Origin of the sequence: Marinobacter psychrophilus, from assembly GCF_001043175.1 — a bacterium.
In the GTDB taxonomy this organism is placed as follows: domain Bacteria; phylum Pseudomonadota; class Gammaproteobacteria; order Pseudomonadales; family Oleiphilaceae; genus Marinobacter; species Marinobacter psychrophilus.
Window position 1 is genome coordinate 3,454,559 of the sequence record NZ_CP011494.1, and the last position, 57,671, is coordinate 3,512,229.

Annotated in this window: 49 protein-coding genes, 1 tRNA gene and 1 other RNA gene (1 of these 51 cut by a window edge); 22 read left to right on the top strand and 29 right to left on the bottom strand. The window is 54.0% G+C overall.

What is annotated here, in order from left to right:
* Positions 1 to 152 precede the first annotated feature (152 nt).
* Positions 153 to 1,079 (top strand): phenylacetic acid degradation operon negative regulatory protein PaaX, encoded by a 927-nt coding sequence (gene paaX, locus ABA45_RS15695; protein ID WP_048387700.1) that lies wholly within the window; start codon positions 153 to 155, stop codon positions 1,077 to 1,079.
* Positions 1,080 to 1,272: 193 nt separating this feature from the next.
* Positions 1,273 to 2,439, top strand: a complete 1,167-nt coding sequence (locus tag ABA45_RS15700) for a DcaP family trimeric outer membrane transporter (protein ID WP_048387702.1) — start codon at positions 1,273 to 1,275, stop codon at positions 2,437 to 2,439.
* Between the two features lie 59 nt (positions 2,440 to 2,498).
* Here the strand turns inward: ABA45_RS15700 and ABA45_RS15705 are convergent, their stop codons facing one another.
* From ABA45_RS15705 to ABA45_RS15720, 4 genes are all read right to left on the bottom strand, one after another.
* Positions 2,499 to 3,017, bottom strand: a complete 519-nt coding sequence (locus ABA45_RS15705) for a DUF2478 domain-containing protein (RefSeq protein WP_048387705.1) — start codon at positions 3,015 to 3,017, stop codon at positions 2,499 to 2,501.
* Between the two features lie 171 nt (positions 3,018 to 3,188).
* Positions 3,189 to 4,904, bottom strand: coding sequence for a dihydrolipoyllysine-residue acetyltransferase (locus tag ABA45_RS15710; RefSeq protein WP_048387707.1), 1,716 nt, complete (start codon positions 4,902 to 4,904; stop codon positions 3,189 to 3,191).
* A 10-nt stretch (positions 4,905 to 4,914) separates the two neighbouring features.
* On the bottom strand, positions 4,915 to 7,581 hold the full coding sequence (gene aceE, locus ABA45_RS15715) for a pyruvate dehydrogenase (acetyl-transferring), homodimeric type (protein WP_048387709.1): 2,667 nt from the start codon (positions 7,579 to 7,581) through the stop codon (positions 4,915 to 4,917).
* 446 nt (positions 7,582 to 8,027) lie between these two features.
* Entirely contained in the window at positions 8,028 to 8,891 is an 864-nt protein-coding gene (locus tag ABA45_RS15720) for a thioredoxin family protein (RefSeq protein ID WP_048387711.1), read from the bottom strand.
* Between the two features lie 178 nt (positions 8,892 to 9,069).
* Between ABA45_RS15720 and lon the strand changes: the two genes are divergently transcribed.
* Complete coding sequence (lon, locus tag ABA45_RS15725; RefSeq protein ID WP_048387713.1) at positions 9,070 to 11,520, top strand: endopeptidase La; 2,451 nt, start codon at positions 9,070 to 9,072, stop codon at positions 11,518 to 11,520.
* 68 nt (positions 11,521 to 11,588) lie between these two features.
* Here lon and ABA45_RS15730 read toward each other — a convergent pair whose 3' ends face one another.
* Positions 11,589 to 12,116, bottom strand: a complete 528-nt coding sequence (locus ABA45_RS15730) for a MarR family winged helix-turn-helix transcriptional regulator (protein WP_227506055.1) — start codon at positions 12,114 to 12,116, stop codon at positions 11,589 to 11,591.
* Between the two features lie 192 nt (positions 12,117 to 12,308).
* On the opposite strand from ABA45_RS15730, the gene ABA45_RS15735 reads away from it, so the two are divergent.
* From ABA45_RS15735 to ABA45_RS15770, 8 genes are all read left to right on the top strand, one after another.
* Positions 12,309 to 13,424, top strand: coding sequence for a branched-chain amino acid ABC transporter substrate-binding protein (locus ABA45_RS15735; protein WP_048387716.1), 1,116 nt, complete (start codon positions 12,309 to 12,311; stop codon positions 13,422 to 13,424).
* A gap of 194 nt (positions 13,425 to 13,618) precedes the next feature.
* Positions 13,619 to 14,542 carry a high-affinity branched-chain amino acid ABC transporter permease LivH gene (gene livH / locus ABA45_RS15740; RefSeq protein WP_048387718.1) on the top strand — a complete coding sequence of 308 codons (924 nt, stop codon included), beginning with the start codon at positions 13,619 to 13,621 and terminating at the stop codon, positions 14,540 to 14,542.
* Positions 14,542 to 15,813 (top strand): high-affinity branched-chain amino acid ABC transporter permease LivM, encoded by a 1,272-nt coding sequence (gene livM / locus ABA45_RS15745; RefSeq protein ID WP_048387720.1) that lies wholly within the window; start codon positions 14,542 to 14,544, stop codon positions 15,811 to 15,813. The genes livH and livM overlap by 1 nt, the downstream gene beginning before the upstream one ends.
* A 6-nt stretch (positions 15,814 to 15,819) precedes the next feature.
* Positions 15,820 to 16,575, top strand: coding sequence for a high-affinity branched-chain amino acid ABC transporter ATP-binding protein LivG (gene livG, locus ABA45_RS15750; protein WP_048387722.1), 756 nt, complete (start codon positions 15,820 to 15,822; stop codon positions 16,573 to 16,575).
* A 9-nt stretch (positions 16,576 to 16,584) separates the two neighbouring features.
* Positions 16,585 to 17,286 (top strand): ABC transporter ATP-binding protein, encoded by a 702-nt coding sequence (locus ABA45_RS15755; RefSeq protein ID WP_014872608.1) that lies wholly within the window; start codon positions 16,585 to 16,587, stop codon positions 17,284 to 17,286.
* A 168-nt stretch (positions 17,287 to 17,454) separates the two neighbouring features.
* On the top strand, positions 17,455 to 17,919 hold the full coding sequence (locus tag ABA45_RS15760) for a DUF3015 domain-containing protein (RefSeq protein WP_048387724.1): 465 nt from the start codon (positions 17,455 to 17,457) through the stop codon (positions 17,917 to 17,919).
* Positions 17,920 to 18,057: 138 nt separating this feature from the next.
* Entirely contained in the window at positions 18,058 to 19,881 is a 1,824-nt protein-coding gene (locus tag ABA45_RS15765; protein ID WP_227506056.1) for an Lnb N-terminal periplasmic domain-containing protein, read from the top strand.
* Positions 19,851 to 20,750 (top strand): alpha/beta hydrolase, encoded by a 900-nt coding sequence (locus ABA45_RS15770; RefSeq protein WP_048387727.1) that lies wholly within the window; start codon positions 19,851 to 19,853, stop codon positions 20,748 to 20,750. Before ABA45_RS15765 ends, ABA45_RS15770 begins: the two co-directional genes overlap by 31 nt.
* Positions 20,751 to 20,988: 238 nt before the next feature.
* On the opposite strand, the gene pnp is transcribed toward ABA45_RS15770, so the two are convergent.
* From pnp to ftsH, 13 genes are all read right to left on the bottom strand, one after another.
* The gene (pnp, locus tag ABA45_RS15775; protein WP_048387730.1) at positions 20,989 to 23,109 is read right to left on the bottom strand and encodes a polyribonucleotide nucleotidyltransferase; all 2,121 of its coding nucleotides are present in this window, start codon (positions 23,107 to 23,109) and stop codon (positions 20,989 to 20,991) included.
* A 172-nt stretch (positions 23,110 to 23,281) separates the two neighbouring features.
* On the bottom strand, positions 23,282 to 23,551 hold the full coding sequence (gene rpsO / locus ABA45_RS15780) for a 30S ribosomal protein S15 (protein ID WP_014872614.1): 270 nt from the start codon (positions 23,549 to 23,551) through the stop codon (positions 23,282 to 23,284).
* Positions 23,552 to 23,627: 76 nt separating this feature from the next.
* Positions 23,628 to 24,557, bottom strand: coding sequence for a tRNA pseudouridine(55) synthase TruB (gene truB, locus ABA45_RS15785; protein ID WP_048387733.1), 930 nt, complete (start codon positions 24,555 to 24,557; stop codon positions 23,628 to 23,630).
* Positions 24,554 to 25,012 (bottom strand): 30S ribosome-binding factor RbfA, encoded by a 459-nt coding sequence (gene rbfA / locus ABA45_RS15790; RefSeq protein ID WP_048387735.1) that lies wholly within the window; start codon positions 25,010 to 25,012, stop codon positions 24,554 to 24,556. Before rbfA ends, truB begins: the two co-directional genes overlap by 4 nt.
* The gene (infB, locus tag ABA45_RS15795) at positions 25,012 to 27,525 is read right to left on the bottom strand and encodes a translation initiation factor IF-2 (RefSeq protein WP_048387737.1); all 2,514 of its coding nucleotides are present in this window, start codon (positions 27,523 to 27,525) and stop codon (positions 25,012 to 25,014) included. The genes rbfA and infB overlap by 1 nt, the downstream gene beginning before the upstream one ends.
* 18 nt (positions 27,526 to 27,543) lie before the next feature.
* The gene (nusA, locus tag ABA45_RS15800; protein WP_048387739.1) at positions 27,544 to 29,037 is read right to left on the bottom strand and encodes a transcription termination factor NusA; all 1,494 of its coding nucleotides are present in this window, start codon (positions 29,035 to 29,037) and stop codon (positions 27,544 to 27,546) included.
* A gap of 103 nt (positions 29,038 to 29,140) precedes the next feature.
* Positions 29,141 to 29,602, bottom strand: a complete 462-nt coding sequence (gene rimP / locus ABA45_RS15805; protein WP_048387741.1) for a ribosome maturation factor RimP — start codon at positions 29,600 to 29,602, stop codon at positions 29,141 to 29,143.
* Between the two features lie 319 nt (positions 29,603 to 29,921).
* Positions 29,922 to 30,006: transfer RNA gene (locus tag ABA45_RS15810), tRNA-Leu, on the bottom strand.
* Between the two features lie 7 nt (positions 30,007 to 30,013).
* Entirely contained in the window at positions 30,014 to 30,367 is a 354-nt protein-coding gene (secG, locus tag ABA45_RS15815) for a preprotein translocase subunit SecG (RefSeq protein ID WP_048387743.1), read from the bottom strand.
* Positions 30,368 to 30,385: 18 nt separating this feature from the next.
* Positions 30,386 to 31,144 (bottom strand): triose-phosphate isomerase, encoded by a 759-nt coding sequence (tpiA, locus tag ABA45_RS15820; RefSeq protein ID WP_084708367.1) that lies wholly within the window; start codon positions 31,142 to 31,144, stop codon positions 30,386 to 30,388.
* Between the two features lie 105 nt (positions 31,145 to 31,249).
* The gene (gene glmM, locus ABA45_RS15825; RefSeq protein ID WP_048387747.1) at positions 31,250 to 32,593 is read right to left on the bottom strand and encodes a phosphoglucosamine mutase; all 1,344 of its coding nucleotides are present in this window, start codon (positions 32,591 to 32,593) and stop codon (positions 31,250 to 31,252) included.
* Positions 32,593 to 33,423, bottom strand: coding sequence for a dihydropteroate synthase (gene folP, locus ABA45_RS15830; RefSeq protein WP_048387750.1), 831 nt, complete (start codon positions 33,421 to 33,423; stop codon positions 32,593 to 32,595). The genes glmM and folP overlap by 1 nt, the downstream gene beginning before the upstream one ends.
* A 100-nt stretch (positions 33,424 to 33,523) precedes the next feature.
* Positions 33,524 to 35,488 (bottom strand): ATP-dependent zinc metalloprotease FtsH, encoded by a 1,965-nt coding sequence (gene ftsH, locus ABA45_RS15835; RefSeq protein ID WP_084708369.1) that lies wholly within the window; start codon positions 35,486 to 35,488, stop codon positions 33,524 to 33,526.
* A gap of 374 nt (positions 35,489 to 35,862) precedes the next feature.
* Here ftsH and yhbY point away from each other — a divergent pair, with 374 nt between their 5' ends.
* Positions 35,863 to 36,174: a ribosome assembly RNA-binding protein YhbY gene (gene yhbY / locus ABA45_RS15840; protein ID WP_048387756.1), complete on the top strand. Its 312-nt coding sequence runs from the start codon at positions 35,863 to 35,865 to the stop codon at positions 36,172 to 36,174.
* A gap of 86 nt (positions 36,175 to 36,260) precedes the next feature.
* Here the strand turns inward: yhbY and greA are convergent, their stop codons facing one another.
* The 7 genes from greA to grpE form a co-directional block, all read right to left on the bottom strand.
* On the bottom strand, positions 36,261 to 36,740 hold the full coding sequence (gene greA / locus ABA45_RS15845; protein ID WP_083847074.1) for a transcription elongation factor GreA: 480 nt from the start codon (positions 36,738 to 36,740) through the stop codon (positions 36,261 to 36,263).
* 4 nt (positions 36,741 to 36,744) lie between these two features.
* The gene (carB, locus tag ABA45_RS15850; protein WP_048387758.1) at positions 36,745 to 39,963 is read right to left on the bottom strand and encodes a carbamoyl-phosphate synthase large subunit; all 3,219 of its coding nucleotides are present in this window, start codon (positions 39,961 to 39,963) and stop codon (positions 36,745 to 36,747) included.
* 95 nt (positions 39,964 to 40,058) lie between these two features.
* Entirely contained in the window at positions 40,059 to 41,189 is a 1,131-nt protein-coding gene (carA, locus tag ABA45_RS15855; RefSeq protein ID WP_048387761.1) for a glutamine-hydrolyzing carbamoyl-phosphate synthase small subunit, read from the bottom strand.
* A gap of 227 nt (positions 41,190 to 41,416) precedes the next feature.
* Complete coding sequence (dapB, locus tag ABA45_RS15860; RefSeq protein ID WP_048387764.1) at positions 41,417 to 42,220, bottom strand: 4-hydroxy-tetrahydrodipicolinate reductase; 804 nt, start codon at positions 42,218 to 42,220, stop codon at positions 41,417 to 41,419.
* A gap of 58 nt (positions 42,221 to 42,278) precedes the next feature.
* A complete protein-coding gene (gene dnaJ, locus ABA45_RS15865; protein ID WP_048387766.1) occupies positions 42,279 to 43,406 on the bottom strand; it encodes a molecular chaperone DnaJ in 1,128 nt (375 codons plus the stop codon).
* A gap of 82 nt (positions 43,407 to 43,488) precedes the next feature.
* Positions 43,489 to 45,414 (bottom strand): molecular chaperone DnaK, encoded by a 1,926-nt coding sequence (dnaK, locus tag ABA45_RS15870; RefSeq protein ID WP_048387768.1) that lies wholly within the window; start codon positions 45,412 to 45,414, stop codon positions 43,489 to 43,491.
* Between the two features lie 91 nt (positions 45,415 to 45,505).
* Positions 45,506 to 46,114, bottom strand: coding sequence for a nucleotide exchange factor GrpE (gene grpE, locus ABA45_RS15875; RefSeq protein ID WP_048387771.1), 609 nt, complete (start codon positions 46,112 to 46,114; stop codon positions 45,506 to 45,508).
* A 250-nt stretch (positions 46,115 to 46,364) separates the two neighbouring features.
* On the opposite strand from grpE, the gene recN reads away from it, so the two are divergent.
* On the top strand, positions 46,365 to 48,041 hold the full coding sequence (gene recN / locus ABA45_RS15880) for a DNA repair protein RecN (RefSeq protein WP_048387773.1): 1,677 nt from the start codon (positions 46,365 to 46,367) through the stop codon (positions 48,039 to 48,041).
* A 96-nt stretch (positions 48,042 to 48,137) separates the two neighbouring features.
* Here recN and fur read toward each other — a convergent pair whose 3' ends face one another.
* Complete coding sequence (gene fur / locus ABA45_RS15885) at positions 48,138 to 48,548, bottom strand: ferric iron uptake transcriptional regulator (protein ID WP_048387775.1); 411 nt, start codon at positions 48,546 to 48,548, stop codon at positions 48,138 to 48,140.
* A 122-nt stretch (positions 48,549 to 48,670) separates the two neighbouring features.
* Here fur and ABA45_RS15890 point away from each other — a divergent pair, with 122 nt between their 5' ends.
* Positions 48,671 to 48,997, top strand: coding sequence for an outer membrane protein assembly factor BamE (locus ABA45_RS15890; RefSeq protein ID WP_048387777.1), 327 nt, complete (start codon positions 48,671 to 48,673; stop codon positions 48,995 to 48,997).
* A 24-nt stretch (positions 48,998 to 49,021) separates the two neighbouring features.
* On the opposite strand, the gene ABA45_RS15895 is transcribed toward ABA45_RS15890, so the two are convergent.
* Genes ABA45_RS15895 through ABA45_RS15905 form a run of 3 tightly spaced genes read right to left on the bottom strand, consistent with a single transcriptional unit; the run spans position 49,022 to position 51,269 of the window.
* Positions 49,022 to 49,303 (bottom strand): RnfH family protein, encoded by a 282-nt coding sequence (locus ABA45_RS15895; RefSeq protein WP_048387779.1) that lies wholly within the window; start codon positions 49,301 to 49,303, stop codon positions 49,022 to 49,024.
* Positions 49,300 to 49,743, bottom strand: coding sequence for a type II toxin-antitoxin system RatA family toxin (locus ABA45_RS15900; protein ID WP_014872638.1), 444 nt, complete (start codon positions 49,741 to 49,743; stop codon positions 49,300 to 49,302). The genes ABA45_RS15895 and ABA45_RS15900 overlap by 4 nt, the downstream gene beginning before the upstream one ends.
* 41 nt (positions 49,744 to 49,784) lie before the next feature.
* Positions 49,785 to 51,269 carry a sodium-dependent transporter gene (locus ABA45_RS15905; RefSeq protein WP_048387781.1) on the bottom strand — a complete coding sequence of 495 codons (1,485 nt, stop codon included), beginning with the start codon at positions 51,267 to 51,269 and terminating at the stop codon, positions 49,785 to 49,787.
* A 176-nt stretch (positions 51,270 to 51,445) separates the two neighbouring features.
* Here ABA45_RS15905 and smpB point away from each other — a divergent pair, with 176 nt between their 5' ends.
* The 8 genes from smpB to ABA45_RS15940 all read left to right on the top strand — a co-directional run.
* Positions 51,446 to 51,925 carry an SsrA-binding protein SmpB gene (smpB, locus tag ABA45_RS15910; RefSeq protein ID WP_041635679.1) on the top strand — a complete coding sequence of 160 codons (480 nt, stop codon included), beginning with the start codon at positions 51,446 to 51,448 and terminating at the stop codon, positions 51,923 to 51,925.
* A 44-nt stretch (positions 51,926 to 51,969) separates the two neighbouring features.
* The gene (locus ABA45_RS15915; RefSeq protein WP_048387783.1) at positions 51,970 to 53,433 is read left to right on the top strand and encodes a wax ester/triacylglycerol synthase family O-acyltransferase; all 1,464 of its coding nucleotides are present in this window, start codon (positions 51,970 to 51,972) and stop codon (positions 53,431 to 53,433) included.
* A gap of 57 nt (positions 53,434 to 53,490) precedes the next feature.
* Positions 53,491 to 53,853, top strand: a transfer-messenger RNA (tmRNA) gene (ssrA, locus tag ABA45_RS18725).
* Between the two features lie 235 nt (positions 53,854 to 54,088).
* The gene (locus tag ABA45_RS15920; protein ID WP_227506058.1) at positions 54,089 to 54,649 is read left to right on the top strand and encodes a DUF6088 family protein; all 561 of its coding nucleotides are present in this window, start codon (positions 54,089 to 54,091) and stop codon (positions 54,647 to 54,649) included.
* Positions 54,650 to 54,931: 282 nt separating this feature from the next.
* The gene (locus ABA45_RS15925) at positions 54,932 to 55,858 is read left to right on the top strand and encodes a LysR family transcriptional regulator (RefSeq protein ID WP_048387787.1); all 927 of its coding nucleotides are present in this window, start codon (positions 54,932 to 54,934) and stop codon (positions 55,856 to 55,858) included.
* A 129-nt stretch (positions 55,859 to 55,987) separates the two neighbouring features.
* On the top strand, positions 55,988 to 57,019 hold the full coding sequence (gene dctP, locus ABA45_RS15930; RefSeq protein ID WP_048387789.1) for a TRAP transporter substrate-binding protein DctP: 1,032 nt from the start codon (positions 55,988 to 55,990) through the stop codon (positions 57,017 to 57,019).
* Positions 57,020 to 57,099: 80 nt separating this feature from the next.
* Entirely contained in the window at positions 57,100 to 57,591 is a 492-nt protein-coding gene (locus ABA45_RS15935; protein ID WP_048387791.1) for a TRAP transporter small permease, read from the top strand.
* On the top strand, positions 57,588 to 57,671 hold the start of the coding sequence (locus tag ABA45_RS15940) for a TRAP transporter large permease (protein ID WP_048387793.1). It continues 1,194 nt past the right edge of the window; 84 of the gene's 1,278 nt are visible here — the first part of the coding sequence; its start codon is at positions 57,588 to 57,590; its stop codon lies beyond the right edge, outside the window. The genes ABA45_RS15935 and ABA45_RS15940 overlap by 4 nt, the downstream gene beginning before the upstream one ends.

A 57,671-nucleotide genomic window follows, 5' to 3' on the forward strand; every position in this document is an offset into this window, starting at 1 on the left:
GCGTCAGTTTAGATCATTGCTCACACAGTGCCCGATGGTGAACTGACCCGCCGCCTTTACCTGATGACGCCAGAGAGATATGGTTCATTTCTCGCAATATTAAGCACTCTGATAGCGCCGAACGCTGCCGGAAAATAATTTAAGAGAAGAACATGTCAGCAAAAAGTCAGCTTGCCAGTCTGATACAGGATTTTCAGCAACAACGCCCGGTACGTGCAGGTTCTCTGATCATCACCATTTACGGCGATGTCATCCATCCGCGTGGCGGTAATGTCTGGTTAGGCAGTGTGATGAAGCTGGTCGCGCCTATGGGCATTAACGAGCGTCTGGTCAGAACGTCGGTTTACCGGTTGGTGCAAGAAAGCTGGTTGCAGGCTGAAAAAGTGGGTCGCTGTAGTTATTACAGCATAACCGGGGACGGCCTCAGGCGTTTCCGGCAGGCGTTTGAGCAGGTTTACAGTATTGGTGACGACGACTGGAACGGCGGTTGGTGCCTGACATTACTGAATCAGCTTGAACCTGAACTGCGGCAAAAAGTGCGCGAAGAGCTCAAATGGCTTGGCTTTGGCAATCTATCGCCCACCATCATGCAACACCCGCGCTTCAAACCCGAACAATTAACCCCGTTATTACAAGAATGGGGCGCCTTCGATGACGCTATTGTGATGCAAACCCACCCAATTGAACCACGCAACTCAAAAGCGCTGCGCAGACAGATTAAAGAAAGCTGGAATCTGGATGAACTGGGTTTGCGCTACAAACGCTTCTTGGGAAAATTCCGCCCGCTATGGCGGGAGCTTAACAATAACGACAACCTAAGCCCCGAAGACTGTCTAGCCGCACGGCTTCTGCTGATTCACGAATACCGAAAAATACTGCTGCGCGACCCTTTTCTGCCTAACGAGCTATTGCCAAATGATTGGGAAGGGCACAGCGCCAAGCAGCTGTGCCGAAACCTTTACCTCGCAATTTACGCGCGCTCTGACGAATTCCTGGCCTGTAATCTGGAAAATGCATCTGGCCCGCTGCCTGTCCCGGGGGCTGGTTTTTACCGCCGCTTTGGGGGGTTAATGCCGTAAAACGTAAACCTTCTACCCTTGCGCTCTGAGCAACAGTCTTCACTCATAATGCCACTTCCGGATTAACCCAAATAGCCCAAGAGCGTAGACTTTAGTCTAATAAACAAAGAATAGTGATTGAATTATATGCGCTTGGCAACTAGCTTAGTGCCCGAGTCTTACAACAATAAATAAATATGTGGAGCTAATAACAATGCAAAGCAACAAATTGAGAATGGCCATTCGTGCGACGGCTGCTGTGGCAGTTCTTAGTATGGCCGGTCCGGCAAGCGCAGTCGACTTCACGGCCGGCGATTATGAAATGTCTGTTTATGGCTATGCGCGGCTCAATGCCACCTATGACATTGATGAGGACATCGCCGGCCGCGGCACCCGCTCTGGCGACTTCTCAAAAATCAACGTCGGCGCGGACGAAGACGACGAAGTGGGCGGTAATTTTGGTGCCGACGCATTACAGAGCCGCCTCGGTTTCAAGGTCATGACCCCGGAAGGCGTCAAAATCGTCGTGGAAGGTGACTTCCGCGGTACACGTGGAGATAGCACCGGCGATTTCCGCCTTCGCCACGCTTTTGGTGAATACAATGGCGTGCTGATCGGCCGCTACTGGTCCAACTACAGCAGTTTCGTGGGCAACACTTCGCAGCTGGAATTTGACGGTGTACCTGGAAATGCTGGCTACCAGTTCCGCGCCTCTCAGGTCCGCTACACCACCGGGTCCCTGTCTGTGTCTCTGGAGGAACCAAGCACCCGCATTGCCTCAGCCGGATCTCAATCCGTAAAAACGGAGATGCCGGCGATTACGGCCCGTTTTGAGAGCTCCATGGACAGCTTGAGCTACTCGGCTGCGGCCATCGTTCGCCAAGTCGGCTATGACACCGGCACAGAGGATGACAGCGCCATAGGCGTAGGCGCTTTTGTGGCCGCCAAGCTGGCCCTGAACGACACGTTCTCCATTCAAGGTCAGGTAAACGTTTCCGAGGGCGCCAACGGTTATTTGTGGCGGTCCGGCAGCAATTACTATGGCCAAGATGCCTATATTGATAGCAATGGCGACCTCGAGACCATCTCTGGCTATGGCGCCAATCTGGGCGTGTCTATGAAGACCGGCGACGGCTCGTCGGTGAACGTCGTCTACGGCGTGACCGAACTTGATCTGGACGATGCAGTAGCGGACACCTTGACCAGCGGAATTACATCAACCGCCAGTGAAAGCAACAGCACGGCCGCAATCAACTACCAGTGGAGCCCGGTAAAGAACGTCAACATGGGCGTACAATATGCCTTTCACATGGTGGATAAAGTCAACGGCGATAGCGGTGATGCAAGCCGCATCCACTTCGCAGCTCAGTACAACTTCTAAAGCGTATTGTTAAGCGAACAAAAGATGCCCCGGACTTCCGGGGCATCTTTTGTTCAAGCCTACCTACTAAAAACCCCATCACACCACTGCTTCACAGCCGCCCCAGAAAACGGCAGATCAACCGCTTCCCCACCGCCAAACTCGTGCCACTGTTTCAGGAATTTCCGCTTCACCACCGTCAGCACCGGTATACCTGCATCAAGCAACTGAACGAACTCCGCCCGGCAACCTTTGCCGTCAATCTCCTGCTGTCCGAAACGATTCACAATGGCCAACCTGGGCGGATTATTTATTGCCCCACGCAAAACGCCGGTCGCATCCGCCAAGCCAGACGGATCCAGGCAGCAGGATTGCGATTCTTTGCCCAGATTCTGGGCTATCGAGTATTCGGTGCCGGTTTCCACATCTTGCACCGCCATGGGCTCGCGGCGCAGGCCCTGCTCGTTCAGCGCCATGGCCAGGCCCGCCACGCGAATGCCCTTACGGTTGTAATGATTGGCCAAGCTGTGCAGCAGCGCGTCTACGGGCTGACTGTCGTTGTCGTAGATAATCGCTGCCAGCTGTAATGGGTGTGCCATGAAGACCGTCCTGAAGCGTGTGTCGGCGTTTTCTGTTGAAACAACCCGCGCTATAAAACACAAAAAGGGCGCAGATTGCTCTACGCCCCTAGTGTACTGACTTGCACCGCCAAAGCGGTTGCTTTAGGTCAGGGACCGGTGCGGTTAATCAACCGACCCCCTCACTCTTGCTTACAGCAACAGGGTACGAATATCACCCATTAGCCGAGCCAGCGCCGAAGTAAAGCGCGCTGCGTCTGCCCCATTCACCGCACGGTGATCGTAAGACAGTGACAACGGCAGCATCAGCCGCGGCTGGAAGGCTTTGCCGTCCCAAACTGGCTTCATCGCCGCTTTGGACACACCCAGTATTGCCACTTCCGGCGTATTCACGATTGGCGTAAAGGCCGTGCCTCCAATACCGCCAAGGCTGGTAATGGTAAAACAGGCGCCCTGCATTTCTGCCGGCTTCAGCTTCTTTTCGCGGGCTTTCTGGGCCAGCTCTGCGCTTTCAGCCGCCAGTTCCCACAGGCCTTTCTGGTCCACATTACGAATCACCGGAACCATCAAGCCATGGGGCGTATCCACTGCAATACCAATGTGGATGTACCTCTTGTGTACAACTTCTTTGCGATCCATATCCAGGGCGACGTTGAACTGGGGCAATTCAGCCAGAGCCGCGGCACAGGCCTTGAGCATGAACGGCAGCGGCGTCATTTTCACGCCTTTCTTTTCACCCAATGGCTTCAACGATTTACGGAAATCTTCCATATCGCTGATGTCGGCGTCTTCGAACTGGGTGACGTGTGGAACGTTCAACCAGCTGCGGTGCATGTTCAGCGCCGTAACAGACATCATGCGCGACATGCCTTCCCTTTCAACTTCACCAAACTGGCTGAAATCTGGCAATTTCACGCCAGGAATGCCGCTGCTGCCAGCGCCAGGCACTACGGCGCCCTGCTGTGCCTGCTGCAGCTGAGCCTTCACATAGCCGTGCACGTCGTCTTTAACAATACGGCTTTTCGGGCCGGAGCCTTTCACCCGGGCCAGGTCTGCACCCAGTTCACGGGCCAGCTTGCGAACCGCAGGGCCGGCGTGCACTTTGCTGCCGGCGGCGGGCACCTCATAGGTCACCGAACCGGTATCCGCGGGTTTGGTTTTGGTATCGCTAGCCGCAACCGGCGACTCGGGCTTGGCGGGCTGTTCTGATTCGGCTGGCTGCTTCTTGCCAGCATCGTTACTATCAGCCGGCGCTGAATTGTCAGCGTCATCTGCGCTATCGTCGCCGTCATCTGCGCTATCTTCGGTGATGATCATTTCCAGCAGGTCGTCGCCTTCGGAAATCTTATCGCCTTCTTTAACCAGAATCTTGCCGATTTTGCCGGCGAAGGGCGATGGGATTTCCATGGTCGCCTTGTCGGACTCCACGGTGACCAGCGCGCTTTCCACGTCAACGTCGTCGCCTTCAGACACGTTAAGCTCGATGATCGGGATGTCATCAAAACCATCCAGGCCAGACACTTTGACGATTTCTGTGCGCGTGCCGCCGGATTTTTTCTGCGGCGCCGGCTTGCTGACGCTGTCGTCCGACTTAGCCGGTGCGACATCGCTCTGGGCTTTGGGCTCAGGCTCTGGCGCGCTATCACTTGCACCATCTGAACTGCTCGCACTATTAGAACTAAGAGTACCGACTAAGTCGCCCTCTTTGATCTTATCGCCCACTTTAACGATAATTTTGACGATTTTACCCGCAGCCGGTGACGGCAACTCAACCGAGGCCTTGTCGGTTTCAACTGTCAAAATCGGATCTTCTTCAGCCACCGAATCACCGGCGCTGACCAGTATTTCAATAACTTCAACTTCATCTGCCCCGCCTAGATCGGGGACCCTGATTTCTTGCTCGCTCATAGCGGTCTCCTTAGCGGTGCGCCGGGTTCGGTTTGTTGCGATCGATTCCGTACTTGCGCATAGCTTCAAGAACCTGTTCGTGCTTGATCTCGCCGTCTTTCGCCAGAGCAGACAGTGCTGCTACGGCAACGTGGTAACGATCAACCTCAAAGAAATCACGCAGTTTTTGACGAGTGTCGCTGCGGCCAAAGCCATCCGTACCCAAGGTCAGAAAGGTTTTGGGGATAAACGCCCGAAGCTGTTCAGAGTGCAGCTTGATGTAGTCGGTAGACGACACAACCGGGCCTGTTTGGCTTTCCAGGCACTGGGTGACATAGGCTTTGCGGCCTTTGTCATCCGGGTGCATCAGGTTCCAGCGCTCTACATGTTGGCCGTCGCGGGCCAGTTCGTTAAAGCTGGTGACACTCCACACATCGGAGCTGACGCCCCAATCGTCTTTCAACAGCTCGGCAGCGGCATTCACTTCGTTCAAGATGGCGCCAGAGCCCAGCAACTGAACCCGCAACTTAGTTTTGCCTTTACCTTTTGCTTCCACCGAACTGAACTTGTACATGCCTTTGATGATGCCATCGGCACAACCTTCAGGCATCGCTGGCTGAACGTAGTTCTCGTTCTCCATGGTGATGTAGTAATAAACGTTGATGTTCTCTTCGTACATTTCCTTCATACCGTGATGAATCACCACAGCCATTTCGTAGGCGTAAGCCGGATCGTAAGCTTTGCAGTTAGGTATGGTGTTGGCCAGAATATGGCTGTGACCGTCCTGGTGCTGCAAGCCCTCACCATTCAGCGTGGTACGCCCTGCGGTACCGCCAATCAGGAAGCCGCGAGCTTGAATGTCGCCAGCAGCCCAGGCCAGATCGCCAACGCGCTGGAAACCGAACATGGAATAAAACGCGTAAAACGGAATCAGCGGAAAGTTGTTGTTGCTGTAAGACGTAGCAGCCGCAATCCAGGCCGCCATAGCGCCGCCTTCGTTAATGCCTTCCTGCAGAATCTGACCCTTTTTGTCTTCACGGTAATACATGATTTGATCGCGATCAGGCGGCACGTACTTCTGCCCTTCCGAGGTATAAATACCCAGCTGGCGGAACATGCCCTCCATACCAAAGGTTCGGGCTTCATCAGGAACAATCGGCACAACGCGTTTACCCACACGCTTGTCTTTTGCCAACGCGCTCAGAATGCGCACGAACGACATAGTGGTGGAGATTTCACGACCGTTAGAACCTTCCAGTACCTGTTTGAAGATATTCAGGTCGGGAATCTGTAGTGCCTGGCTGTTTTTACGACGCTTGGGATAAAAACCACCCAAGTCCTGCCGGCGCTTCCTCATGTACACCAGCTCGGGGCTGTCGGGCGCCGGGCGGTAGTACGGCACGTCGTCTAGCTCTTCGTCTTTCAGCGGAATCGCGAAGCGGTCGCGGAAGTCTTTCAGAGTTTCGGTGTCGAGCTTTTTCAGAGAGTGAGCCGTGTTGGTGGCTTCGCCAGCAGCACCAAAGCCATAACCTTTGATGGTATGAGCCAAGATAACGGTTGGCTTACCATTGGCCTCCGTCGCTGCTTTCTTATAAGCGGCATACACTTTGTACGGGTCGTGGCCACCGCGATTAAGCTTTTGAATGTCGTCGTCGGTCCAGTTTTCAATCATCTTGGCCAGCTTCGGATACTTGCCGAAAAACTGCTTGCGAGTTGCCCCCGGGCCAGCATTTGTGAAAGCCTGCAGTTCGCCGTCAACCACTTCGTCCATGGCGCGTTGCATGGTGCCGTCTTCGTCTTGCTCAAACAGCGGGTCCCACATGCGGCCCCAGACCACTTTGATCACGTTCCAGCCAGCACCGCGGAATGAGCCTTCCAGTTCCTGAATAATCTTGCCGTTGCCGCGCACCGGGCCATCCAGGCGCTGCAGGTTGCAGTTCACCACAAACACCAGATTGTCCAGGTTTTCACGGCTGGCCTTGGAAATACAGCCCAGAGTTTCGGGCTCGTCACATTCACCATCACCAATGAAACACCACACTTTGCGATTTTCCATTTCGACCAGTTCGCGGCTGTCGAGGTACTTCATGATGTGAGCCTGGTAAATGGCCTGAATCGGGCCCAGGCCCATAGAAACCGTGGGAAACTGCCAGTAATCAGGCATCAGCCACGGGTGCGGATAGGATGACAGCCCGCCGCCGTCGACCTCTTCGCGATACTTGTCTAGCTGCGCTTCTTCAAATCGGCCTTCCAAAAAGGAACGGGCGTAGATGCCCGGCGAGGCGTGGCCTTGGAAATACACAAGGTCTGACTCGCGTTTTTCATCGCCACCGTGGAAGAAATAGTTAAAACCTACATCATAGAGCGTGGCCGCAGACGAGAAGGTAGAAATATGACCACCCAGTTCACCCGGACGTTTGTTGGCACGCACGACCATCGCCATGGCGTTCCAACGGATCAGAGAACGAATACGGCGCTCCATGAACAGGTCGCCCGGCATACGTGCTTCTTGTGCAAGCGGGATCGTATTACGGAATGGCGTGGTGATGGCATAAGGCAGCTGGGTACCATCGCGGCTGGCGCGCTCGGAAAGGCGTTCCAGAATGTACTTGGCTCGGTCTACACCCTCCTGTTCGATCAGTGATTCGAGTGCGTCAAGCCACTCTGTGGTTTCAATCGGATCGTCGTCCTGGTACATCAAATACTCCATTAAGCATCTAGAAAAATGCGGCCCAGTCGCCGTACATGACGGGCTGTGCTGCTGAGTCAGTCAGTGGGGCTTGCGGCGTTGGGGCCGTAGCGCCGATTAATCGTTCATAAACAAGCATAGGTCAGGTTTCACAAATTGCGTCTGACAGATCGCAAACTGCTTTTGGAGTTGACCGGCATTGTAGTTTTTTTACTACAATTTATCGAAATTTTTTAGTTAACCCTGGAAAAATAGGAGTTAATTTCGATTCCTTACGGAATAATGACGTTTTTACACCTTCCAGACAAGTCACACTCGACCAAGGTCGAACACTGTTGACTCTATGTGACTTCGTTTTCAGCCCTGAACCTTCTACGTTTCACTTTGAATAATATGCAAAAAACGGGCTTACCGTGAGGTGAGCCCGTTTTTTTGCATAAAGACTAAATCGCTACTTAATGCATCAAGGTATACAACTTGCGCCGGTAGGTGCGCACGTCGGCATTGTTGTTGCCCAGCTTTTCAAACAGCTCCACCAACGTTGTCTTGGCCACTTCATTTTTATACTTGCTGTCTACCTGAATCAGGCGAATCAGCAGCTCCATCGCCTCGGCGTTGTTTTCTTTTAATACATTATGCAGCGCCAACATGTGCAGCGCATTAGGGTCTTGTGGGTCCTGCTCCAAAGCCATTTCCAGGTCGGTCTGGGGCGGCAGTTCTGCGGACTGTTTCAAAAACTTGATGCGGGCCGCCAGCTGTTTGGCCTGGTGCTGCAATTTTTCTTCCGGAGGCAGACTGTTGTAAATTTGTTCGGCGGTGTCCAGATCACCCATTTCGGCTTTGATCTGAGCCAGGTCAATCAGCACTTTCAGGTTTTCCGGATCTTTCTGGTTCATATCGCCCAAAATGGCCAGGGCACCATCAAGATTGCCCTCTTCCCAGAGCGCGTGAGCTTTTTCGAAAGGGTCCTCGGCGGGCGCCTCTACATACTTGTCCAGCACTTTGCGGATATCGCTCTCCGCTAACGCACCGTTAAAATCGTCTACCGCCTGGCCATCTTTCACCAAAATAACGGTTGGCAGACTTCGCACACCCAAGCTGGAGGCAAGTTGTTCTTGCTGGTCGGCATTCACTTTGGCCAGTAAAAAGGCGCCCTTATACTCTTCGGCCAACTTTTCCAGCAGTGGCATCAGCTGTTTACAAGGCGCGCTCCATTCCGCCCATACGTCTACCAGAACGGGTGTTGTCGCAGAGGCTTCCATCACCTGCTGCTGGAAGTTTTCCATTGTGGCTTCAAAAATGTAAGGAGAGCTGCTCATTGGGACACCTGAATCTGTCGCTGTTTATCGTTATCAACAAGATGGGGCGCCGGGCGGCGAAATTCAAGAGGAACGGGCCAAAGGGGTTAATAGGCGGCCTTGAAAATCAGAGTTTTGGCAGCAAATAAACAACAAACGTTCGACACTGAACACACCCAGTACCGGGAAGCCAAGTAGCATGACAGACGACAACAGCAATGACTCTCTGGAACAGCTCGAAGAAGATATAACCGAGTACATAGGCAAAGACGAACACAGCAAAGACCTGGCACTGTCTGAACAGACGCTGCCCAAGCGTCTGTACCTGCTGCCGGTGTCTAACCGGCCGTTTTTCCCCGCCCAGGTACAGCCCGTCGTGGTCAATCAAAACCCCTGGCACGAAACCCTGAAGAAAGTGAGGGAGACCGATCACGGCATGTTGGGCATTTGCTACGTTGACAACGAAGCCAGTGAAAAGGGCGTGCCTGACAGCAAAGATCTGGCCACCATGGGCTGCGCTGTGCGCGTGCACCACGCCCAGCAAAAAGACGGCAAGGTTCAGTTTATTGCACAGGGCTTACAGCGCTTTCGCATTGTGCGATGGCTGCGTCGCCGCCCACCTTACCTGGTGGAAGTGGAATACCCGCAAGAACCTACCGAAGACCTTGATGAAACCAAGGCCTATACAATGGCCGTTATCAGCGCCATCAAAGAGCTGCTGCGCACCAACCCGCTTTATGGCGAGGAAGTGAAGCAGTACCTGACGCGCTTCGGCCCAGAGGACAGTTCACCGTTGACCGACTTCGGCGCATCGATGACCAGCGAACCTGGCGCGAAATTGCAGGAAGTACTGGATACCGTTCCGCTGTTGCAACGCATGGATAAAGTGCTGCTGCTCATGCGTAAAGAGCTGGAAGTGGCCAAGCTGCAGTCTGAAATTAGCGCGGAAGTGAACCAAAAGGTACAAAAGCACCAACGCGAGTTCTTTTTGAAAGAACAGCTGAAAGTGATTCAGCGCGAACTGGGCATGTCAAAAGACGACAAAACTGCCGACGCCGAACGCTTCGAAGGGCGCATGGCGGAACTAGACCCGCCCAAAGCGGTGCGCGAACGTTTTGATGAAGAACTGCAAAAACTGCGAATTCTTGAACAGGGCTCGCCGGAGTATGGTGTTACCCGCAATTATCTGGACTGGATAACCCAAGTGCCTTGGGGCCAGCACTCACAGGATCATTTCGACCTCGCCGAGGCGCGACACATTCTGGACAAAGACCATGATGGCTTGGGCGATGTAAAAGACCGCATTATCGAGTTTCTGGCAGAGGGCAGCTTCAAAAAAGAAGTCAGCGGCACCATCCTGCTGTTGGTGGGCCCGCCGGGCGTGGGCAAAACCTCCATCGGCCATTCGGTGGCAGACGCGCTGGGGCGCAAGTTCTATCGCTTTAGCGTAGGCGGCATGCGTGACGAAGCCGAAATTAAAGGCCATCGACGCACCTATATTGGCGCCATGCCCGGCAAATTCGTGCAAGCACTGAAAGACACAAAAGTGGCCAACCCGGTCATTATGCTGGATGAAATCGACAAGATTGGGGCGTCTTACCAGGGCGACCCGGCCTCTGCCCTGCTGGAAACTCTCGACCCAGAGCAGAACCGCGAGTTTCTGGACCACTATCTGGATGTGCGCATGGATTTGTCAAAAGTGCTGTTCATCTGCACCGCCAACCAACTGGATACCATACCGCGACCGCTGCTCGACCGCATGGACGTGATTCGCCTGTCTGGCTATATAGCGGAAGAAAAGCTGGCGATCGCCAAGCACCACCTATTACCCAAACTGCTGAAACGCGCTGGACTGCTTAAAAAGCAGATGAACATTTCCGACGCCGCCATAAAACAGGTGATTGAAGGCTATGCCCGTGAAGCCGGGGTGCGTGGTCTGGAAAAGATGCTGCACAAAATCATCCGCAAGGGCATCGTCAAGTTGCTCGAAAATCCTGACTTACCCATTCGCGTTGGCATTGCCGACGTACAGGAATACCTGGGGCAACCTGTCTTCCGCAAAGAAAAATCCATGAAGGGCATCGGCGTCGTCACGGGTTTAGCCTGGACCTCCATGGGCGGCGCTACGCTCAGCATTGAGGCCTCGCGCATTCACAGCAGCCAGCGCGGTTTCAAACTGACCGGACAGCTGGGGGATGTGATGCGCGAATCCGCCGAGATTGCCTACAGCTTTGTCGCGTCTAATTTGAAACGTTATAAAGGCGACCCGGTGTTTTTCGACAAATCTCTGGTGCACCTGCACGTGCCGGAAGGCGCCACGCCGAAAGACGGCCCAAGCGCAGGCGTCACTATGGCCACAGCGCTGCTGTCGATTGCCCGTCGTGAAGCGCCGCAGCAAAACATCGCCATGACCGGTGAGCTAACACTGACCGGGCAGGTACTGCCAGTAGGGGGAATACGGGAAAAAGTGATCGCCGCCCGACGGCAGAAAATCAACCAGTTGATTTTACCAGAAGCCAATCGAGGCGATTACGACGAACTACCAGGATATTTGAAAGAAGGCATTGCGGTCAGTTTTGCGAAACACTACAGCGATGTGTTCCAGGTTTGCTTTGGCCAACAACCGAAGAAGGGTGCAGTTATGCATTGACGCGCCGGCAGGCCACTCTTCGTCTCGGCCTGCCGCTTTACTATGAAGCCTTATTTAGAGGTTTCCTTTCAGCCATCTTCGCGCGGCACCGGACCTACATCCGGAACCGGTGATGGGTCTGTGTGGTCTGCGTCCATCATATTAGCCACTCGCTGCAACGAAGTCAGAATCATGGTTTGCTCCCACTCCGCCAAGGCCTGATATTTTTTAATGAAGTCTTCTTGCAGCGGGGTGGGCGCACGGGCCAGAATCTCGTCGCCGGCTTCGGTCAAGTGGGCGTGTACTTTGCGCTTGTCCTCAGTGCTGCGAACCCGGTATACCAAGTTGCGCAATTCCAAGCGATCTAAAATAGTGGTGACTGTGGCTTGGCTAAGGCTGACTGTATTAGCGATGGTGCCAATAGTAACTTGGCCCAAATCCCGTATGGTCCGCATAATCAGCAACTGAGGCGCGGTCAGCCCGGAACTTTTACTCAACCGTTTCGAGTGCAAATCTGTTGCACGGATTACCCGACGTAATGCTAATAATATTTCGTCGTAACTGGTCAACGCGCCGCTCCTGCCATGCTGATACCATTCGTACTGAGAATTATTCATATCACGACCTGTTGCAAAACCACCAATTGCCAACAATTTTTTAAAGCCCAGACAGCAATCAAATTGAAGACAAGCGGCGATTTGCAGGGCAAGATAACACTCGTGCAAAGCCTCCGCTTGACAACAACCAAGAGGTGGTGTTTTGTTAATGTCTAGGCACTACAATAAAACCCTGATTACAGGAAACTGATAATGAAAAACAACGTTAAAAAGCTCGTAACAGCCATTGCCGCATCCGCGGCTCTTATGGGCGCAGGTGCCACCGTAGCAGACATTAAAATAGGCATTGCCGGCCCCATGACAGGGCCGGTTGCGCAGTACGGCGATATGCAGTTTTCTGGCGCACGTATGGCTATCGAGCGCATTAATTCCGTTGGCGGTGTTATGGGTGAAAATCTGGTAGCGGTTGAATACGACGACGTGTGTGACCCAAAGCAGGCCGTGACCGTTGCCAACGCTTTAGTCAACGACGGCGTGAAATACGTGATAGGTCACCTGTGTTCCAGCTCTACCCAGCCGGCGTCTGATATCTACGAAGACGAAGGCATTCTAATGATTACCCCGGCCTCCACCAGCCCAGACATCACCGCTCGCGGTTATGAACTGTTATTCCGCACCATCGGCCTGGACAGCATGCAGGGTCCTGTTGCCGGGGAGTATTTGGCCAGTCTGAACCCCAAGAAAGTCGCGGTTATCCACGACAAACAGCAATACGGTGAAGGCATTGCCACCGCCGTGCGCGACACCTTAAAAGACGCTGGCGTCGAAATAGCCATGTTTGAAGGCATTACCGCAGGCGATAAAGACTTTTCATCGCTGGTGACTAAACTCAAACAGGCTCAGGTTGATTACGTGTACTATGGCGGCTATCACCCCGAATTGGGTCTGATTCTGCGCCAAGCTCGCCAGGCGAACCTGGACGCTGTATTTATGGGCCCTGAAGGCGTTGGCAACAAAGACATCAACACCATTGCCGGCGAAGCCGCTGAAGGCCTGCTGGTTACCCTGCCGCCCGCCTTCGACGAAAAAGACGAGAACAAAGATCTGGTTGCCGCGTTTGCGGATAAAAACGAAGATCCCTCCGGCCCATTTGTACTAACGTCCTACGCAGCGGTTCAGCTGGTAGCTGAAGGCATCGAAAAAGCAGGTTCCAAAGACCCGTTTGAAGTGGCCGCCGCACTACGCGCCAACAGCTTTGAAACGCCTATCGGCACCGTTCAGTACGACGAAGCCGGCGACATGAAGTCGTTCGAATTTGTGGTTTACGAATGGCACTCAGACGGCAGCAAGACTCCGGTCAGTAACTAACGCGGGCCCCCAAACCCGCCGCTGCCGCACGGGCGCAAACCCGGCGGCAGCGCTGAAAGAGACGACACCCCGTAGCCTGCCGAAGGTTGCGGGGTGTCTTTCCAAGCTTCTGATCTCAACGTTAATTGCGCAGCGCTCTTGCCTGTTGCGCGCTTAGATGGCCGTCAGAAGTCGATTTCCGGAGATGGCACCCCATGCAAGACCTTCTATACTTCTCTCAGCAGCTTATTAATGGACTGACGATAGGCAGCGCCTACGCCCTGATTGCCATCGGCTACACCATGGTTTACGGCATTATCGGGATGATCAACTTCGCCCACGGCGAAATTTATATGATTGGCGCCTACACCGCGCTCATCGCCATCACCGGTTTGACAACCCTGGGCATTGCCTGGTTACCGCTAGTACTGGTTGTGGCCCTGGTTTGCGCCATCCTTGTATCCAGTTCTATGGGCTGGGCAGTGGAACGAGTGGCCTATCGGCCCGTGCGCGGTCGGCATCGCTTGATCCCGCTGATTTCCGCGATTGGTATGTCTATTTTTTTGCAAAATTACATGCACCTGGCCCAAGGTTCCCGCAACGTCGGTTTTCCCTTACTGATCGAAGGCGGTTTCAATTTTGGTTCGGAAGGCGCCTTCCAGATGTCGCTGTCGTACATGCAAATCACCATCTTCGTAACCACCTTGATCTGTATGACCGTGCTATCGACGTTTATCTCGCGCTCACGCACCGGTCGCGCTTGCCGTGCCGTATCCCAGGATCTGGGCATGGCCAACCTGCTGGGCATAGACACCAACCGCATCATATCCGCCACCTTTATTATTGGCGCCGCATTGGCAGCGGTTGCCGGTCTGTTGCTGGGCATGTACTACGGCTCGGTTGATCCGTTGTTTGGGTTTATCGCTGGTTTAAAAGCGTTTACCGCAGCGGTACTGGGCGGTATTGGCAGCATTCCAGGTGCGATGCTGGGCGGGCTTATTCTAGGCATTGCTGAAAGCATGACGTCAGGCTATTTGAGTGGTGAATACAAAGACGTCATCTCGTTCAGCTTGCTGATCCTGATTTTGCTGTTCAAACCGACCGGCCTACTGGGCAAGCCAGAGGTTGAAAAAATCTGATGGCGACTTCTAATGTTCGGCACGCACTCTTTTGTGCCATCGTAACCATTGTTATTTCTTACCCCATTTTGGGGCTAAATCTGGAAGCCGAAGGAATCAATATTGTCCTGACTGGCACCGACGCCACTACCGTTGTGGCCATTGCGTGTGCGGCCCTGATGGTGTTTTTGTTTCAGCTTTTCCGCGACAGCGTGATGGGCAAACTGGGCGCCGTGAGTGACCTGAATCCGCTGACCGGCCGCAAGCCCATGGAGCAAAACAAACGGGCAAAGCTTGAAAGCTGGGTACTGACCGGGCTGGTCGTTGTGGCGCTGTTCTGGCCATTTTTCTCGTCTCGCGGCGCAGTTGACCTGGCCACTCTGGTGCTGATTTACGTGATACTGGCGCTGGGCCTGAACGTGGTGGTGGGTCTTGCTGGCCTGTTAGATCTGGGCTACGTGGCTTTTTACGCTGTGGGCGCCTACACCTTTGCTTTGCTCTCGCAGTATTACGGCATTTCGTTCTGGATGGCGCTACCCCTGGGCGCTTTACTGGCAGGGCTATTCGGCCTGCTTCTGGGTTTTCCGGTACTGAGACTAAGGGGTGATTACCTGGCCATTGTGACCTTGGGATTTGGCGAAATCATCCGCATACTTCTGAACAACTGGACCAACGTGACCGGCGGGCCTAACGGCATTGGCGGCATTCCGGATCCTACTCTGTTCGGAATGGAATTTGGCCGACGTGTTAAAGAAGAGGGTAATACCTCGTTTCACGAAACCTTCGGCATCGCCTACAGCGGCGAACACAAAGTCATATTCCTGTACCTGATTGCTCTGGTACTGGCCATTATTACCGCGCTGATTATTCGCCGGTTGATGAAAATGCCAGTCGGCCGCGCTTGGGAAGCCCTACGTGAAGATGAAATTGCTGCACGTTCCCTAGGCCTCAGCCGCACCGCGGTAAAGCTGTCGGCGTTTACCATCGGCGCCTTCTTTGCAGGTTTTGCCGGCACCATATTTGCATCAAAACAGGGCTTTATAAGCCCGGAATCTTTCGTGTTCCTGGAATCAGCCATTATTCTGGCCATTGTGGTGCTGGGCGGCATGGGCTCGCAAATTGGCGTAATACTCGCGGCCATTGCCGTCACCATACTGCCCGAGCTGGCACGGGAGTTTTCTGAGTACCGCATGTTGATCTTTGGTGCCGCCATGGTGCTGATGATGATCTGGCGACCCCAGGGATTGGTGCCCATGCGCCGTCTTCACATCACCCTAAAAACGCAGGAATAACAGGCAATGCTTAAAATACAAAACCTGGCCATGCGTTTTGGCGGTCTACTGGCGGTAGACGGCGTAAGTCTGGATGTCCAGGAACAGGAAATTCACTCTATTATTGGTCCCAACGGCGCCGGTAAAACCACCGTCTTTAACTGCATGAGCGGGTTTTACAAACCCAGCGGCGGCAAGATCATTTTTCAAGGCAAGGAAATTCAGGGCAAGCCGGATTACAAAATCTCGCGCATGGGAATGGTGCGCACGTTTCAACACGTGCGGCTGTTTACTCAAATGTCGGTGGTGGAAAATCTGTTGGTGGCACAGCACCGGCACTTGAACACTAACCTGCTGGCCGGTCTGGTAAAAACGCCAGACTATCGTGAACGTGAGCGCAAATCTCTGGATCGCGCCGCCTACTGGCTAGAGCGGATAGGCATGCTAGACCAAGCCAACGTCGATGCCGGAAACCTGTCTTATGGCCAGCAGCGGCGCCTGGAAATAGCCCGGTGCATGGTCACCCAACCGCAGCTGTTGATGCTGGACGAGCCCGCAGCAGGCCTGAACCCGGCGGAGACCCAGGAGCTGAACCAACTGATTGTCAGCTTGAAGGAAGACTACGGCGTGTCGGTTGTGCTGATTGAGCACGACATGAACTTGGTAATGGATATTTCCGACCGAATTACGGTCATTAACCAGGGCCGCCCACTTGCCAGCGGAACGCCGCAGGAAGTGCGTGCAAACGAAGACGTTATCAAAGCCTACCTGGGCGAGGCCTGAGGACCAGCCATGTTAATACTGGAAGATATACACACCCACTATGGCAAAATCGAAGCCCTGCACGGCGTATCAGTTGAAATAAATGAGGGCGAAATTGTCTCGCTAATCGGCGCTAACGGTGCCGGCAAAACCACACTGTTGATGACTGTATGCGGTGCCCCCCAAGCCAGTGCTGGTCGGGTTGTGCTCGACGGCCGTGACATCACCAAAGAGCCGACTTCGCAAATTATGCGTTCCGGCATTGCAATAGTGCCCGAAGGCCGACGTATTTTTTCCGGGCTGACGGTGAAAGAAAACCTGCACATGGGTGGGTTTTTCAACACCAAGTCAGAAATTCGCAAAAGCCAGGAACATGTTTACGAACTGTTCCCGCGTCTGAAAGAGCGGGAAAGCCAGCGTGCCGGCACCATGTCTGGCGGCGAGCAGCAAATGCTGGCCATTGGCCGCGCGCTCATGAGCAAACCGCGACTGATCATTCTGGACGAGCCGTCCCTGGGCCTGGCACCGCTCATTATCAAACAGATTTTCGAGATTATCGGCAAACTGCGCGATGAAGGCATGACGGTATTTCTGGTAGAACAGAATGCTCATCAGGCGCTGAACTTGGCTGACCGGGGTTACGTGCTGGAAACCGGGCGCATTCGCCTGCATGACACAGGCGCAAACCTGCTGGTGAATCCGCAAGTGCGGGAAGCGTATCTGGGGGGGTGAATATGGGAACTGTGCGGTAAGTAACCATAAAACAGGACTTTTGTGTGTTATCGCAGTTGGTGTGACGAGAAAATTGGCTATACTTGGTCGGGCGATGGCGTGCTACGTTCGGTAAAATCAGAACCATCGCTGCGATAACAGCCACATCAAAAAATCAAGGAATGAATAATGAAAAAACTAATCGCAGGTGCAATTCTTCTAGGGGCTTCTTCTATGGCCTTTGCCCAACCGGGCTGTGGCGTTGGCGCCATGATCTGGAAAGGCCAGTCTGGTATCGCTCCACACGTACTGGCGGCAACCACCAACGGATCTTTCGGCAACCAAACCTCCGGTATGACTACGGGCACCTTGGGTTGTTCAACCAATGCGTCTGTTCAATCCATGGCTATGTACATGGACAGCAACATCGACAAAGTGGCCCGTGACATGTCTCGCGGCAACGGCGAAAACCTGGACACTCTTGCCATCCTGCTTGGCGTAGAACAGGCTGACCGTGACAGCTTCCGCAGTGTGCTGCAGGATAACTTCGCCGCTATCTTCCCGAATGCAGACACCACCTCTGACCAGGCTATCAGCGCTATTGTTGCCCTGCTGCAGCAAGATGCCGGTCTGAGCAAGTACGTCGCTGCCTGATATTTCCGGTTCCTCGGAAATACTGTGATATCGGTGCGCCAGCGATGGCGCACTTTTTTTAAACCACGGACTCTGACACCTGCCATGGGCCAAACTTTTTGTTCTGGAACAGCCGCAGTCTTGTTCTCGTTGCTATCAATGCCTGCCCTGGCTGAAACAGTCAGCGTGCCCGCCGGTCTATATCTGTCGCCAGGCTGGCTGACACTGGGCCACTACCACCAGCCAAGCCTGAGCAGCGATTACAAAAGCCAGGCCGACGATGATGCATTTTTTCTCAGTGTCGACGGCAAGCTATCCCCAGAAGCTGAATTAACGGCCACGCTAACGGCCATTCAACAGCCGGGCGGCGGAGACCGGCACGCGCGCTGCCGATTTCCAGCCCGATCAACGTGGCTGCAACAAGAGCTGAACTTGCATTTGCCTGCGGTTGATTGCCCGGCGTATCAGCAATGGCAAAACGAGCTCAATACGGAAACCGTGACCCTGGTGTTTGCTGCCTCTTATCTAAACAGTCCGTCGTCTATGTTCGGCCATACGTTTCTGCGCCTGGACCCGCCTCAAGATGACAACGACACCGACCTGCTACTGGCCAACACCATTTCCTACGCCGCCGATGCCGCCGCTCACGACGGTGAGCTGATGTTTGCCTATCGCGGTATTTTTGGTGGCTACCCGGGCATTACCACGGTTCGGCCCTACTACGAAAAGATCCGTCTGTACTCGGATATTGAACATCGGGATTTGTGGGAATATCATTTAAACCTGAAGCAAAGCGAGGTCGACAGAATGACCGCTCACGCTTGGGAAATTCAGGACAAGAATTTTGATTATTACTTTTTTGACGAGAACTGCGCTTACCGCCTGCTAGCGCTAATTGATGTGGCGCGGCCGGGCACCAACCTGTTGGACGAAGTAAACACCCACGCTATTCCCTCAGACACCGTGCGCTGGGTTATCGACAAAAATCTAGTTGGTCATGTGGAATATCGTGCCTCTGCCGCCACGGCAGTAAGCCACTCTCTGGATTCTCTGAGTGCGCAACAACAGCTTATAGCTTCTGCCCTCGCCAACGGTTATCTAAAACCCAACAGCCCGGAACTAATGGCACTAAACGAGACTGATCGAGCTGCCGTGCTCGACGCCACTTACGATTACGTGCGCTACCAGAGCGAGGCCGACGGCTGGCCAAGGGACTTTGCGGCGCCCCTATCCCACGCTTTATTACGCGAGCGCAGCTCGCTCAACGCTGTCTATCCGCCACCGCCACCAGAACCCGCCGTGCGCGACGACCAGGGCCACAACACCTTCCGCCTTAGCTTGGGCAGCGGGAGGACAGAGGTTGGAGGTTCGAGTCGCAATTTTAGCCAGCTGACATTCCGCCCGGCCTATCACGACCTTCTGGACCCACCCGAAGGTTACCGCCCTGGTGCGCAGCTGCAGTTTTTAAGGCTGGACGCCCGCTATTACACAGATAACGACGAGCTACAGCTGGAAAAACTGACTGGCGTAGAGATACGTTCTATCAGCCCTCGCAACCGCTTTTTCTCGCCCCTGTCGTGGCAGGTCAGCTTTGGCGGCAGACGCACGGATACGGGGCGTGAGAGGGTTCTGGCGCCCTATCTGGACGGCGGGGCCGGCGGCAGCTGGCGTATCGCTAGCAACACGCAAGCATTTGCCCTGGCAACGGCGGATCTTGAAATCGATAATGACCTGGGTCGCGGTTACGATGCAGCTCCCGGCGCTGACCTCGGATTCCTGCACCAGAACCCACGCTTCAGCCTAATGGCCGGAGTGAAAACCAAAGCCTGGATTGTCAGCAACCAACATCGCCAGGACCAGCTTTATGGCAAAGCCAGCTGGCATCTTGGCCGTGAATTCAGCGTGTTCGCCGAGTTTAACCGTGAAGACCACTTCGACAGGATGCAAAACACATGGCAAGCCGGCCTGCACGCCTACTTCTGATTGGCTTAATGGCTGCTAGTTTCTCGCTGAGCGGTTGCAGTGGCCTGTTCTTTTTCCCCGACCAGACCACTTACATAACACCGGATCGGCTGAATCTGGAATACAGCGATGCCTTCATCAATACCGCAGACGGCGAAGTGTTACACGGCTGGTGGTTGCCAGCCGTAACCAAACCGCCGAGCGAAGGCGACATAGCATCTGGAAAAAACGCGAAAGGCACGGTTTACTACCTGCACGGCAACGCCCAGAACATCAGCAGCCACATCATGAACGTAGCCTGGCTGCCAGCCGAAGGTTACAACGTATTTGCGCTGGATTACCGCGGCTATGGCCGCTCAACCGGTTCGCCGGATATTGAAGGTGCCCTGCACGATGTAGAAAGCGGAATGCGCTGGCTAATCCAGCAGCCACAAACCCAAGGCAAACCGATCTTCCTGCTCGGCCAAAGCCTGGGCGGCGCCCTCGCCATCCCTCTGGCGGCCGAGTGGCAGCAACGTAACGAACAACCACCCTTGGATGGCGTTATCCTCGACGGCACCTTTGCCGGCTTTCGCGCCATTGCCCGCGACAAACTCGCCAGCTTCTGGCTTACCTGGCCGCTACAGGCCCCTCTAAGTTGGACCATCCCCAACGACTATGAAGGGACCGACTACATCGGCCGTATCAGCCCTACACCACTGCTAATGATTCACAGCGTGCTCGACGGCGTTATCCCCTTTGCCAACGGCGAAACCCTGTATCAGGCTGCGAAAGAGCCGAAGAATTTTCTGCAGACCGACACGCCCCACGTGGCGACGTTTGCCCTGCCGGAATATCAAAAAAGCCTGGTCAATTTCTTAAGGAAAGCCGGCGAGAAGAAAGAACTCTAAACAGCAAGTGGGCGAGGGTCGGTCAAAGCTGTACGGAGCCATGGATGGCGGAGCCCAAGCGTACAGGGACGTATTCACAGCGTGCTTTGAACGGCCCCCGCCCACTTGCTGCCACTCTCAATAACGGCCCCAGTCTTAAAAGGCAGAAAACAAAAAACCCGCCAATCCAACGGAAAGGCGGGTTTTTTTATATCAGGCTTGGGGACAGACTTAAGTCCGTCACCACGCCATCAAACCATCACGCAGAAAGGTCAGTCGGTTTCTCGCCTTCTTTCACTTCCTTCATAGACAGCTTAACGCGGCCACGGTTGTCTACATCCAGCACTTTAACCAGAACTTCTTGGCCTTCCTTCAGCTCGTCGGTCACGTTTTCAATGCGACGATCAGAAATCTGAGAGATGTGAACCAGGCCATCTTTGCCCGGCAGAATGTTTACAAACGCGCCGAAGTCGACGATGCGCTCAACGCGACCCTGGTAGATAGCGCCCACTTCGATTTCAGCGGTAATTTCCATAACCCGCTTAACCGCAGCCTGCGCCGCTTCCATGTTGTCGGCGTAGATTTTCACGTTGCCGTCGTCGTCCAGATCAATAGACGCACCGGTTTCTTCACAGATAGAACGGATAGTAGAACCGCCCTTACCGATCACGTCACGGATTTTCTCAGGATTGATCTTGATGGTGGTGATGCTAGGCGCACGTGATGACAGCTCGGTACGCGAAGCCGCAATCACCTTGTTCATCTCGCCAAGGATATGCTGGCGAGCGCCGTAGGCTTGCTCCAGGGCCAGTTCCATGATCTCGTCGGTAATACCGTTGATCTTGATGTCCATCTGCAGCGCGGTGATACCTTCTTTAGTACCGGCTACTTTAAAGTCCATGTCGCCAAGGTGATCTTCATCGCCCAGGATGTCGGTCAGGATGGCGAACTTATCGCCTTCTTTAACCAGACCCATGGCAATACCGGCTACGGCAGACTTGATAGGCACGCCTGCGTCCATCAATGCCAGACTGGAACCACACACCGATGCCATAGAGCTGGAACCGTTGGATTCGGTGATTTCAGACACCGCACGAATGGTGTACGGGAACTCTTCAACCGTTGGCATTACCGCCAGTAGGCCGCGCTTGGCCAGGCGTCCGTGACCAATTTCACGACGGCCGGGGCCCATCATACGGCCAGCTTCGCCAACGGAGTACGGGGGGAAGTTGTAATGGAACAGGAACGGGTCTTTGCTTTCGCCTTCCAGCGCGTCAATAATCTGCATGTCGCGCGACGTGCCCAGCGTGGTGGTCACGATGGCCTGGGTTTCGCCACGGGTGAACAGCGCAGAGCCGTGAGCACCCGGCAGAATGCCCACTTCGATTTTGATCGGGCGCACGGTTTTGGTGTCCCGTCCGTCAATACGCGGCTTGCCGTCAATAACTTGCTGGCGAACAACGTGCTTTTCGGTCTTGCCGAAGCACTTTTTCACGTCTTCAGCAGAGTATTTGCCGTCTTCGTCACCGGCCAGTTTCGCGATGGCGGCGGATTTGATCTCGCCCAGCCGCGCATAACGGTCCATTTTATCGCGGATGCTGTAGGCTTCTGCGATCGCGTCAGCGAAATCTGCCTTGATAGCGCCCATCAGTTCGACGTTTACGGCTTCAGCCTGCCATTCCCAGCGGGGCTTGCCAATTTCAGCGGCAAATTCTTTAATGGCGATAACGGCAGACTGCATTTCCTGGTGGGCAAACAGCACGGCGCCCAGCATTTGGTCTTCAGTCAGGCTTTTAGCTTGCGATTCCACCATCAATACGGCGTCTTCGGTGCCGGCAACGATCATGTCCAGCAGCGAAGTTGAACGCTCTTCGTGAGTCGGGTTCAGGAAGTAGCCACGCTCGTTGGTAAAGCCAACGCGGGAAGCACCAATGGGGCCTTCAAATGGAATGCCAGAAATAGCCAGGGCCGCAGAAGCCGCCAGCATGGCAGCAATGTCCGGATCCTGAGTTTTGTTGGCTGACATAACGGTCAGCACAACCTGGACTTCGTTCATGAAACCATTAGGAAACAGCGGACGAATCGGACGGTCGATCAGGCGTGACGTCAGCGTCTCTTTTTCGGTAGGACGCGCTTCACGCTTAAAGAAACCACCGGGAATTTTACCCACAGAGTAGGTTTTTTCGGTGTAGTTAACGGTCAGCGGAAAGAAGCCCTGACCAGGCTTGGCTTCTTTGGCACCTACAACGGCGCCCAGCACAGAAATATCGTCGATGGTTACGAGTACGGCACCGGTGGCCTGGCGGGCAATACGGCCAGTTTCCAAAGTAACGGTTTTGCCACCAAGTTCGAACGTTTTAGTTACGGGTTTAGGTTCCACAAAAAACTCCTGAATATCTTTCCGATTGATTCAATTACTCACCCATGTGGGTAACTGCTGTTCTGCGCTACACAAAAAAACACAACCGGCGGCAACGCTCTTGCAAGCACCACCGCCGGTTGGTCAGCCAGGGAAAATAACCATACCCCAGCTCTCAGGCCGTCGAAACAGATTAGCGACGCAGACCCAAACGCTTGATCAGCTCAAGATAACGATCAGCACTTTTGCCTTTCAGGTAATCCAGCAGCTTACGACGCTGGTTTACCATACGGATCAGACCGCGGCGTGAATGGTGGTCTTGCTTGTTGATCTTGAAGTGACCCTGCAGCTTGTTGATGTTAGCGCTAAGCAGTGCAACCTGAACTTCAGGAGAACCGGTATCGCTTTCAGCCTGCTGGTAATCTTTAACAATCTGAGCTTTCTCGTTGGCAGAAAGTGCCATAAACCACCTCAATATATTGCGATGCTTAAAAATACAGCCGAACCGCGCATCTCTACAGCTTGGCTAAACGGCTCGCCTACAGGCGGCCGCCGGTTTTAACCAGACGCTTAGGCACCAGCTGGGTACCCTCACTGTCCGGGAATGCTTCTGCCAGCCCAACAAAGTCTTGATTGCCATAAACGCGCACGTAACCCTGTTCAAGCTGAGCTTCTATTCTAACTGCTTGGCCATTCAATATCGACACCAGCACCGGTCCGCTCAGGCGGTGTTCGGGAAACATGCTGAGTGCCGCGTCTGGCGCTACCAGCAAGCCGTCCAGGCTTTCTTCACGCTCGCGCATGGCTTCCATCCCCGGTACGTCGTGGGCGTCGGCCAATGTAAAGCCTGCGGCCAGGGTACGGCGCAGTGCAACCACATGGGCGCCACAACCAATGGCTTCACCGATGTCTTCCACCAGCGAACGGATATAGGTGCCTTTTGTGCACTTAACCGCAATGTCCATTTCGTTATCGCGAATAGCCAACAATTCCAAACTGTAAATAGTGACCGGGCGCGCAGGGCGCTCAATTTCGATGCCTTGACGAGCGTACTCGTACAACGGGCGGCCCTTATGCTTGAGAGCCGAGTACATAGAAGGCACCTGCTGGATATCGCCACGAAAGCGGTCCAACAGAGGCTCTAAAACGTCGGCGGTCAGGCCTTCCGGCACGGGTCGATTTTCTACCACAGAGCCTTCGCTATCACCGGTTTCGGTGCGTTCGCCCAAGCGGGCGGTAGCAATGTAAGCTTTGTCGCTGTCTAGCATGGTCTGCGAAAACTTGGTGGCCTCGCCAAAGCACAACGGTAGCACACCGGTGGCCAGCGGATCTAAAGCTCCGGTGTGGCCGGCTTTGGCCGCCCCATACAACCGCTTAACCTGCTGCAAAATGCCATTGGAGGTTAAACCCTGGGGCTTGTCGATCACCAAAATGCCACTGACATCACGGCCTTTGTGTCGGCGGCTCAAACGCTGGACTCCGGATTGTTTTGACCATCAACATCGCCATCGGCGGCACTGTTATCAGCGCTGTCGCCGTCATCACCTACCGCGGGCTGATCACCCACGGCTTTGCGAATCAGGCCATCCAGGCGGCGGCTGTAACCCTGCAACTCATCAAAATGAAAGCGCAGGAGAGGCACCACACGCAGCTTCATCGCACGGCCAACCTGGCCGCGCAGAAACCCGGATGCCTTGTTCAGTACCGCCAGAGATTCTTTCACCTCTGGCGACTCTGCGCCAAGCTCTTCAGTAGTCAGCAAGGACACGTAAATGTCGGCGTAACCCAAATCACGGCTTACCTTAACGGCATTGACCGTAATCATACCCACCCGCGGGTCTTTGATTTCCCGCTGGATGAGCTGGGCCAGTTCTCGCTGCATCTGATCGCCAATGCGATCAATACGACTGAACTCTCTAGCCATTACGCCCCCGTGGATTCAAGCTTGCGCTCAACCCGAATACGATCGAATACTTCGATTTGGTCGCCCATTTTCACGTCGTAGCCTTTCACGCCAATACCGCATTCCATGCCGTTACGTACTTCTGGCACGTCGTCCTTGAAGCGGCGCAGGGATTCCAGCTCGCCTTCAAAGATCACCACGTTGTCACGCAGTACGCGAATCGGTTTGTTACGGTACACGTTGCCTTCAGTCACCATACAACCGGCCACCTGGCCAAACTTCGGCGAACGGAACACGTCGCGTACGTCGGCAATGCCGATGATGTCTTCGCGGAATTCCGGTGCCAACATGCCAGTCAGAGCCGCTTTAACGTCGTCCAGCAGGTTGTAAATAATGCTGTAATAACGCAGATCCAGGCCTTCCTGTTCAACCAGGCGCTTGGCGGCATTATCGGCGCGCACGTTAAAGCCAAAGATCACGGCACTGGTGGCCAAGGCCAGGCTGATGTCGGTTTCGGCTATGCCGCCAACACCAGAAGATACAATCTTCACCTGTACTTCTTCGTTGCCCAGATCCTGCAGTGAACGGGTAATGGCTTCCAGCGAACCACGAACGTCAGTTTTCAATACCACGTTCAGGGTTTTCACCTGGTCTTTGCCCATGTTCTCAAACAGATTTTCCAGTTTGGCTGCCTGCTGACGCTGTAAACGCTGTTCGCGCTCACGAACGTGGCGGAACTCAGCCAGCTCTTTGGCCTTGCGCTCATCGGCTACAACGAAGAATTCGTCACCAGCGTTAGGCGTGCCATTCAAGCCCAGAACTTCTACCGGAATAGAAGGGCCTGCATCTTTAACCTGCTTGCCAGCTTCGTCGGTCATTGCACGTACTTTCCCGAAGAAAGAACCTGCAACAACCATATCACCCTGGCGCAGAGTACCGTTCTGAACCAGTACGGTAGCCACTGAACCGCGGCCACGCTCTAGGCTGGATTCAACCACAACGCCTTGGGCGGGTGCAGACGGCGACGCCTGCAGCTCTAGAATTTCAGCTTGCAGCAATACCGCTTCCAGCAGATTGTCGACGCCATCACCGGTCTTGGAAGAAATAGGCACGAACTGTACGTCACCGCCCCATTCTTCCGGAATCACGTTAATGGCAGACAACTCGTTTTTGACACGATCCAGATCGGCATCTTCTTTGTCCATCTTGGTAATCGCTACCACGATGGGCACACCGGCTGCACGAGCGTGTTCAACCGCTTCTTTGGTCTGCGGCATAACGCCGTCGTCAGACGCCACTACCAAAATCACGATGTCGGTACACTGGGCACCGCGAGCACGCATGGCGGTAAACGCCGCGTGGCCCGGGGTATCCAGAAAGGAAACCATGCCGTGATCGGTTTTTACGTGATACGCACCAATGTGCTGGGTAATGCCGCCAGTTTCGCCAGACGCAACCTTGGTGCGGCGGATGTAATCCAGCAGCGAGGTTTTACCATGGTCAACGTGACCCATTACGCTGACAACCGGTGCGCGTTTAACCTGTTCTTGGCCTTCCTGGCTGCTGAATTCGCTCAGCACAGCCTCTTCAAAGGCGTCGTCGCTGATGGCTCTAGCGGTATGGCCCAGTTCGTTCACCACAAGGACTGCAGTTTCCTGCTCCAGGGGCTGATTAATAGTGGCCATTACGCCCATACCCATAAGGGTTTTGATCACGTCAACGGATTTCACAGACATAAGGTGGGCAAGATCGCCCACTGTGATCAATTCGGGAACTTCTACTTCTTTGACCATAGGTTTGGTCGGCCTCTCGAAGGCGTGTTGCTTCTCTTTAGGTTTCTTTTTCGAACGCAGCGGCTTGCGCAGCTTGGTGTCTTCGTCGTCCGAGGTAGCCCGTGGCGAATCCTGAGTGCGGCTGCGAGGGCCACGGTGGCCTGCCGATTTCTTCTTCGGCTTGCCGTCGTCGTTATCTGTTTCGTCGCTACGTTCGCGAACTTTTTCTTTCTTTTTCTTCGGCTTGCGGTCTTTACCATCGCCTTCAGGCGGCGGTATCGGCATGTCTTCCGGCGCTATTACGGCCGGCTTTTCTGCCTTCGCGGCCACTGGCTCAGCCGCAACTTGCTCTACCTTGGCTTCCGCAGCTTTGGTTTCAATCACAGCTTCCGGTGCTTCAACCGTTGTGGTTGCTTCAAGTGAAGTTACCGGCGTTTCCACGACGGCCTCTTCCGCTGATTCCAGCTGCGTTTCGGCGCGCTTAATATAAGTGCGGTGCTTGCGAACCTCCACATTCACGGATTTGGCTTTGCCAGCCTTCAACGTCGTGGTTGTTTTGCGCTTCAACGTGATTTTCTGAGGCTCAGCCTCACTGTCACCGTGGTTCTTACGCAGATACGTCAGCAGCTGCTGTTTCTCGTCACTGGAAACCGCATCGTTCTCAGAACGCGCTTTCAAGCCTGATTCCACAATCTGCTTCAGTAAACGATCCACGGGAGCGCCTACATCTTCGGCCAGTTGTTTTACCGTTACTTCCGCCATACTGGTCCTCCTCCCGAATTAGGCCTGGTCTTCAAACCAGGGGGCACGTGCTGTCATGATTAACTGACCTGCACGCTCTTCATTCATACCTTCAATTTCAAGCAAGTCACCAACCGACTGCTCCGCCAGATCTTCCATGGTGCGTATACCCATGCCTGCTAGCTTAAACGCCAAGCCGCGGTCTATGCCTTCCATTGCCAGCAAATCTTCAGCCGGCTCGGCACCATCCAACGCTTCTTCGTTGGCCAGAGCCTGATTCAATAATGCGTCTTTGGCGCGCTTGCGCAGTTCGGTGACGGTTTCTTCGTCGAATCCCTCAATTGCCAGCATTTCCTCCATCGGAATGTAAGCCACTTCTTCAATTGAGCTAAAGCCTTCATCAATCAGCACGCCGGCGAATTCTTCGTCGATATCCAGATGCTTGGTAAAGTACTCCAACAGGCGGCCCTGCTCTTGTTCCTGGCGCTCGCCAGCTTCCTCTTCGGTCATTACGTTCAGAGTCCAGCCGGTTAGCTCGGTGGCTAAGCGCACGTTCTGACCGTTACGACCAATGGCCTGAGCCAAATTATCCGCTGCAACCGCTACGTCCATCGTGTGACGGTCTTCGTCCATCACAATAGAGGCTACTTCGGCCGGCGCCATGGCGTTAATGACCAGTTGCGCGGGGTTGTCATCCCACAGCACTATGTCAACACGCTCGCCATTCAACTCGTTAGATACGGCCTGAACCCGAGAACCGCGCATGCCTACGCAAGCGCCCACCGGATCAATACGGCGATCGTTGGTTTTTACTGCAATTTTTGCGCGCGAGCCGGGATCACGGGCAGCGCCACGGATCTCGATCAGCTCTTCAGCAATTTCAGGCACTTCAATACGGAACAGCTCAGTCAACATCTTCGAGTCAGAACGGCTCAAAATCAGCTGCGGGCCGCGGTGGTCGGTGCGGATTTCCAGCAGCAAAGAGCGAACTCTGTCGCCCATGCGGAAAGTTTCCCGTGCAATCAGATGTTCGCGGGGCAGCAACGCTTCAGCGTTATTTCCCAGGTCAACTATTACGTTGTCGCGGGTCACTTTCTTTACAGTGCCGGAAACCAGCTCACCAACGCGACCACGATAGCTGTCGACAATCTTGGCACGTTCTGCTTCCCGCACTTTTTGGAAGATGATCTGTTTAGCCGCCTGAGCGCCAATGCGGCCGAAAGCGACCGAGTCAATCCGTTCTTCGTGCATATCGCCAGGCTGCAAGTCAGGGCTGATGTCTTCAGCTTCCTGAAAGGTCAGTTCGGTGCCTAGCGCCGGAACGGCGTCGTTATCGACCACCAGCCAGCGGCGAAAGGTATCGTATTCGCCGGTACGGCGATCAATCGAAACCCGGATATCGGCGTCTTCGTCTTCAAAGCGTTTTTTGGCGGCGGTGGCCAGCGCCAATTCGATGGCTTCAAAAATCACGTCTTTCTCGACACCTTTTTCGTTCGAGACGGATTCGACCACCAGCAAGATCTCTTTACTCATTGAATCACCCTGCCTTTAAAATATTCTGTGCGTCCATTTAATGCATTCGTGTGCATCGCTCAGATGAAATGTCACTCAAATCGAGTGCTACCTAAAGAACGCGTCACTCGAACACCGGAACAATGTTCGCCTTGTCGATACTGTCGAATGGCAACAGATATTCGTGGTCATCTACCACCACAATCACATCCTCGCCTTCAATACCGTTCAGCAAACCCTGAAACTTGCGCCGACCTTCAAACGCCATACGCAAACGAATTTGCACTTTGTGCCCGACGAACGCCTGATACTGAGCCAATTCGAACAGCGGACGATCCATTCCAGGCGATGACACTTCCAGCGTGTATTCGCTCTGTATCGGGTCTTCCACATCCATGACACTACTAGCCTGGCGACTGACTTTTTCACAATCTTCAATGCCGATGCCTTTTTCGACATCATCAATAAAAAGTCGCAACAATGATTCGTGGCCGCGAGCGCGGAATTCAATACCCCAGTATTCATAGCCGAGGCCTTCAACCACCGGCCGCAGAATGTCTTCCAACTGTTTGATCTTGGCTGACAAGTTACGCCATCTCCGTATACAGAATTTGCTGACTACAAAAACAAAAAAAGGGCTGTGTATCAGCCCTTTTTATGCACCAGGACCTGATGCGCCAGGCCCCTTAGTCAAACAGCTCACAATATAAAGGCTGTTTGTTGCAAGAACTCGCAAAAAGCACGATTAAACAGCGCTTGATGCTAGCAGACACTTTGCCTGCCGGACGCCAGTCAAACTTCGACTGCACCCAATCTGCGGCGGAGTATAGAGCCGCAGATCTCACTGGTCAAGGACTGACCAAAAAAAACGGCTTGGAGAACCAAGCCATTTTTTTCACTGCAAATGGTGCCCAAGGCCGGACTCGAACCGGCACAGCTTTCGCCACCACCCCCTCAAGATGGCGTGTCTACCAATTTCACCACTTGGGCAATACGGTTACTCCAGGCCAGGCAGATCACTCTGCCTGCCGTCGGTTTCACTGGCGGGATCTGTAGCGGCAGGCGTGGACTCCTGAACCATCGGAATACCCACTTCACCCGCTACTTCAGCACGCTGCTTGGCAAAAATCGCCAAAGAAAAACTTGTTACAAAAAACGCAATGGCCAAAAAGGTCGTGAAGCGGGTCAAAAAGCTCCCGCTACCCTGGCTGCCAAATACGGTCTGCGACGCTCCGCCACCAAAAGCTGCTCCGGCGTCAGCGCCCTTGCCTTGCTGGATCAAAACCAGACCCACCAGGGCCACGGCAATAACCACGTGCAAGACAACGATCAAAGTTTCCATTAAATCCATAAAGACGCTCGCAAACCTTTAACAATGGGTATCTGCCGGCAGTGCCTGGCAGATACTGACAAAATCTGTTGCACTCAAAGACGCACCGCCGATCAATCCGCCGTCTATATCCGGCTCAGCGAAAAGTGCGGCTGCATTATCCGCTTTTACGCTGCCGCCGTAAAGCAGAGAAATGGATTCGGCCGGAGCACCCATATCTGCCAGTACGCCACGAATGGCCTTATGCATGGCTTGGGCGTCTTTGCCGGTGGCCGTCTTGCCAGTGCCTATGGCCCAAACCGGCTCATAAGCAACGACAATCTGCCCCCATTGCTCTGGCGCTACTTTGCTCAAACCGTCACGCACTTGGGCAGCAACAACTGCTTCGGCCTGCCCGGCTTCGCGCTGCGTCAGAGTTTCGCCCACGCACACGATGGCGCTCAAGCCTGCGCAGAGAAGCTGCTCGGTTTTCGCCGCCACTTGGGCATCGGTTTCGCCAAACAACTGACGTCGCTCGGAGTGGCCCACCAGACCATAACGGCAACCAACATCGGACGCCATAGGCGCAGAAAGCTCGCCGGTGTAGGCGCCCTGCGCTTTTTCACTGACATTTTGCACGCCCACTGCCATCGCGCTATCGGCAGCCTGAATCACCGCGGAAACATAGAGCGCGGGCGGGAAAACAACCGCTTCAATACCCAATTCGCGCACCTGCTGCGCAACCGGGCCAACCAACTCGTTGACCAAGCTTTGAGATCCGTTCATTTTCCAATTTCCGGCTACAATGCGACGACGCATACCACACCTTTATTCATTCGCAAGCGGCGGCGTAAGTCCGCCGAAAAGAAAGGCGAACTATACCCCACACCCCAAGGCCAAACAACTGCTTGCCGCCGACTCTACTCAGGCAATCGAGCTTTCAACGACCTTCGCTAATTGCTGGGCAATGCGTTCAATCGCCTCGGCATCCTGGCCTTCTGTCATGACTCGAATCAGCGGCTCGGTGCCAGATGCCCGCAACAACACCCGGCCATCACTGCCGAGTTCAGCCTCGGCGCGACTTACAGCGGCCACAATATCTTCGCGCTCAAATGGGTCAAAGCGCTTGGTCACTCGCACATTGATCATGGTCTGCGGCAGTTTGCTCATGCCCCGGCGAATTTCAGCCAGAGTTTTACCTGATTTCCAGATAGCGAGCATCACCTGAAGCGCCGACACAATACCGTCGCCGGTGCTGGTACAGTCACGGATGACCATGTGGCCGGAACCCTCGCCACCCAGCACCCAGCCCTTCGCCAACAGGCGCTCCATCACGTAGCGATCACCCACGTTGACGCGTTCAAACTCAATGCCCAGCTCCTTCAAAGCCAACTCAACGCCGAGATTGGTCATCAGGGTACCTACCACACCGCCTTTCAAGCGGCCTTCGGCATGGCGCTGTGAGGCAATCACATACAACAGCTCATCGCCGTCTACCTCGGACCCGTCACGGTCGACCATCAGCACGCGGTCACCATCACCATCGAAGGCTATCCCCAGATCGGCTTTTCTGTCTAGAACCGCTTGACTAAGACCTGCAAGGTGGGTGGAGCCCACATTGAGGTTAATATTAAGACCATCGGGCGCTGCGCCAATCACCGATACGTTTGCACCCAACTCACGAAACACTTTTGGCGCAACGTGATAGGTAGCTCCGTGAGCGCAGTCCAAAACGATGTTCATGCCTTCCAGAGTAAATTCATTGGGCACCGTACTTTTACAGAATTCTATATAGCGGCCAGGAGCGTCATCAATGCGCGACGCTTTGCCTAGTTCTGCTGAATCACACACCGTCAGCGGTTGTTCCAGCCAGTGCTCGATTTCGGCCTCCAAGGCGTCATCCAGCTTGGTGCCGTCTGCCGAGAAGAATTTGATACCGTTGTCGTAATGAGGATTGTGCGAAGCACTGATCACAATACCGGCCGAGGCGCGGAATGTGCGCGTAAGGTAGGCTATAGCTGGCGTTGGCATTGGACCCAGCAGCTTTACATCTACCCCGGCAGCAGCCAGGCCGGCCTCCAGCGCAGATTCAAACATGTAGCCCGACAACCGGGTGTCTTTGCCGATCATTACGCTGTTGCGCTGGCCTTCGCGTTTAAACGCCTGGCCTGCAGCCCAACCCAAACGCAGCATGAACTCAGGAGTGATAGGGCCCTCACCGACGTGGCCGCGAATTCCATCGGTACCAAAATACTGCCTGCCTGACATCACACTGCTCCTTTGATCGCCGTCGCCATTTTAACGACATCTACCGTTTCCCGAACGTCATGAGCGCGCACAACACTTGCGCCTTTCAAAACACATATTGTCGCGGCAGCGAGGCTTGCCGGCAACCTTTCTTCCACTTTGCGACCGGTAATCGCACCCAACATAGATTTGCGTGATAACCCCAACAGCAGAGGATACCCCAAAACAGTAAATTGCTCTGCCCGCGCAAGCAGTTGCAAATTATGCTCCAGGCTTTTGCCAAAACCGAAGCCCAGATCCAGAATGATTCTTGAGGAATCAATGCCGGCGCTCTGTGCCGCGAGTACTCGCTGTGCCAGAAACAAACTGACCTGCGCGCACACATCCTGATACTGCGGGTTGTTCTGCATGATATCCGGCTCGCCCTGACTGTGCATCAGGCACACCGGCAAGCCAGTGTTTGCGGCAGCCTTCAAGGCGCCCTCACGGATCAACGCTCGCACGTCATTAATCAGCCCAGCACCCAGAGCCGCAGCTTGAGTCATCACCTGCGGCGAGCTGGTGTCTATGGAAATCACCACGTCCAGTTCGCCGGCGATGGCCTCTATTACCGGGCATACCCGGTCCAGCTCTTGTTGCAAGCTGACAGGCTTGGCGCCCGGGCGAGTTGATTCGCCACCCACATCGATAAAACTGGCGCCGTCTTCAACCATTTGGCGGGCATGGGCCAGAGCCTGCTGCGGACGATCAAACCGACCGCCGTCGGAAAACGAATCAGGCGTTACATTCAGCACGCCCATCACGTGGCACTGAGTCATGTCCAGCGTGCGCCCGGCAAAATTCATTTTCATTCCAACCTCGGCAAATAATTTGGGGGTCTTACAATGAAAAACGCCGCCCTAAAGCGGGCGGCGTTTTTTACTTCTCTCTAACTAGCGCATTGCAGATTGCTCAGTGCTCTCCCGCTGGGCGGCCAACGCCACCCTGAGAATCGTCACTGGCTCTGCTCTTGGCTTTGCCTTCAGTGGAAGCATCTTCTTTATCAACTGAAGTAGCCGCGCCGCCCGAAGAACCACCCCGATCATCCCAGCCTTTTGGCGCGCGGGCATCACGGCCCTCCATGATATCGTCGATTTGAAGCCGATCAATCGTCTCGTACTTCATCAACGCTTCGGCCATCAAATCCAGCTTATCGCGATGCTCGACCAATACGTTGCGAGCGGTCTCGTAACAGGTATCAATGATATTACGCACCTCTTCATCAATACGCTGCGCGGTTTCCGGCGAGTACACAGTTTGATGTTGCCCAGCGGTACGGCCCAGGAACGGTTCATCGTTTTCACTACCGTACTGCAGCGGACCCAACTTTTCCGACAGACCCCAACGAGTCACCATGTTGCGAGCCAGACTGGTCGCACGCTCAATGTCATTGGAGGCACCGGTGGTGACACCGTCAGCACCTAATGTCAGCTCTTCGGCGATACGGCCACCAAATAAACTGCTGATCTGGCCATGGAGGAAGCGCTTGGAATGACTGTACCTGTCTTCTTCCGGCAAGAACATGGTCACACCAAGAGCACGTCCGCGAGGGATTATACTCACTTTGTACACCGGATCGTGTTCTGGCATCAGACGCCCGACAATGGCGTGGCCAGATTCGTGATACGCGGTGTTCAATTTCTCTTTTTCGTTCATCACCATGGACTTGCGTTCCGCACCCATCATGATTTTGTCTTTCGCCAGTTCCAGCTCTTCCATAGACACCAAACGCTTGTTGCGGCGGGCTGCGAAGAGCGCTGCCTCGTTCACCAGGTTAGCCAGGTCGACACCGGAGAAACCAGGCGTACCACGAGCAATAACGGCAGGATTGATGTCATCATCCAGCGGTACTTTCTTCATGTGTACTTTCAAGATCTGCTCGCGGCCCAGAATGTCTGGCAGGCTCACCATCACCTGACGGTCAAAACGGCCAGGGCGCAGCAAGGCAGGGTCTAGAACGTCCGGGCGGTTGGTGGCGGCAATCACGATAACGCCTTCGTTACCCTCAAACCCGTCCATTTCCACCAGTAACTGGTTCAGAGTTTGCTCACGCTCATCGTGACCGCCGCCCATGCCGGCGCCACGGTGGCGACCGACCGCATCAATCTCGTCAATGAAAATAATACACGGGCTTTGCTTCTTGGCCTGTTCGAACATGTCGCGTACACGGGATGCACCCACGCCGACAAACATTTCGACAAAGTCTGAGCCAGAAATCGAGAAGAATGGCACCTTGGCTTCACCGGCTATGGCTTTTGCCAGCAAGGTTTTACCCGTGCCCGGAGGACCGATCATCAGAACACCGCGAGGAATCCGGCCGCCTAAGCGCTGGAATCGGCTGGGATCACGTAAGAAATCCACCAGTTCTTTTACGTCTTCTTTGGCTTCGTCTACGCCTGCAACATCCGCAAAGGTGTTTTTAATCTGGTCTTCGCTCATCAGGCGAGCTTTGCTCTTACCAAATGACATCGGGCCGCCCTTACCGCCGGCACCACCTTGCATCTGCCGCATAAAGAATACGAAAAGCGCAATAATAATCAGAATCGGGAATGCCGCGACCAGCAATTGGGTCCACAGGCTCTGGCGTTCGGGTTCTTTACCGATCACCTCAACACTGTTGGCCAGAAGGTCGTCCATCAGCTTGTTGTCAGCCACTTGCGGGCGGACCGTCTGGAATTGTGAACCGTCGGGACGTGTACCCTCGATTTGCAGACCGTCAATCGTGACCTGGTTTACACGGCCTTGTTGAACCATCTCCACAAACTGGGAGTAGTTGACTTGTTGGCCACTGGTGGTAGGAGTGAAGTTCTGAAACACCATCAGTAGCACTGCGGCTATTACCAGCCATAAAACCAGATTTTTTGCCATATTGTTCAAGGATCACCACCTATGAATTGCCGGGCTGCGCCATGGCACGCCCTTTTTCGCCACTTTACACCATTTCTACGGCCGTTCACCAGAAATGGCCTTGCTGCCACCAAACTTGCCGGTCGTTTCTGGCTGCGAGTGCCAGCAACCGAAATACCTGAATTCTTTAAGTGGGGGACTTGATAACGAATTGCAATACCACCACCAAAGGAATTGACTGATTGAAGCAGGTATCGTTCCACTGATGGGCAAAAGGCCCGCGCGATAAGTGTTAACGGCGATTTTTCCCGCTGCACTTTCTGCTACAATCCCGACATTATACGTTGACGGCAGCACAACGAGTGCTGACCTTTTGTTAATTGCCGCCATAAAGAGATTGCATCATGAGCCTTTCACCAGAACAGCGCCGGGAATACCGGGCGATCGCCCACAATCTGAAACCGGTCATTATTGTAGGTGACAAGGGCCTGACCGAAAACCTTCAGGAAGAACTGGAGCGGGCATTGAACGACCACGAACTGATCAAGATAAAAATCGCCAGCCAGGATCGCGAAACACGCCAACAGGCAGTGACCGAACTGTGCGCCGGCGCCAAGGCTGAAGTCGTTCAGACCATTGGTAAAATTGCAGTGATTTTGCGCCGCGCCGAGAAACCCAACCCGAAACTGTCGAACTTATTGCGCCTTAAGCACTAACCAAGGTGCAGGGTGCGCAAACAGCAGACACAAAAAAGCCGGTCGGGAATTCCAGACCGGCTTTTTTGTGTGAGCCACATCGCTGATCAGATGTACTCAACCTTCTCAATTTCATATTCCACGGTGCCCGACGGCACGCGAATAGCCACTACTTCACCCGCTCTACGACCAACCAAAGCACGAGCAATCGGTGATGACACCGAAATTTTGCTGTCTTTGATATCCGCTTCGTCTTCACCCACAATCTGGTATACGACCTGTTTATCGGTATCCGTGTTCAGCAGATGAACAGTGGTGCCGAAAATCACTTTACCGGTGTTTTCGATGGTGGTGACATCAATCACCTGAGCGCCACCGAGCTTACCTTCAATTTCCTGAATCCGGCCTTCAATAAAACTTTGCTGATCACGGGCGGCGTGGTATTCCGCGTTTTCCTTCAAATCGCCGTGCTCACGCGCGGTAGCGATGGATGCGATGACACGCGGACGATCTTCCGATTTCAGCTTCTGCAGCTCGGCACGCAGGCGTGCTTCGCCCAACGTGGTCATTGGTACTCTTGCCGACATAATCTTATTTTCCTGAGTGCAAATCCTGAAGGCGGCGAACCGTACGCTCCGGACCAAACTTAATGGCCCGACAGAAGGCTTCGCCACCTGCCAGGGTGGTGGTGTAACTGATTTTAGCCTGCAACGCGGACTGGCGAATCTGGGACGAATCCGACACCGCTTTACGGCCCTCGGTGGTATTGATCACCAGCTGGACCTTGCCATTTTTGATGGCATCCACAATATGCGGGCGACCTTCGTGAACCTTGTTCACCAACGCTACCTCTACGCCCGCTTTGCGCAGCGCTGCGGCGGTGCCGGTGGTTGCAATTATCGTGAAACCACAGTCAACCAGCGAGCGCGCTACGTGCTCGGCGCCGTGCTTGTCGACATCACGCAGTGACATGAAGGCAACGCCCGCGGATGGCAGGCGCTCGCCAGCAGCCAGCACGGCTTTGCCAAAGGCTTCGTCAAAGCTGTCGCCAATCCCCATCACCTCGCCGGTGGACTTCATTTCCGGCCCAAGAATAGGGTCAACCGCGGGAAACTTGTTGAACGGGAACACCGACTCTTTCACCGAGTAATGCGCCGGTATAATTTCTTGGGTAAAGCCCTGGTCCGCCAACGATGTGCCCGCCATAACACGTGCGGCCACTTTAGCCAAAGACACGCCGATGGCCTTAGACACAAACGGCACGGTACGCGATGCACGGGGATTCACTTCGATCACGTAAATGTCGCCGTCTTGCCATGCCAGCTGCACGTTCATAAGACCGACCACGTTCAACGCCAGGGCCATCTGTTTGACGGCGTCGCGCATGGCGTTCTGAACATCTGCGGGCAAGCTGTAGGGCGGCAATGAACACGCCGAGTCACCGGAGTGAATACCCGCCTGCTCGATGTGCTGCATGATACCGCCAATGACCACATCTTTGCCGTCGCAGATGGCGTCTATATCCACCTCAATCGCAGCGTTCAGGAAGTGGTCCAGTAATACCGGGCTGTCGTTGGATACCAGCACAGCGCTGCGCATATAACGCTCAAGCTCTTCCTCGCCATAGACAATTTCCATGGCGCGGCCGCCCAGCACGTAAGACGGGCGGACGACCAGCGGATACCCAATCTTGCGGGCGGCAATAACGCCTTCTTCGTGGCTGCGCACGGTTGCGTTTTCGGGCTGCTTCAGGCCTAGGCCCGCAATCAGCTTCTGGAACCGCTCGCGGTCTTCGGCGCAGTCAATGGCGTCCGGGCTGGTGCCTATAATAGGTACGCCAGCGGCTTCCAGGCCGCGGGCCAGCTTCAACGGAGTTTGACCACCGTACTGCACAATCACACCCTTGGGTTTTTCAACGTGGATAATTTCCAGCACGTCTTCGAGGGTGATCGGCTCAAAATACAAACGGTCAGAGGTGTCGTAATCGGTCGACACAGTTTCCGGGTTGCAGTTGATCATGATGGTTTCATAACCATCTTCGCGCATCGCCAGGGCCGCATGTACGCAACAGTAATCAAACTCGATGCCCTGACCAATACGGTTAGGGCCACCGCCAATAACCACGATCTTTTCACGGTCAGTCGGGTTTGACTCACATTCTTCTTCATAACTGGAATACATGTAAGCCGTGTCTGAGGCAAATTCCGCAGCGCAGGTGTCTACACGCTTATACACGGGGCGAATACCCAGCCCGTGGCGCATGGCGCGGAAGGCGTCTTCTTTCACGCCCATCAGCTTCGCCAGACGCGCGTCAGAGAACCCCTTGCGCTTCAAGCGAAACAGGGTAGCGTGGTCCAGTTCGACCTTGCCAGACGCCTGCAGCGCCTGCTCTTCTTTAATAAGGTCTTCAATCTGCACCAGGTACCAGGGGTCTACGTGGGTCTGGCGAAATATATCCGCCACACTCTGGCCCGCGCGGAAGGCATCACCGATGTACCAGATGCGCTCGGCACCGGGCACATTTAGCTCGCGGGTTAACGTTTGCCGGCTTTCTTCGCTGTCAAATTCCGGCAGCATTTCATCAAAGCCGTCAGAGCCTACTTCAAGGCCGCGCAGAGCTTTCTGCAACGATTCCTGGAAGGTGCGGCCAATGGCCATCACCTCACCCACCGATTTCATCTGGGTGGTCAGGCGGGCGTCGGCCTGGGGGAATTTTTCAAAGGTGAACCGTGGGATCTTGGTCACCACGTAATCAATGCTGGGCTCGAACGAAGCGGGGGTAATACCGCCGGTGATGTCGTTCTTCAACTCATCCAGGGTGTAACCGATCGCCAGCTTGGCCGCCACTTTGGCAATGGGGAAGCCGGTGGCCTTAGACGCCAGCGCCGAGGAGCGTGACACCCGCGGATTCATCTCGATCACCACCATGCGGCCGGTGTCCGGATGAATGCCAAACTGCACGTTGGAGCCGCCGGTTTCTACACCAATTTCACGCAGAACCGCCAGCGAGGCGTTACGCATGATTTGGTATTCTTTGTCAGTGAGGGTTTGCGCCGGTGCCACGGTAATGGAGTCACCGGTGTGCACGCCCATCGCGTCGAAGTTTTCAATGGCACAAACAATAATGCAGTTATCGTTTTTGTCGCGCACCACTTCCATTTCGTATTCTTTCCAACCGATCAAGGATTCGTCAATCAGCAGTTCGCTGGTGGGCGACAGATCCAGCCCACGAATGCAGATTTCTTCGAACTCTCCACGATTGTACGCAATACCGCCGCCGGAGCCGCCCATGGTGAAAGAGGGACGGATGATGCACGGAAAGCCAACGTTGTCGGCAATGCGGTGGGCTTCTTCCAGATTGTGAGCAATGTCGGCACGGGGACACTCAAGGCCAATGGATTTCATAGCCTTGTCAAAACGACTGCGGTCTTCAGCTTTGTCGATGGTATCGGCGTTAGCACCGATCATTTCAACGCCGTATTTAGCCAGTACGCCGTGCTTTTCCAGATCCAGCGCACAGTTCAACGCGGTTTGCCCGCCCATGGTCGGCAGCAGAGCATCAGGCCTTTCTTTTTCAATAATCTTGGCAACCGTTGACCAGATAATCGGCTCGATGTAGGTAGCATCGGCCATGGCCGGGTCGGTCATAATGGTAGCCGGGTTGGAGTTAACCAGGATCACCCGGTAGCCCTCCTCGCGCAGAGCCTTACAGGCCTGAGCGCCGGAATAGTCGAATTCACACGCCTGCCCGATCACGATAGGGCCTGCTCCCAGGATCAGGATGCTTTTAATGTCGGTACGTTTTGGCATGTCTTGGTCAACCTGTCAGCAACTTTAATGTCTTGCAGCGCGGTGCGCAGCGCCTGTTTGCGCGAGGCCATTGGCTGACCTCACTCGCCTTTACTCTAAGCGCGCCGGGCTTCCATCGAGCGAATAAACTCGTCAAACAGTGGCGCCACATCGTGGGGACCAGGGCTGGCTTCCGGGTGACCCTGAAAGCTAAACGCGGCTTTATCGGTGCGGCGCAAACCTTGCAGGGTGCCATCAAACAGCGACTTGTGAGTTGCCTTCAGGTTCGCCGGCAGGCTGGCCTCGTCTACGGCAAAACCGTGATTCTGGCTAGTAATCATGACGGTTCCATCGGCCAGGCACTGCACCGGATGGTTAGCACCGTGGTGGCCGTGGTTCATCTTCATGGTTTTGGCACCGCTAGCCAAGGCCAGAAGCTGATGACCCAAGCAAATACCAAACACCGGCAGGTCGGCTTCCAAAATGTCCTGAATGGCTTTTATGGCGTAATCGCAGGGCTCAGGATCACCGGGGCCGTTGGACAAGAACACGCCGTCCGGATTCATCGCCAACACCTCGGCTGCAGGCGTTTGTGCCGGCACAACGGTGATGTCGCAACCGCGCGATGCCAGCATGCGCAGAATGTTCAGTTTAATACCGTAGTCGTAAGCTACGATTTTAAAGTGTGGGCTGTCCTGCTGACCGTAACCATTGACCAGATCCCACTCCGTTTCTGTCCAGTGGCTAATGCTTTTCGAGCTGACTTCTTTCGCCAGATCCATTCCTTTCAACCCCGGGAAAACTCTTGCCAATTCCAGAGCACGTTCGGCAGTAGCGCTTTCGCCGGCGACAACGGCACCGCTCTGGGAGCCTTTGTCGCGCAGAATTCGGGTCAGGCGACGGGTGTCAATATCGGCAATGCCCACAATATTGTTGTCGCGCAAATAGCCATCCAGGCTCTGGGTGCTGCGCCAATTACTGGCTGCCAGTGGCAGATCGCGAATGATCAGAGCGGCGGCGTGTATGCGGTCTGATTCCACGTCTTCCGGGTTGACGCCGGTGTTGCCAATGTGCGGATACGTAAGTGTCACCAGTTGGCGAGCGTAGGAAGGGTCGGTCAGTATTTCTTGATAGCCGGTCATGGCGGTGTTAAACACCACTTCACCGCTGGTTTCGCCGTCAGCGCCAATAGCGGTGCCGTAAAACAGGCTGCCGTCTGCGAGTGCAAGGATTGCGGGAGTACTCAAGGCTTCTATCCTCATCGAGTGGCGTCATGTTCGTCATGAACGGGAGCGTAGGCGCAAATTCAGGTCGCAAAAAAGCGAGAGGGAGTGGTGGCTCCGTCCCGCTGTTTTGTCCTACGGGAAGGAAAGATGTTTCCCGTGGTGCTGTAAAGTCGACGCTTGCTGCAGTTAATGCACTCTATTATAGAAAATAAGGCGCTTTTTGTCCATGAGGAATCCGCCCGGTGGCGTTATTGCTTCAAGTCCAACACATCTTGCATATCGTACAAGCCCGCCGGCTTGTTTTTCAGCCACAGCGCGGCCCGCATTGCGCCTTTGGCGAAGGTCATGCGGCTGCTGGCTTTGTGGGTGATTTCGATGCGCTCGCCTTCGGTGGCGAACAGGACGGTGTGATCGCCCACAACGTCGCCCGCGCGAATGGTTTCAAAACCGATTTCTTTGCGCGTACGTTCGCCTGTGAAGCCTTCGCGGCCGTAAACAGCGCATTCTTTCAGATCACGGCCCAGCGCATCGGCAACCACTTCGCCCATACGCAGCGCGGTGCCTGACGGAGCGTCTTTTTTGTGGCGGTGGTGAGCTTCGATAATTTCAACATCGTAGTCGTCACCCAACGCGGCAGCTGCAGTGCGCAGTAAATTCAACACCACACTTACGCCCACACTCATGTTGGGGGCAAACACCACCGGTACATTTTCGGCAACTTGCGCAAGTTGTTGCTTTTCGACGTCAGACAATCCGGTAGTACCAATAACGTGGGATTTACCGTGGGCCAGGCAGAAGCGAGCGTTTTCCAAGGTAAGATCTGGAAAGGTGAAGTCGATCAGCACGTCGAAATCATCTTTCACGTCCGCCAGGCTACCAGCCATGGCAACACCGGTTTTCCCGATGCCGGTCATGTCTCCGGCGTCAGCGCCGATCAGGCTATTGCCGGGCTCAACAATAGCTGCGCCTAGTTGCAGGCCATCAGTGCCGTCAACGGCTTCGATCAGTACTTTTCCCATGCGCCCCGCAGCACCGATGATGGCTACCTTCATCTATAAACCCTCAGTTCTTGCACCTGTTTAAGTCCTCAGTAATCGCCTCTGCGTATCCTCAGAACTTGGTTTCGTCGAAGAAGCTCTTCACACCTCTAAACCACGATGTTTTCTTTGGACCATGCTGGTCGCCGTCACCGCTGTCGAGGGTATCCTGAAACTCATTCAAAAGTTCTTTCTGGCGCTTGGTCAGACGTACCGGGGTTTCAATGGTCACCCGACACAGCAAGTCGCCAGCACCGCCACCGCGCACCGGCGCCACGCCTTTGTTGCGCAGCCGGAACAATTTTCCGGTTTGGGTCTCGGCCGGTATTTTTAGCTTAACGCGCCCATCCAGCGTTGGCACTTCCAGCTCACCACCCAAAGCGGCATCAACAATGCTGATGGGCACTTCGCAATACAGGTTACGCCCGTCGCGGGTGAAGATGGAATGTTCGCGCACGGCCATTTGCACATACAAGTCGCCAGCAGGGCCGCCCTCTATGCCCATTTCGCCTTCACCAGACAAACGGATGCGGTCGCCAGTATCCACGCCGGGGGGCACTTTAACCGATAAGGTTTTCTCTTCTTTCACCCGGCCCTGACCGTGGCACTTACTGCACGGATTCTTAATAACCTTACCCGCACCACGGCAGGTAGGGCACGCTTGCTGCACAGTGAAAAAGCCCTGCTGCATGCGCACTTGGCCCATACCTTTACAGGTACCACAGGTTTCAGGACGCGAGCCTTTCTCGGCACCATTGCCATCACAGGCTTCGCATTCACGATGGCCAGGAATGGTGATTTTAACCGTTCTACCTTTAACGGCTTCTTCTAAGTCCAGGTCCAGGGTGTAGCGTAAATCGGAGCCGCGGGTGTTGCGGCCACGGCCACCACCGCCTCCAAAAATATCGCCAAATACGTCGCCAAAAATATCCGAGAAATTCCCATTACCGCCACCAAAGCCACCGCTGCCCTGACCGTCAACGCCGGCATGACCAAACTGGTTGTAGGCCGCTCGTTTGTTAGCGTCTGCGAGTACTTCGTAGGCTTCACTGGCTTCTTTGAATTTGTTGTCGGCGTCTTTATCGTCCGGGTTGCGGTCCGGGTGATATTTCATTGCAAGCTTGCGATACGCCCGCTTTACTTCTTTGTCGTCCGCGTCCCGGCTCACGCCGAGAGTCTCGTAATAGTCGCGCTTGGCCATGCTTCAAATCCCGTGGTTATAACGAGGAAAACGCGGGAGCGACCCGCGTTTTCCAACTACTGGCAAAATCTAGGTCAATCGATTAACGCTTGTCGTCGTCCTTCACTTCTTCGAACTCAGCGTCAACAGCGTCATCAGCGGTGTTCGATTGGGCATTTTCCTGCCCTTCCGCCGGCTGGCCCTGCTCCGCCTGATCGGCGTACATCTTCTTGGCCAATTCGCCAGAAACTTCAGTCAGCTTCTCGGTCTTAGCCTGGATGTCGTCCTTATCAGAACCTTTCAGCGCCTCTTCCAGTTCAGTTACAGAAACTTCAATCGACTCTTTCTCGCTGTCGCTGACTTTATCGCCAGCGTCCTTTAAGGTTTTACGCACCGCGTGAACCATGGCATCGCCCTGGTTGCGGGCTTGAACCAGCTCCTCAAACTTGCGGTCTTCGTCAGCGTTTGCTTCGGCGTCACGCACCATTTTCTCGATTTCTTCATCACTCAGGCCGGACGACGCCTTGATCACGATAGACTGCTCTTTACCGGTCGCCTTGTCTTTGGCAGACACGTTCAGAATACCGTTGGCGTCGATGTCAAAAGTCACTTCGATCTGCGGCACACCGCGCGGTGCAGGCGGAATATCAGCCAAATCGAAACGGCCCAGTGACTTGTTCTGCGTAGCTTGCTTGCGCTCGCCCTGAACCACGTGAATGGTTACCGCTGTTTGACTGTCGTCCGCGGTAGAGAAAGTCTGCGACTTCTTGGTCGGAATCGTGGTGTTCTTGTCGATCAGCGACGTGGCAACACCACCCATGGTTTCGATACCCAGGCTCAGAGGTGTTACGTCCAGCAGCAGTACGTCTTTCACATCGCCAGACAATACGGCGGCCTGAATGGCGGCGCCCATAGCAACGGCTTCATCTGGGTTAACGTCTTTGCGAGCTTCTTTACCGAAGAACTCTTTTACTTTTTCCTGCACCAGCGGCATACGGGTTTGGCCGCCCACCAGAATCACCTCGTCAATCTGATCGAGGCTCAGACCCGAGTCTTTCAGAGCGACTTTACACGGCTCAAGAGTGCGCTGTACCAGGTCTTCCACCAACGACTCCAGCTTGGCACGAGTCAACTTGACGTTCATGTGCTTGGGGCCGCTGGCATCAGCGGTAATGTACGGCAAGTTCACGTCGGTCTGCTGGCTACTGGAAAGCTCGATTTTAGCTTTCTCACCGGCTTCTTTAAGACGCTGCATGGCCAATGAGTCGCCACGTAGATCAATACCACTGTCTTTTTTGAACTGGTCGGCCAGAAATTCGATGATTTTCATATCGAAATCTTCGCCGCCTAAGAAGGTGTCACCATTCGTGGCCAACACTTCAAACTGGTGCTCGCCGTCTACATCGGCAATTTCAATGATCGACAGGTCAAACGTACCACCGCCCAAGTCGTAAACCGCGATGGTGCGGTCGCCGCCTTTCTTGTCCATGCCGTAGGCCAGAGCAGCAGCAGTCGGCTCATTGATAATACGCTTAACGTCGAGACCGGCAATTTTGCCCGCATCTTTGGTCGCTTGGCGCTGGCTGTCGTTGAAGTATGCCGGAACGGTAATAACGGCTTCAGTCACTTTCTCGCCCAAGTAATCTTCGGCGGTTTTCTTCATTTTCTTCAGAATTTCCGCAGAAATCTGCGGCGGAGCCATTTTCTGGCCTTTTACATCGACCCAAGCATCGCCGTTATCAGCCTTGGCGATCTTGTAAGGCACCATTTTGATGTCTTTTTGCACAACATCGTCTTCAAAACGACGGCCGATTAAACGTTTGATCGCATAAAGAGTGTTATACGGGTTGGTAACAGCCTGACGCTTGGCAGACTGACCCACCAGAATTTCGTTGTCGTCGGTATAGGCGATTATCGATGGCGTAGTCCGATCGCCTTCGGAATTTTCAATAACCCTGACCTTGCCACCGTCCATAACGGCGATGCAAGAGTTGGTTGTGCCTAAGTCAATACCGATAATTCTGCTCATTGAATCACTCCAAATCTTTCTGAATGCTGGGGCCGGAGGATCACTCCGGACTGTTCTGGTTAAAAGCTATATTGGCGCTTTAAGCTATTTTTCAAGCCTGCTCATCAATTTTTGGTGCATCTTGAGGCTTGGCCACCATCACCATGGCTGGCCGTACAACCCTGCCATTCAACAAATAGCCTTTCTGCATAACCGCAACCACGCTGTTTGGCTCGGCGTTGGGCGCTGGCACCATAGACATCGCCTCATGGTATTGCGGATCAAACGGTTCGCCGACAGGATTCAGGCGCTCAACGTTAAACTTCTTGAGGCCAGACAAGAACATATCGAGGGTAAGCTCTACGCCTTGGCGAATGGACGCCACCAAGTCGCCGGAAGATTCATGGCCTTCGGTGCTTTCAACCGCTTTTTCCAGACTGTCTACCACCGGCAACAGTTCCTTGACGAACTTTTCTACCGCAAATTTGTGGGCTTTTTCAACGTCGTTCTCAGCGCGACGGCGTACATTCTGCATTTCTGCATGCGAACGCAGCACCTGCTCCTGAAACTCTTGGACCTGCGCCTGCAGTGCTTCAAGGTCGGCGGATGGCGAGCTTTCTGGCTCTCCCTCGGCTGCTTCTACGTTTTCTTCTGCGGCTTTGTCTACGGCTTGTTGCAGCTCATCTACAAATTGCTCGTTGCGTTCTTCGTCAGTGCTCATGACTACTCCTGGTGAATAAAATACGGCCGGTAAGACCACGGCCTACTCTCTATAATCAGAAAACCGCCATAACGGCCGGAACGAGGTATTTGCAAGTCGATATGGGGCCCCGCGACGCAGTTTCAACCAATACGCGATGCATTTTGCAACAAAGTTGACACCACAGAGTTTGCATCAACCCAAAAGCCTGTATATATTTACAGTCACTGTATGAAAAAACAGTATCCAGACATCGAGCGGAGGTTTCAGCATGCTCACACAGCTAACGGTTTCCAATTACGCCATCGCGGAACGGGTGGAACTGCACTTCCATAAAGGCATGACCGCCCTTACCGGGGAAACCGGTGCCGGCAAATCGATTGTGCTGGATGCGCTTGGCCTTGCCATGGGAGGACGCGCAGACGCCGGCGCCGTGCGTTATGGTGCGAAGCGGGCTGACATTACCGCCACCTTCGATATTTCAGCTATTACGGCTGCGCGCAGTTGGCTGGAACAGCAAGAGTTGGACGATCATAACGACTGCATTTTACGCCGCGCCATCAGCCGCGACGGCCGCTCCCGCGCCTACATCAACGGCCAACCCTGCCCGCTAAGCCACTTGAAAGAACTGGGTGGCCTGCTAATGGACATTCACAGCCAGCACCAACATCAATCCTTACTGCGCAAGGATACCCACCGCACCTTGCTGGATGAATACGCCGGGGCCGATGAACTGGCAGGGCAAACCCGTCAAGCCTGGAGTAGGTGGAATAAAACCCGCCAAAAAATGGTCGAGCGCCAAAACAACGCCGATGAAACTGAGGCCCGACTGCAACTGTTGCGCTATCAAGTAGAAGAGCTGGATCGCCTGAATCTGCAAGAGCTAGAGCAGCAGCAGCTGGAACAGCAACAACAGGAGTTAAGCCAGGCTGACACCATTTTGCACCATAGCAATCAGGCGGCTTTACTGTGCTCAGAAGACGACACCAGCGCTGCCGCACTGGTGCGCCAGGTGCTCCAGCAACTTGGGCAGCTGCCAACGGAAATTCCAGCGCTGGCCGACACTCTGCAAATGCTGGGCGAAGCGCAGATACAAATCAGCGAAGCCGGCGACAATCTGCGCCGCTTTGTTGATGATTACGAAGCCGACCCGCAGCACCTTGCAGAAATAGAAGATCGCTTGAGTGCGATTTATCAGATGGCGCGCAAGCATCGCATCATGCCCGAACAACTGTTCGAGCTGCACCAGCGGCTGAACGGCGAGCTGGCCGATCTGGACGGCGGCGCAGGCAGTCTGGAGCAGCTTCAGGCAGAATTGGACGAGCAGCTACTGGAATACAACGCGCTGGCCGATGAACTGACACAGTTGCGCCGGCAAGTGGCGGTAAATCTGGACGTCCGCGTAGCAGCAGAATTGGCTCAACTGAGCATGCCTAATGTGCAGTTTGTAACGCAGCTGGCCGACAACCGTGACGAACCGGCGGCTCATGGCCACGAAGACATCGAATTTCTGGTTAGCGCCAATCCCGGCCAGCCAGCGCGACCACTGGCGAAAGTCGCCTCGGGCGGCGAGCTTTCGCGGATCAGTCTGGCCATTCAAGTGGTGGTAGCGCAAACCTCTACCACACCGACACTAGTGTTCGACGAAGTAGACGTGGGGATTGGCGGTGGCACCGCCGAAGTCGTTGGCAAACTACTGCGGGCACTCGGCGAAAACGGCCAGGTGTTGTGTGTCACCCACTTGCCACAAGTGGCAGCCCAGTGCCATCAACACCTGTTCGTTAGCAAGTTCACAGAGCAGGAAGCCACCTTCTCGAAAATTGAAACCCTGGACGATCAGGGCCGGATCAGCGAAGTCGCCCGTATGCTGGGCGGCGTAGATATGACAGAACAGACCATTGCCCACGCCAAAGAAATGTACAGCAAGGGACAGGCTACCCATCACTGACAGCATTCCCCCCCTCTCTATCCTGAGAGTTTTCGGGGCGGGCCAGAACCCCGCCCCCTTTTTTGCGCTTGGGAAAGTGCTTGAGTATGAGTTGGCTTATGGCTTGATGGGTTTTACATACAACGTCAGGCTGTGATCGACAATCTCATAACCGTGCTCGGCTGCAATGATTTGCTGGCGATCTTCAATAACCTGATCAAAAAACTCGATGACTTTTCCCGTTTCGGTACATACGATATGGTCGTGATGGTCTTCGCTCGCCATTTCGAATACAGCATGGCCGCCTTCAAAGTTGTGCCGCAGCACCAGGCCCGCTGATTCAAATTGGGTCAATACACGGTAAACGGTCGCCAGCCCTACATCGTCACCCTGTTCCAGAAGCTTTTTATAGACATCTTCTGCGCTCATGTGGTGCTGCGTGGCGCTTTCAAGAATACCGAAGATTTTAACCCGTGGAAGAGTAACCTTCAGACCGACTTTTCGTAATTCGGCGTTTTCAGATGGCATATTACTATTCACTCGTTGGTGTGCCTTACGGCTTCCGGTATGATGGGGCCGCCATTTTAGGATCAACCCGTGCTACATCTGCCATTGGCAGGCATTTTCAAGATAGAGGAATTCCCCCGGCGATGCAAAAGCTTATAGCTCTTATTCTGACTCTTTTTCTGGCTGGCTGTGCCTTTCCCGGCGTTTACAAAATCAACGTCCAACAAGGCAATATTGTCACCAACGAAGAGCTGGCCGCACTGACGGAAGGCATGCCCCGCAGTCAGGTTCGCGCAGTGATGGGCACACCGCTGATGCTCAACCCTGTTGACACATCAAGGGAATATTACGTTTACACGTTCCAGCGTGCAGGCGGAGACATCGAAGAACAGCGCATTATCGTGTATTACGATGATGACCGTTTCTCCCGCTACGAAGCACAACTGCTGGAAGAAACGCCCGCCTACTAAGGCTAAGTAGGCGCTAGTAAGCGCCTACTGTTTTTTAGCTCTGTTCAATCGTGCCTGCTTGGGGTCAATCATGAGCGGGCGGTACAGTTCGATGCGGTCGCCCTCATGCACCTCATGCTTGCTCGGTTGTTTTATTGCCTTACCAAAAATGCCCATGGCAGCGTTATCAGGGTCCAGCCCCGGGAACCGCACACAGATAGAAGACGCTTTAACTGCACCCAACACACTGGTGCCCTCAGGAACATCCACCGTTACAATTTCCTGCCGTTCAGGCAACGCGTAAGCCACTTCTATCCGAATGCTCATGAGCTTTCTCCATAAACGACATCGGCCCGCCGGCAAAACGCGTCTACCATGGTATTGGCCGCCTGATTGAAAATGGGCCCAAAAGTCATCCGCGCCAAAGATCCGGAAAACTCAAACTCCAGGGTCAGAATCACCTTGCAGGCGTTATTTTGTAACGGCTTGAAGTGCCAGCGCCCGCTAAGATTGCTAAAAGGCCCGTCCACCAACTGCATTTCGATAACCTCGGGCATCAAAAGCTGGTTGCGCGTAGTAAGAATATGGCTCAAACCGCCTTTGGCAATTTCCATCGAAGCAGTAACATGCTGCTCATCTTGCTGCTGCACACTGGCGCTGCGACACCACGGTAGAAATTCCGGATAACGGGCTACGTCGTTAACCAAGTGAAACATGCGCTCGGCGGAATGCCACACCAACGCGGTTTTATCAATCTGATGAGCCATTGCGTAAAGCGGTCCTATCTAATAAAGGGGTAAACCTGGAACTAATTCGAAGATAAACGTGCTTCTGGCAGCCTTTGCGGGGCCGAACTCACTTCGGCCCGGGCGTTGCCATCGCACCAGAAAGTACGACTGTCGCCATCACACCACTGGCTTAGCGAAAACACTGTGTACTGCAGGCCAATGTACACAACCACCAGCGGCAACACCCAACGCATCACCCAGTACCAGCCATCAAACACCCAACCGGGCGTATTGCCTAGAATTTTTCGCAATAACCGCCGGGTAAGGCACCAGCCAGCAAACAACGACACCATCACCCCAACAGCCGGTATAAAAACGCCACCAGAGATCAGTTCCAACCAGCGAAACAGTGTTGCACCTGCGGGCCGATAACTGCTCCATATATTCAATGAATACAGCGACAGCAGGCCCCACAGCCAACAGGAAACCAGAGCCATTAAGGTCGCTTTACCCCGCGACAGATCCGTGCGTTCCCGCAGCCAGCCAATCACCGGCTCCATCAGCGCCAGAGCGCTTGCCCAAATCACCATCACCAACATCAAAAACAGCAGGGCAATAACAACCTGACTGGCAGGCAGCTGACCCAGCGCCGCAGGAAGGGCTACAAACAACAGGCCAAAACCCCTGTTGGCTTGATTACCATCGACATCCACTACCACCGCAAACAGCGCCAGGCCAGCCAACACGGCAACCAGCGTATCCAGCAAAACCACGGCCAGAACAGAACGTTTCAAACGGGTGTGTGGCGAGCTATAAGCACCGAAAATGGCCCACACACCCACTCCCAAACCAAGGGTAAAAAAGGCATGAAACAACGCCGCTTTAACGCTGTCCATAGTCACATCTTGAGGATGTAACGCCAGAAAGCGGGCCATAGCGGCACCCGCCTCACCAAAATAGACCGCAAATCCGACAAACCCCATCAGCAAAATCAGAGTGGCCGGCACCAGCAGGCGAAACGCCCGCTCCAGACCGCGAACAACGCCGCGCATAGACACACCGGCCACCAGCAACAAAAAGAAACCGTGCCAGGCCATGAACACCGGGTACCGTTGCGGGTCAGACACCAGGCGTGACAATACGCTTGCCGCATGGGCGGCGGTATTACCGGTAAAATCCCCACTGGCGCCATAAAACACCCAGGCCAACGCAATAGCGCCAAATACAGCCGTATAAGACAACACCACAAAGGCTGCCAACACACTCAAGTAACCCAGCCATATCCAATTGCGGGAGCGCTTGGCAGTGAGCACGAAGTTGTCCATTGCTCGCACTATTCCATGACGGCTATAGCGGCCAAAAGACGTTTCAGTAATCGCCAGTGGCAGAGTGATTAACAACAGGCATGCCAAATAAAGCAGGATAAAAAGCCCGCCGCCGTGGCGACTGGCCAGATAGGGAAATTGCCAAAAGTTGGCCAGCCCCACAGTAGCGCCCGTCGCCGCCCAAAAAAACGTGGACTTGCGGGTAAACGATCCCATCTGTGCCTGAAGATGCGGCGGCATGAACAATCCGGTCAAAAATGATCGCCCATTGTAGCCGATACCGGTTGCAGCGCACGACCTGTTGCCAGCAGGCGGGTGAATTCGTGACCGGTCTGGCACTCCTGGGCTACAATAGGCGCTTTGCCGGACCAGCAATCGCCGGCCGGTACATTCGTGCGACGTCGGATAACGGATTCATGAGCAAGAAAAAACCCGGTACTTCAAGTAGTACCATCGCGCTGAACAAAAAAGCCAAACACGAATACCACATTGAGGACCGCTTTGAGGCCGGTCTTTCGCTGCTGGGCTGGGAAGTAAAGTCCATGCGCGCAGGCAAAACGCAGCTGACCGACTCTTACGTGCTGCTGAAAGACGGCGAAGCTTGGCTGTTGGGGACCCATATTACGCCACTGACCACTGCGTCAACCCACGTCATTGCGGACCCTACTCGGACTCGAAAACTGTTATTGCACGCCAAAGAAATCGCTAAAATTGTGGATTCAGTCGGCCAAGAAGGCCGTACCTGCATACCATTAGCGCTGTATTGGAAAAAGAACAAAGTGAAGTGCGAGATCGCGCTGGTGAAAGGCAAAAAACTGTTCGACAAGCGCGCCACCGAGAAAGAACGGGATTGGAACCGCCAGAAGCAACGGGTGTTGCGCGAGGCTAATATCTAAGAAAACGCCCCAAAGAATGGCGGCGCACAGAATAGGGAAGGCGCATGAGCAAAATTACGCAAATCCCCATGTCAGGTGTCGACCTATCCTGGCTGCGCATGGACACGCCAGAAAACCCGATGATGATTTCATCGGTGCTGATTTTTGACGCGGCCATCGCCATCGCCGACCTAAAACGGGTTCTGAACGAGCGTTTTCTGAAATTTCGTCGTTTTCGTCAGCGCGTTGTGGAAAAAAGCAGCAAAGCATACTGGCAAGACGACCCGCTGTTTAACTTGGATAACCACGTGCATCGCCGAGCCCTGCCCGGCAGCGCCGACAAAACCGAACTTCAAGCGCTGGTGAGTGACTTGAACAGCAGCGTCATGGATTTTCGACGGCCGCTGTGGCAGATCGATTACGTCGACAATTACCAGGGTGGCTGCGCGCTGATTGTGCGCATTCATCACTGCATTGCCGATGGTATATCGCTGGTGCGGGTACTGCTGTCACTCACCGACCCAACACCGCAACCCTATATACCAAAACCGCGGCCAACCAGGCCTGAAAAAGCCGTGTTAAAACCCCTGAGCCGCTGGATGCACAAAGCCGTCAGCAGTGCACAGGTCGCGGGCCAGCAAGCCAGCATTCTGTTCCAGTCACTGCGCTCAGAGCCAGGCTACGCTCTGCGTCTGGCTGGCACCGCTGGCGATATCGCCCTGGACTTGCTGAATCTCGGTTTGATGCCCTTTGATCCGAAAACCGGTCTGCGTCGACCGCTGTGCGGTCGCAAACAAGTGGCCTGGACCGAAGCTCTGAACCTGAACGACGTCAAGCACTGCGCCAAAGCCATGGGCGGCACTATTAATGATACGCTGCTGTGCGCTGCAACCGGCGCTATACGCCGCCACCTTTTGGAAAGCAATGAGGCGATTCCCGACTGCGGGATCCGCGTAGCTGTGCCGTTTAATTTGCGACCGCTGAACCAGCCCATTTCCGTACTGGGCAATCAGTTTGGCTTGATGCTGGTTAGCCTGCCCATCGAAATTGACGGGCCAAAGGCACGTTTTCAGCAGATTCAAAACACTATGAACGAGCTCAAGCGGTCTTACCAGGCGCAGGTAACCTACAGCCTGCTGGATCTTTTTGGCCGCGGCCCGGGCATGCTCGAACGCCGGGCCTTGGCAATGCTCAGTAACAAAGCCTCAGCCGTACTGACCAACGTGCCCGGCCCGCGGGAAGCGGTCTATCTGGCCGGCAGTAAGCTGCGCCAACCTATGTTCTGGGTCCCACAAAGCGGCAGCATTGGCATTGGTATGAGCATATTCAGCTACGCCGGTAGCGTGCATTTCGGCATTACCGTAGACCAAGGCATTCAAGCCTGCCCCAACGCCATCATGGACTACTTCCACGACAGCTTTTACGAGTTGGCCAAAACGGCCGGTATCGAACTTGAACCCCCCGCAAAACTACTCGCTGCCGATGTCAAAACCAAGCCCCCTCGGCGCGAGCGCAGGCAATCGGCTTAAATTCTCTGGCACGCAGCCCTTGAAGTTAGCCGGAGTAGCCACATATAATGTGTGTAAGGGGACGACATGGCTTCGACGCTGGTGGCGAACCCTTGGGTGCATGTCGAGATGGCAGCGAATCTCGTTAATCCAAAGCTGCAACGCAATAGTCGCAAACGACGAAAACTACTCACTAGCAGCGTAAGCTGCTAGTCGTCCTGACTGGGTCGCCCGTAGCCCAGAGCTACATTTCAGGACGTCATCGCTTACGGGATGCTTCGTTATCCAGAGTTCACTGGTTAACGACTAAGATCTAAAGAACTCGCTTCTTGCGCCCTGGCCTTCGGGTAGCCTGAAGTTAAATCAGTAGAAGGACACAAGCATGTAGATCCTAAGGCACAGTGCTGGCGGACGCGGGTTCAATTCCCGCCGTCTCCACCAACTCCTGAGGCACCGGGATTACACCGGAACTCATAGAACTTTAAAGCCCCGCTAGTCGGGGCTTTTTTCTGCCTGTGTTTTATGGCTTAGGGAAATAGATCTGCCATAGGCAATCACTCGCAATCACTATGATCCTGACACCAACTCCCTTAAATGCCCTAATATTAAAGGGCTACTAAAGATTGACTGCGTTTTATTTATGTCAGATTAAAGCATATCCACGTCAGAGAAGATCTTGCATCAACTGCAGCGCATGAGGTGGGGATTCCCGTTTTCCATCAGACAGTTCCACGAAATGAGTACAGCTACGTCTGCGCACAAAACGCTGAGCAGGCTTATGCAGAAAGGCATAATTGTAAGAGTAGCCAAAGGCATTTGTGTGCGCCCCAAGGCATTCGCCAGCATGCTATCAATCGAAATTACGGCAAGCGCAGAACAGATAGCCAAAAAGTGGGCACAGCAGAACGGCTACATACTGTTAAGGCAGGGCATTGAGTCCGCCTATCGACTTGGCCTTCAAACCCAGGCTCCCGTCAGAACGGTGTTTTGGAGTAACGGTGCCAGCAGCACGTTTTCGGTTGGCAATGACATTGTTGAAGTGCGACACGTGGCAGAATCAAAGCTGCGATGGAAATCACGCCCTGAAGGCGAGCTACTGCGAAGCTTCACCGTCACCCCAGCCAATTGCGTGAAACTCAGCGAATTGAAAAAAGCACTGACCAGGCTGAAACTTTCCGAAGCCCAGAGCCGAGTGGCGATCAAAAAGCTCAAGGCGGCGCCTTTGCCTGGAGGATAGCAGGTCAAATTGGAGCAGCTTAAAAAGGAAATGATGGTTTGACGGACATTTTTCGACTTCCTGACCAGAAAACTCGCCTCTAAAGTCAGATAGCGGTCAAAATATCTACGAACGACACCTCATTTTATACAGTGACCAGTGTTGGAGACCAGGCAACGGTCATTTCTGGTCATCAAACACCACGTTTATTGTGGCAATATCACCACCTAGGTTGGTGCTTGGAATCGTTGAACCATCTCGCTGCACCGTTACGACATATGACACTCAAAACAGGCACTTTTTATGTTCAGCCAGCGTGCGTTAACCTACCTAAACGAAGTCATTCGCCGCGGATCCCTTAGGCGCGCTGCGGCTCATCTGAATGTCGATGCTTCTGCCGTTAGCCGTCAATTAAAAGCGCTTGAAGAAGAGCTAAATACCCGACTGTGCGAGCGGCACGGTCGCGGAATGCGAGCGACTGCTGCGGGCCAGCTACTTGTTCATCATTTTCATGCCCAGCGGGCATCAGAAGAAGCCGTACTGTCTCAACTCATGGCACTTCAAAACTTAGTAAAAGGGGAAGTTCGCATTGCCGTTGGGGAAGGATTTATTGCTGATTTGATCGCCGCACCTTTGGGCACGTTCATGTCAGCGTTTACTGGTATTAATGTAGAAATTCGCATGGCCGGCGTTAACGAAGCGATGTCACTACTCAAAGATCGTGAAGTCGATATAGCGCTACTTTACGCACCGCCGGTAGATCCGCAGTTTTTCTGCCATGTGGAAACGCGCCAGCCTCTCGATGTTATTGTTCCTCCTAATCATCCGTTAATTGAACTGAATCGACCCGTAACGTTGAATGATCTAAAAGGTTGGCCTCTTGCGTTAATGGATAATCCTTTCGGTATGCGGCAAATGGTAAATATGGCAGCTCACCAGGAGCGTGTTCACCTGGAAGCGCGCCTTCATACGAATTCTGTATCCGTTTTAAAAAATTTCGTCCGTTCAGGGATTGGAGTTACGTTTATGCCGGAGCTCACAGTCATGGATGAAATAAAACGCGGAGAAATTTTCACGCTACCCATGCAATATCCCGTTATGAACGATACCCACGCGCAAATTGTGAGTCTAAAGGGCCAAGAGTTAACGATAGCGTCAGCCGCTTGTATCGATCATTTACAAAAAGGAATGCGCTTTTTCTCGGCTGACGCACCTAGACTGTTGCAATAAAGTCCACACTTTAGGTATTGCATAGTCAACACTTCAACACATAGTCTTCTACCAGACATCCCTGATAAGTCTGAGTGCTTGCACGTAATACCTCGCAACTAATCAAAATAAAACAGGAAATTTACTATCATGAGACAAAAATTTGCACCCAAGCGACTCATATCAGCTTGCCTGATTGGCTCCGCCTTAATGGCAGGAAATGCCCTTGCAGCAACCACGATTAATCTGAGCTACAACGGAGCCCCTGACCTAGAAAAGAACGCCGTGCACGTTTTCGCCACTAATCTAAAAGAGTTGGTTGAAGAAAAAACCAAAGATCAGATTCAGTTAGCCCTGTATCCCAACAGTATGTTGGGAGAAGAGCAGGAGCGCATGGAGCAGACTATGAGCACACCGTCGCTCAACGTCGCATCCTTTGCTGGAGTTTCACCTCTCGTCGATGAAATATTCGTCAGTGCTATTCCATTCCTGTTCGATGATTTTGCTGCGGCACGCAGCTTCTTCGATAAAGGTCAGTACTGGCAGGAAGTCGGCGATGTGCTGCAGGAGCGTGCCGGTATCGATATGTTGGCGGTCGTGGAAGAGGGAGGCTTTTTGGCGTTCACCAATAACAAAAAACCCATCAGCCGCCCTGAAGACTTTCAAGGTCTTCGCTTCCGCGCCATGGACCCGAGTCAGGTGGCACTCTATGAGGCATTTGGTGCATCCGGCACGCCCATTCCCTGGACCGAAACTTATATGGCCCTACGGACGGGTGTAGCTGACGGCCAAATGAACCCGCCGATGTACATTGCCCTGGGCAGCCTTCATGAAGTGCAAAAATATCTGACCCTTGCGAATATTCAATACTCCAACCAATTTCTTGTCGGCAATAGCGAGATGATTGCAAATTGGGACGAGGAGATTCGCAGTGCCTTTATGGAAGCCGTCGCCGAGGCTAACCACAATGCCAGAGAGCATAACGAGGATCAGGTTGAAAAGCGTATCGCTTACCTGGAAGAGCAAGGCATGGAAGTTATTCGCCCTCCTGAAGAGGACCTGGCTGCTTTCCGCAACATTGGCCAGCCCGCCTATCTTAAATGGCTAAAAGAGCGTGACATTGAGCAACGCTGGATTGATATGGCGCTGAAAGATGCAGGCGTGAGCAGTCTGCTCGACTAATCAACGGCTAACACCTTTGCCGCGACAGAGGGCTGGTGCCTCGCCAGCCCTCTATTTTTTGTGCCTCATGGAATGCTGCAATGCTCAATAAGCTTCGATCCCGCCTACTGCTTATAAGCTGTCCGTCCACTCTAACCCTAGCGGGGGCTTTATTATCCCTCAATGTTGCGGCTATTTTGTTTGGTGTTTTTGCACGCTACATTGCGGGCGGCGCCCCTATCTGGACAGATGAGCTCTCTCGCTTCTTGATCATAGCCACCGTCATGATTGCGGCTGGTGCCGTCTGGTCGGAAGGGGGCCACATGCGCGTCGGTCTCCTGGAAAAACTGCTTTCAGCTCCATTCGCTCGTTTACTGAACCTGTATCAATGGCTGCTTACTCTGCTAATAGCCGTGGGAGCGGCATGGGTAAGCTACCGCTATGCGCTATCGGTCAGCATGTTTACCACGTCCGGGCTTGGCATTAGCCGCACAGTGCCACTACTCTCGTTGCCTTTTGGCTTTTTATTACTGGCTTGGCATGTGCTGCTTTACGGACCCGCGCCTCTAAAGTCCATAGAGGACCAGATATGATTCTTAGCATGTTGGTCGTTTTTCTTATCCACGTTTTACTGGGCCTTCCTTTATTCATCGCATTGATTACAACAGCGATC

Coding starts and splice junctions, on each gene's coding strand:
- paaX (WP_048387700.1), top strand. CDS start 153: ATGTCAGCAAAAAGTCAGCTTGCCAGTCTGATACAGGATTTTCAGCAA.
- ABA45_RS15700 (WP_048387702.1), top strand. CDS start 1,273: ATGCAAAGCAACAAATTGAGAATGGCCATTCGTGCGACGGCTGCTGTG.
- ABA45_RS15705 (WP_048387705.1), bottom strand. CDS start 3,017: ATGGCACACCCATTACAGCTGGCAGCGATTATCTACGACAACGACAGT.
- ABA45_RS15710 (WP_048387707.1), bottom strand. CDS start 4,904: ATGAGCGAGCAAGAAATCAGGGTCCCCGATCTAGGCGGGGCAGATGAA.
- aceE (WP_048387709.1), bottom strand. CDS start 7,581: ATGTACCAGGACGACGATCCGATTGAAACCACAGAGTGGCTTGACGCA.
- ABA45_RS15720 (WP_048387711.1), bottom strand. CDS start 8,891: ATGAGCAGCTCTCCTTACATTTTTGAAGCCACAATGGAAAACTTCCAG.
- lon (WP_048387713.1), top strand. CDS start 9,070: ATGACAGACGACAACAGCAATGACTCTCTGGAACAGCTCGAAGAAGAT.
- ABA45_RS15730 (WP_227506055.1), bottom strand. CDS start 12,116: ATGAATAATTCTCAGTACGAATGGTATCAGCATGGCAGGAGCGGCGCG.
- ABA45_RS15735 (WP_048387716.1), top strand. CDS start 12,309: ATGAAAAACAACGTTAAAAAGCTCGTAACAGCCATTGCCGCATCCGCG.
- livH (WP_048387718.1), top strand. CDS start 13,619: ATGCAAGACCTTCTATACTTCTCTCAGCAGCTTATTAATGGACTGACG.
- livM (WP_048387720.1), top strand. CDS start 14,542: ATGGCGACTTCTAATGTTCGGCACGCACTCTTTTGTGCCATCGTAACC.
- livG (WP_048387722.1), top strand. CDS start 15,820: ATGCTTAAAATACAAAACCTGGCCATGCGTTTTGGCGGTCTACTGGCG.
- ABA45_RS15755 (WP_014872608.1), top strand. CDS start 16,585: ATGTTAATACTGGAAGATATACACACCCACTATGGCAAAATCGAAGCC.
- ABA45_RS15760 (WP_048387724.1), top strand. CDS start 17,455: ATGAAAAAACTAATCGCAGGTGCAATTCTTCTAGGGGCTTCTTCTATG.
- ABA45_RS15765 (WP_227506056.1), top strand. CDS start 18,058: ATGCCTGCCCTGGCTGAAACAGTCAGCGTGCCCGCCGGTCTATATCTG.
- ABA45_RS15770 (WP_048387727.1), top strand. CDS start 19,851: ATGGCAAGCCGGCCTGCACGCCTACTTCTGATTGGCTTAATGGCTGCT.
- rpsO (WP_014872614.1), bottom strand. CDS start 23,551: ATGGCACTTTCTGCCAACGAGAAAGCTCAGATTGTTAAAGATTACCAG.
- rbfA (WP_048387735.1), bottom strand. CDS start 25,012: ATGGCTAGAGAGTTCAGTCGTATTGATCGCATTGGCGATCAGATGCAG.
- infB (WP_048387737.1), bottom strand. CDS start 27,525: ATGGCGGAAGTAACGGTAAAACAACTGGCCGAAGATGTAGGCGCTCCC.
- nusA (WP_048387739.1), bottom strand. CDS start 29,037: ATGAGTAAAGAGATCTTGCTGGTGGTCGAATCCGTCTCGAACGAAAAA.
- secG (WP_048387743.1), bottom strand. CDS start 30,367: ATGGATTTAATGGAAACTTTGATCGTTGTCTTGCACGTGGTTATTGCC.
- tpiA (WP_084708367.1), bottom strand. CDS start 31,144: ATGCGTCGTCGCATTGTAGCCGGAAATTGGAAAATGAACGGATCTCAA.
- glmM (WP_048387747.1), bottom strand. CDS start 32,593: ATGTCAGGCAGGCAGTATTTTGGTACCGATGGAATTCGCGGCCACGTC.
- folP (WP_048387750.1), bottom strand. CDS start 33,423: ATGAAAATGAATTTTGCCGGGCGCACGCTGGACATGACTCAGTGCCAC.
- yhbY (WP_048387756.1), top strand. CDS start 35,863: ATGAGCCTTTCACCAGAACAGCGCCGGGAATACCGGGCGATCGCCCAC.
- greA (WP_083847074.1), bottom strand. CDS start 36,740: ATGTCGGCAAGAGTACCAATGACCACGTTGGGCGAAGCACGCCTGCGT.
- carB (WP_048387758.1), bottom strand. CDS start 39,963: ATGCCAAAACGTACCGACATTAAAAGCATCCTGATCCTGGGAGCAGGC.
- dapB (WP_048387764.1), bottom strand. CDS start 42,220: ATGAAGGTAGCCATCATCGGTGCTGCGGGGCGCATGGGAAAAGTACTG.
- dnaJ (WP_048387766.1), bottom strand. CDS start 43,406: ATGGCCAAGCGCGACTATTACGAGACTCTCGGCGTGAGCCGGGACGCG.
- dnaK (WP_048387768.1), bottom strand. CDS start 45,414: ATGAGCAGAATTATCGGTATTGACTTAGGCACAACCAACTCTTGCATC.
- grpE (WP_048387771.1), bottom strand. CDS start 46,114: ATGAGCACTGACGAAGAACGCAACGAGCAATTTGTAGATGAGCTGCAA.
- recN (WP_048387773.1), top strand. CDS start 46,365: ATGCTCACACAGCTAACGGTTTCCAATTACGCCATCGCGGAACGGGTG.
- fur (WP_048387775.1), bottom strand. CDS start 48,548: ATGCCATCTGAAAACGCCGAATTACGAAAAGTCGGTCTGAAGGTTACT.
- ABA45_RS15890 (WP_048387777.1), top strand. CDS start 48,671: ATGCAAAAGCTTATAGCTCTTATTCTGACTCTTTTTCTGGCTGGCTGT.
- ABA45_RS15895 (WP_048387779.1), bottom strand. CDS start 49,303: ATGAGCATTCGGATAGAAGTGGCTTACGCGTTGCCTGAACGGCAGGAA.
- ABA45_RS15900 (WP_014872638.1), bottom strand. CDS start 49,743: ATGGCTCATCAGATTGATAAAACCGCGTTGGTGTGGCATTCCGCCGAG.
- ABA45_RS15905 (WP_048387781.1), bottom strand. CDS start 51,269: ATGCCGCCGCATCTTCAGGCACAGATGGGATCGTTTACCCGCAAGTCC.
- smpB (WP_041635679.1), top strand. CDS start 51,446: ATGAGCAAGAAAAAACCCGGTACTTCAAGTAGTACCATCGCGCTGAAC.
- ABA45_RS15915 (WP_048387783.1), top strand. CDS start 51,970: ATGAGCAAAATTACGCAAATCCCCATGTCAGGTGTCGACCTATCCTGG.
- ABA45_RS15925 (WP_048387787.1), top strand. CDS start 54,932: ATGTTCAGCCAGCGTGCGTTAACCTACCTAAACGAAGTCATTCGCCGC.
- dctP (WP_048387789.1), top strand. CDS start 55,988: ATGAGACAAAAATTTGCACCCAAGCGACTCATATCAGCTTGCCTGATT.
- ABA45_RS15935 (WP_048387791.1), top strand. CDS start 57,100: ATGCTCAATAAGCTTCGATCCCGCCTACTGCTTATAAGCTGTCCGTCC.